The 41,796-nt window shown below is 44.9% G+C and carries 46 protein-coding genes (1 of these 46 running past the window's edge); 44 read left to right on the forward strand and 2 right to left on the reverse strand.

Annotation, left to right across the window (positions count from 1 at the left end):
• A protein-coding gene (locus AAV90_RS01035) for a radical SAM protein (RefSeq protein WP_046494847.1) crosses the window boundary here: on the forward strand, nt 1-326 show its end. Its footprint begins 1,018 nt before the window's first position; 326 of the gene's 1,344 nt are visible here — the last part of the coding sequence; the start codon falls outside the window, past its left edge; the stop codon is at nt 324-326.
• Nucleotides 327-528: 202 nt separating this feature from the next.
• On the forward strand, nt 529-2,007 hold the full coding sequence (locus AAV90_RS01040) for a M1 family metallopeptidase (protein ID WP_046494849.1): 1,479 nt from the start codon (nt 529-531) through the stop codon (nt 2,005-2,007).
• A gap of 68 nt (nt 2,008-2,075) precedes the next feature.
• Here the strand turns inward: AAV90_RS01040 and AAV90_RS01045 are convergent, their stop codons facing one another.
• On the reverse strand, nt 2,076-2,435 hold the full coding sequence (locus AAV90_RS01045) for a hypothetical protein (protein WP_046494851.1): 360 nt from the start codon (nt 2,433-2,435) through the stop codon (nt 2,076-2,078).
• Nucleotides 2,436-2,710: 275 nt separating this feature from the next.
• Here AAV90_RS01045 and argS point away from each other — a divergent pair, with 275 nt between their 5' ends.
• The 4 genes from argS to AAV90_RS01065 all read left to right on the forward strand — a co-directional run bounded on the left by argS (nt 2,711) and on the right by AAV90_RS01065 (nt 6,952).
• Nucleotides 2,711-4,387, forward strand: coding sequence for an arginine--tRNA ligase (argS, locus tag AAV90_RS01050; RefSeq protein WP_046494852.1), 1,677 nt, complete (start codon nt 2,711-2,713; stop codon nt 4,385-4,387).
• Nucleotides 4,388-4,397: 10 nt separating this feature from the next.
• The gene (rpoE, locus tag AAV90_RS01055) at nt 4,398-4,628 is read left to right on the forward strand and encodes a DNA-directed RNA polymerase subunit delta (RefSeq protein WP_046494855.1); all 231 of its coding nucleotides are present in this window, start codon (nt 4,398-4,400) and stop codon (nt 4,626-4,628) included.
• Between the two features lie 17 nt (nt 4,629-4,645).
• Nucleotides 4,646-5,281, forward strand: a complete 636-nt coding sequence (locus tag AAV90_RS01060) for an MBL fold metallo-hydrolase (RefSeq protein WP_046494856.1) — start codon at nt 4,646-4,648, stop codon at nt 5,279-5,281.
• Nucleotides 5,282-5,347: 66 nt separating this feature from the next.
• Nucleotides 5,348-6,952, forward strand: coding sequence for a CTP synthase (locus AAV90_RS01065; protein ID WP_423229768.1), 1,605 nt, complete (start codon nt 5,348-5,350; stop codon nt 6,950-6,952).
• Nucleotides 6,953-6,993: 41 nt separating this feature from the next.
• Here AAV90_RS01065 and AAV90_RS01070 read toward each other — a convergent pair whose 3' ends face one another.
• A complete protein-coding gene (locus AAV90_RS01070) occupies nt 6,994-8,361 on the reverse strand; it encodes an acetyl-CoA hydrolase/transferase C-terminal domain-containing protein (RefSeq protein WP_046494860.1) in 1,368 nt (455 codons plus the stop codon).
• Nucleotides 8,362-8,642: 281 nt separating this feature from the next.
• Between AAV90_RS01070 and AAV90_RS01075 the strand changes: the two genes are divergently transcribed.
• From AAV90_RS01075 to flgF, 38 genes are all read left to right on the forward strand, one after another.
• Entirely contained in the window at nt 8,643-9,731 is a 1,089-nt protein-coding gene (locus AAV90_RS01075) for a lipid II:glycine glycyltransferase FemX (protein ID WP_046494863.1), read from the forward strand.
• A complete protein-coding gene (gene alr / locus AAV90_RS01080; protein ID WP_046494866.1) occupies nt 9,731-10,924 on the forward strand; it encodes an alanine racemase in 1,194 nt (397 codons plus the stop codon). Before AAV90_RS01075 ends, alr begins: the two co-directional genes overlap by 1 nt.
• 184 nt (nt 10,925-11,108) lie before the next feature.
• Nucleotides 11,109-11,480, forward strand: a complete 372-nt coding sequence (locus AAV90_RS01085; protein WP_046494868.1) for a response regulator — start codon at nt 11,109-11,111, stop codon at nt 11,478-11,480.
• Between the two features lie 109 nt (nt 11,481-11,589).
• Nucleotides 11,590-12,444 (forward strand): class II fructose-1,6-bisphosphate aldolase, encoded by an 855-nt coding sequence (locus AAV90_RS01090; protein ID WP_046494870.1) that lies wholly within the window; start codon nt 11,590-11,592, stop codon nt 12,442-12,444.
• Between the two features lie 42 nt (nt 12,445-12,486).
• Nucleotides 12,487-13,143, forward strand: a complete 657-nt coding sequence (gene fsa / locus AAV90_RS01095; RefSeq protein WP_046494872.1) for a fructose-6-phosphate aldolase — start codon at nt 12,487-12,489, stop codon at nt 13,141-13,143.
• Nucleotides 13,144-13,299: 156 nt separating this feature from the next.
• Complete coding sequence (gene glpX / locus AAV90_RS01100) at nt 13,300-14,295, forward strand: class II fructose-bisphosphatase (RefSeq protein WP_046494874.1); 996 nt, start codon at nt 13,300-13,302, stop codon at nt 14,293-14,295.
• Nucleotides 14,296-14,850: 555 nt separating this feature from the next.
• Entirely contained in the window at nt 14,851-16,149 is a 1,299-nt protein-coding gene (rho, locus tag AAV90_RS01105) for a transcription termination factor Rho (RefSeq protein WP_046494876.1), read from the forward strand.
• A gap of 77 nt (nt 16,150-16,226) precedes the next feature.
• Nucleotides 16,227-17,078 carry a peptidoglycan DD-metalloendopeptidase family protein gene (locus tag AAV90_RS01110; RefSeq protein ID WP_052729518.1) on the forward strand — a complete coding sequence of 284 codons (852 nt, stop codon included), beginning with the start codon at nt 16,227-16,229 and terminating at the stop codon, nt 17,076-17,078.
• A 91-nt stretch (nt 17,079-17,169) separates the two neighbouring features.
• The gene (locus AAV90_RS01115; protein ID WP_046494878.1) at nt 17,170-18,423 is read left to right on the forward strand and encodes a radical SAM family protein; all 1,254 of its coding nucleotides are present in this window, start codon (nt 17,170-17,172) and stop codon (nt 18,421-18,423) included.
• Nucleotides 18,424-18,587: 164 nt separating this feature from the next.
• Nucleotides 18,588-19,583: a 3'-5' exoribonuclease YhaM family protein gene (locus AAV90_RS01120; RefSeq protein WP_046494879.1), complete on the forward strand. Its 996-nt coding sequence runs from the start codon at nt 18,588-18,590 to the stop codon at nt 19,581-19,583.
• Nucleotides 19,584-20,196: 613 nt separating this feature from the next.
• On the forward strand, nt 20,197-20,400 hold the full coding sequence (gene rpmE, locus AAV90_RS01125; protein WP_046494881.1) for a 50S ribosomal protein L31: 204 nt from the start codon (nt 20,197-20,199) through the stop codon (nt 20,398-20,400).
• A gap of 67 nt (nt 20,401-20,467) precedes the next feature.
• Complete coding sequence (locus AAV90_RS01130; RefSeq protein WP_046494883.1) at nt 20,468-21,379, forward strand: DUF1385 domain-containing protein; 912 nt, start codon at nt 20,468-20,470, stop codon at nt 21,377-21,379.
• A gap of 33 nt (nt 21,380-21,412) precedes the next feature.
• Nucleotides 21,413-22,480: a peptide chain release factor 1 gene (prfA, locus tag AAV90_RS01135; protein WP_046494885.1), complete on the forward strand. Its 1,068-nt coding sequence runs from the start codon at nt 21,413-21,415 to the stop codon at nt 22,478-22,480.
• The gene (prmC, locus tag AAV90_RS01140; RefSeq protein WP_046494887.1) at nt 22,481-23,413 is read left to right on the forward strand and encodes a peptide chain release factor N(5)-glutamine methyltransferase; all 933 of its coding nucleotides are present in this window, start codon (nt 22,481-22,483) and stop codon (nt 23,411-23,413) included. It abuts the gene before it with no gap.
• Nucleotides 23,406-24,398, forward strand: coding sequence for an L-threonylcarbamoyladenylate synthase (locus AAV90_RS01145; RefSeq protein WP_046494889.1), 993 nt, complete (start codon nt 23,406-23,408; stop codon nt 24,396-24,398). The genes prmC and AAV90_RS01145 overlap by 8 nt, the downstream gene beginning before the upstream one ends.
• 12 nt (nt 24,399-24,410) lie before the next feature.
• Entirely contained in the window at nt 24,411-25,004 is a 594-nt protein-coding gene (locus AAV90_RS01150; protein ID WP_046494891.1) for a manganese efflux pump MntP, read from the forward strand.
• A gap of 18 nt (nt 25,005-25,022) precedes the next feature.
• A complete protein-coding gene (locus AAV90_RS01155) occupies nt 25,023-25,478 on the forward strand; it encodes a low molecular weight protein arginine phosphatase (RefSeq protein ID WP_052729519.1) in 456 nt (151 codons plus the stop codon).
• 63 nt (nt 25,479-25,541) lie between these two features.
• Nucleotides 25,542-25,997 carry a ribose 5-phosphate isomerase B gene (gene rpiB, locus AAV90_RS01160; RefSeq protein WP_046494894.1) on the forward strand — a complete coding sequence of 152 codons (456 nt, stop codon included), beginning with the start codon at nt 25,542-25,544 and terminating at the stop codon, nt 25,995-25,997.
• Complete coding sequence (locus AAV90_RS01165) at nt 25,997-27,247, forward strand: serine hydroxymethyltransferase (protein ID WP_046494896.1); 1,251 nt, start codon at nt 25,997-25,999, stop codon at nt 27,245-27,247. The genes rpiB and AAV90_RS01165 overlap by 1 nt, the downstream gene beginning before the upstream one ends.
• Before the next feature lie 19 nt (nt 27,248-27,266).
• Nucleotides 27,267-27,731, forward strand: a complete 465-nt coding sequence (locus tag AAV90_RS01170) for a deoxycytidylate deaminase (protein WP_046494898.1) — start codon at nt 27,267-27,269, stop codon at nt 27,729-27,731.
• Between the two features lie 35 nt (nt 27,732-27,766).
• Nucleotides 27,767-28,081, forward strand: coding sequence for a MazG-like family protein (locus tag AAV90_RS01175; protein WP_198142790.1), 315 nt, complete (start codon nt 27,767-27,769; stop codon nt 28,079-28,081).
• A 307-nt stretch (nt 28,082-28,388) separates the two neighbouring features.
• Nucleotides 28,389-28,631 carry an AtpZ/AtpI family protein gene (locus AAV90_RS01180; protein ID WP_046494905.1) on the forward strand — a complete coding sequence of 81 codons (243 nt, stop codon included), beginning with the start codon at nt 28,389-28,391 and terminating at the stop codon, nt 28,629-28,631.
• A 108-nt stretch (nt 28,632-28,739) separates the two neighbouring features.
• Nucleotides 28,740-29,423: a F0F1 ATP synthase subunit A gene (gene atpB / locus AAV90_RS01185; RefSeq protein WP_046494907.1), complete on the forward strand. Its 684-nt coding sequence runs from the start codon at nt 28,740-28,742 to the stop codon at nt 29,421-29,423.
• Nucleotides 29,424-29,483: 60 nt separating this feature from the next.
• Entirely contained in the window at nt 29,484-29,702 is a 219-nt protein-coding gene (gene atpE, locus AAV90_RS01190; protein WP_046494909.1) for an ATP synthase F0 subunit C, read from the forward strand.
• Nucleotides 29,703-29,819: 117 nt separating this feature from the next.
• Complete coding sequence (gene atpF, locus AAV90_RS01195) at nt 29,820-30,440, forward strand: F0F1 ATP synthase subunit B (protein ID WP_242847454.1); 621 nt, start codon at nt 29,820-29,822, stop codon at nt 30,438-30,440.
• Nucleotides 30,434-30,982: a F0F1 ATP synthase subunit delta gene (locus tag AAV90_RS01200; RefSeq protein WP_046494911.1), complete on the forward strand. Its 549-nt coding sequence runs from the start codon at nt 30,434-30,436 to the stop codon at nt 30,980-30,982. The genes atpF and AAV90_RS01200 overlap by 7 nt, the downstream gene beginning before the upstream one ends.
• A gap of 22 nt (nt 30,983-31,004) precedes the next feature.
• Nucleotides 31,005-32,519: a F0F1 ATP synthase subunit alpha gene (gene atpA, locus AAV90_RS01205; RefSeq protein WP_046494913.1), complete on the forward strand. Its 1,515-nt coding sequence runs from the start codon at nt 31,005-31,007 to the stop codon at nt 32,517-32,519.
• 13 nt (nt 32,520-32,532) lie between these two features.
• A complete protein-coding gene (atpG, locus tag AAV90_RS01210; RefSeq protein ID WP_046494915.1) occupies nt 32,533-33,423 on the forward strand; it encodes an ATP synthase F1 subunit gamma in 891 nt (296 codons plus the stop codon).
• Nucleotides 33,424-33,426: 3 nt separating this feature from the next.
• The gene (gene atpD / locus AAV90_RS01215; RefSeq protein WP_046494916.1) at nt 33,427-34,857 is read left to right on the forward strand and encodes a F0F1 ATP synthase subunit beta; all 1,431 of its coding nucleotides are present in this window, start codon (nt 33,427-33,429) and stop codon (nt 34,855-34,857) included.
• 3 nt (nt 34,858-34,860) lie between these two features.
• Nucleotides 34,861-35,280, forward strand: coding sequence for a F0F1 ATP synthase subunit epsilon (locus AAV90_RS01220; RefSeq protein ID WP_046494919.1), 420 nt, complete (start codon nt 34,861-34,863; stop codon nt 35,278-35,280).
• Between the two features lie 251 nt (nt 35,281-35,531).
• Nucleotides 35,532-35,756, forward strand: coding sequence for a hypothetical protein (locus AAV90_RS01225; protein ID WP_046494921.1), 225 nt, complete (start codon nt 35,532-35,534; stop codon nt 35,754-35,756).
• 60 nt (nt 35,757-35,816) lie between these two features.
• Nucleotides 35,817-36,092 (forward strand): hypothetical protein, encoded by a 276-nt coding sequence (locus AAV90_RS01230; protein WP_046494923.1) that lies wholly within the window; start codon nt 35,817-35,819, stop codon nt 36,090-36,092.
• Nucleotides 36,093-36,311: 219 nt separating this feature from the next.
• Complete coding sequence (locus tag AAV90_RS01235) at nt 36,312-37,040, forward strand: YwmB family TATA-box binding protein (RefSeq protein WP_046494924.1); 729 nt, start codon at nt 36,312-36,314, stop codon at nt 37,038-37,040.
• Nucleotides 37,041-37,085: 45 nt separating this feature from the next.
• Nucleotides 37,086-38,321: a UDP-N-acetylglucosamine 1-carboxyvinyltransferase gene (murA, locus tag AAV90_RS01240; protein WP_046495228.1), complete on the forward strand. Its 1,236-nt coding sequence runs from the start codon at nt 37,086-37,088 to the stop codon at nt 38,319-38,321.
• Between the two features lie 191 nt (nt 38,322-38,512).
• Nucleotides 38,513-39,409 carry a stage II sporulation protein D gene (gene spoIID, locus AAV90_RS01245; RefSeq protein ID WP_052729520.1) on the forward strand — a complete coding sequence of 299 codons (897 nt, stop codon included), beginning with the start codon at nt 38,513-38,515 and terminating at the stop codon, nt 39,407-39,409.
• A 104-nt stretch (nt 39,410-39,513) separates the two neighbouring features.
• Entirely contained in the window at nt 39,514-39,774 is a 261-nt protein-coding gene (gene spoIIID, locus AAV90_RS01250) for a sporulation transcriptional regulator SpoIIID (RefSeq protein WP_046494926.1), read from the forward strand.
• 65 nt (nt 39,775-39,839) lie between these two features.
• On the forward strand, nt 39,840-40,871 hold the full coding sequence (mreB, locus tag AAV90_RS01255) for a rod shape-determining protein MreB (RefSeq protein WP_046494927.1): 1,032 nt from the start codon (nt 39,840-39,842) through the stop codon (nt 40,869-40,871).
• Between the two features lie 74 nt (nt 40,872-40,945).
• Nucleotides 40,946-41,734 carry a flagellar basal-body rod protein FlgF gene (flgF, locus tag AAV90_RS01260; RefSeq protein ID WP_046494928.1) on the forward strand — a complete coding sequence of 263 codons (789 nt, stop codon included), beginning with the start codon at nt 40,946-40,948 and terminating at the stop codon, nt 41,732-41,734.
• Nucleotides 41,735-41,796: the final 62 nt, after the last annotated feature.

The raw sequence follows: 41,796 nt of genomic DNA on the forward strand, positions 1-41,796 counted from the left end.
TCCATATTAATGCGGCTGGAGACGTTGAACCCTGTGCTTTTATCCATTACGCTACCTGCAATATTCGTGATATGAGTGTAAAAGAGGCACTGGGCAATCAGCTTTTCCTAGAATATCAAAAACGTCAGCCATTTAATAACAACCATATGCGGCCCTGTCCACTGATTGATAATCCGGATAGTTTAGCGGCCTGTGTTAATGAGAGTTGTGCTTACAGCACCCAAAACAAGTCGGTAGATGTAAACCAAATTGCTCAAAACCTGGCAGATTATGCAAACGCCTGGGGCGAAAAAGCAGATCAGATCGTTAACGAGCATTTCAAATAACGGAATCAAATAAATTTATTATCGAAAACCCCCTTTTAGAAAATCGGCTTTAAGGGGGTTTTGTTTTGTTTTTAAAATGGGATTTAGATTTATTAAAATACCTGATTAGGTATAATTAAAAAAAAACGCATCCTAACCGATAATAATTATATTAGTAAACATTTAAACACTTTGTTAATCTTTCCTAACGGGTGGGGTTATTTTGCATAAGAATAATTTCTATATGCTCATTATCGTTGTGGCTGTTCTTTGCGCATCAGCTTTTTTTTACTTTGACCAGAAGGTCATAGGGCAGGCTCCTCTGGCTGCGCTGCAAAAAAAAGAGACTAACGGTGGGAAAAAACCACCCCTTTTTCCGTCTCCGGAAAAAACCATTTACAAAATGCAGCTATATTTAGATACAGAAAACCATACCTTACATGGCTCTACCTTGCTTACTACCCAAAACACATCAGGTCGGGATCTGTCGGAACTATGGTTTACGGTGTACCCCAACTGCTTTCGCGATTCCCGGCATTCACCTGCACCTACCTCGGCATATTATGCTGGTTTTAATGAAGGCTGGCTGGAAATTGATTCTCTGCGGGTTAACGGTTCACCGGCTCAGTATAGCGGTCGGGGTGCCTGTTTAAGGGTGAAGCCTGCTGCCCTAATCTTAAGTGACGGTGACCTTAAGATTGAAATGACCTGGAGGGTAAAAATACCTCGGGTTAAGTATCGTTTTGGCAGTAAGGACACAACCTATATGCTGGGAAATTTTTACCCGGCTTTAAACGTCTTGGGCACCAGTGGATGGCACAATGCGTATAATGCAGATTTCGGAGATCCATTCTGTTTTCACACCGCTGATTATCAGGTGGTCCTAAATATTCCCAGCGGGTATAACTTTGTTTCTACGGGTAAAACTGTAGATGCGCAATCCGAGGATAACGGTCGCGAAATATACCTGGTACAGGCAGAAAATGCTCGTGACTTTTGTTTGCTGGTGATGTATGATTACACGAAGATTGAGGAAAAGATAAAAGGAATTACGGTTCAATGTTATTACCCTGGGACCAACCATCAGGTGGCCAAACAGACTTTAAGGCAATCGGCCCGGATATTAAACTATTATGCCTGTCAGTTCGGCTCCTACCCTTATGAAACCTTTAAGACAGTTTTTGTCCCCATGCAGGGCTTCCACGGAATGGAATATTCCGGGGTAATATTTTTGCAGGAAGATCTGCTAAAATCGGGTACTGATAAAAGCAACCAGTTCATACTGGCGCATGAGATTGCCCATCAGTGGTGGTATGGAATGGTTGGTAACGATCAGTTAAGGGAACCTTGGCTGGATGAAGGGTTAGCCAACTGGTCAGCCTATCAATACCTGCATGCCGTAGAAGGTCAGGCTTGGCCGGATTTAATCTGCCCCCAGGATATGGATCTAGGCAAACAACTGGCCCAAATGAATTCCCGTGAGGATTACTACCTGACTGCCTACCGCGGCGGAGAAGCATTTTGGTTTGGCTTGGAGGAAGAGATTGGGCATGAGATCGTAATAAAAATCTTGCGCCGTTATTTAGCTGAATTTAAAAATGATATTGCCAGCTCGCAAGATTTGATAAGAATTATCAAAAATGAAGCCGGTCAGAATATAGACGAATATATTAATAAATGGTTTTCTCCTGCGAATACTTAGCGCAAACAGACAGAAAATAGAATTTAAACCCTATATCTTTTTCTTTTTGTCTTTTATTTAGGGTGCTATCAGACCTGGGCACCGTTATTTTTAAGTACCTGAAGCACGCTTTCGCTTTGAGTATCATCGGTTACCAGGGCAATCATATGGGTGAAGCCGCCTGTCCCATTGTGGGCATAACCACTGACCACGGGGCTGGCAGCCAGCAGAGGGCCAAAGGAACGATAATCTTCAGGATTGTTACTGGCTGTGGTTAAGGAAGCAATGGAAGTGGGCACAGCAGTACCGCCCATGCGGGTGTAGTTGGATATCCTGTCCACCCGGGCATCGGTAATGCCCAGGGATTTTAATTGAGTAACGGCATTTAAGGCATCCGCTTCATTCGTAAAGTATGCTAGAATTGATCTTTCACCTGGTTGAAGCTGCAATTTCATACCTCCTATCGTAATAAGGTTTTATGGACGCTGCTTTTTTTGATTATCGCTAGAGTTTAATTTAGGTTTTACGCAAAACATTTTAACCATCGTAGCGAAAGCCCGGAACTAAACAGGGGAATGCCCGACAAATTGCCCCGCCAGGAGACGTTCCTTGTCCAACTACCCGGTACCAGGCAGGGGCGTTTGGATTTAAAGATCAAGTATTATTAGTATTCCCAGCTTTACGGCATAATTATAGATGTATATAAAAAATAAGGAGGACTATAATGAATCCCATCCAAGAGTTAAGAGATAAGCTGAATAACATTATTATAGAGGCCTTAAAAAAGGCCAAGGATGAGGAACTGCTACAGTTTCAGCATATCCCTGGATTTGTTATTGAAGTGCCTAAGGACAGCAACCATGGTGATTTTGCCAGCAATGTGGCTATGCTGATGGCGCGTGAAGCCCGTATGAACCCGCGCCAGATAGCGCAGATTATCTGTGACCATATGCCGGAACATACCCTGGAAATAGATAAAATCGAGGTGGCCGGAGCGGGATTTATTAATTTTTTTGTAAGCAAAAAATGGTTGTATGATATACCTGCACTGGTGAGTGCAATGGGGGATCAGTATGGAAACAATCCCCGCCTGAATAAGCAGGTTCAGGTCGAATTTGTTAGTGCCAACCCCACCGGGAATCTACACATGGGCAATGCCCGGGGGGGAGCCATCGGAGACACCCTGGCCAATGTTCTGGCCCGGGCTGGTTATGATGTCGAACGAGAATTCTATATAAATGATTGCGGAAACCAGATTGAAGTATTTGGCCAGTCACTGGAAGCCAGATATCTGCAATTAATGGGAAAGGATATCGGATTTCCCGAGAACGGATATGCTGGTCAGGATGTAGTAGATACTGTAAAAAACATTATCCGTACCCACCAGGACGGACTGCTGTCTATGGAGTCATCAGTCCGGCAAAAGACCTTGATTGATTATGCCTTGAATGAAAAAATAAAGTATATTAAGAGCACCATGGCTGATTTCGGTATCCACTATGATGTCTGGTTCAGCGAGAAAACCCTGCATGAGGCAGGTAAGGTAGAAGAAGTCGTTGACTATCTAAAAGAGCGTGGTTACATATATGAAAGCGAAGGGGCTTTATGGTTTAAGACCACGGCCTTCGGTGACGAAAAAGATGAAGTAATGATCAGGGCCAACGGTTTGCCGACTTATTTTGCAGCAGATATCGCTTATCACAAGGATAAATTTGAACGGGGTTTTGATTGGGTTATAAATGTTTGGGGAGCTGATCACCATGGACACGTAGCCCGCATGAAGGGAGCGATGCAGGCCATTGGCTATGACCCTGATCATCTGGATATTGTTCTTATGCAGCTGGTTCGCCTGTATCGGGGCGGACAGATTGTGCGTATGTCCAAAAGAACAGGTACGACTGTTTCCCTGGACGAACTGATTGAAGAAGTTGGCAAAGATGCCGCCCGTTTTTTCTTTGTAATGCGTAGTCCGGACAGCCATCTGGATTTTGACCTGGAATTAGCCAAGCAACAGAGCCAGGACAATCCGGTCTATTACGTACAATATGCCCACGCCCGTATCATGAGTATATTCCGGCAGGCCAAGGCAGCTGGAGCCGAATTAAAAAAGCCAGCGGAGGTTGACTTTTCAATCTTAGGTGCGGAGGAACTGCAGATACTAAGGAAAATCGCCGATTTTCCGGAAGAGATAGCCATTTCGGCCCGCACCCTGGCGCCCCATCGCATTGCCAGGTATGTCCTGGATTTAGCCGGGCTTTTTCATAGTTTTTATAACCATCACCGGGTTTTAAATGAAAACAAGGCTTTGCAGGACGCCCGACTGGTGTTAATGGATATCATCCGCATAACCATCAAAAATTCTCTGGATTTATTGGGTGTCAGCGCACCCGAGCAGATGTAGGAGGGATATTATGATAAAAAGGAAGAAAAGTGAGGCGGATTGGGCGGTAGAGATTTTATCCGCACACTCCGAACCACTCCATTATCAGGATTTACTAAAATCAATTGCCGGGAAAATGAATAAAAAGGATGATCCGGAAACGCTTAATTCCATTTACACCCGGATCAACCTGGACAATCGTCTGGTTTATCAGGGAGAAGGTTACTGGTATTACGATACCAGCAGGATACAAAAGGAATAAAAGGAGTATATGTAAAATTGCTTTTAAAATGGCTAGGACATGCATCTTTTGAGATAACTACTGGCAGCACCAGGATTATAACCGATCCCTTTGATGAAAAACTGGGTTACCCGCTTCTGCCCCGTGAAGCTGAGATTGTTACGGTAAGTCATCAGCATTGGGATCATAATGCAGTTAATTTTGTAGGCGGACAACCCCGGGTTATTTCTGAACCAGGCTTATACGGGGTAGGCGATGTACTGATTCAGGGATACCCTACCTTCCATGATCGACAAAAAGGGCGCGAACGCGGAAAAAATACTATTTTTAAGATTAGCGCTGAAGACCTAAACCTTCTCCATTTAGGAGATCTGGGGCATATTCTGAGCCAGGAGCAAATAAAGGAAATAGGCCCTATCGATATCCTTCTGCTGCCAGTCGGTGGAAAATATACCGTGGGATCGGATGAAGCTTTCGAAATTATGCAATTAATTAAGCCGCAGGTGGTCATCCCCATGCACTTTATGACCCCGCATCTATCTTTCGAGTTGGACCCCGTGGAGAGATTTACCTCCAAATTTGAGCGGGTACAAAAGTTACCCTACCTGGATATCAAAAAACAAGACCTTATGACAGAACCCAAGATCATTGTACTAGAATATCTTATGGGTTGACCTGTTTCAACAAAGAGGGTTAAAATTCTAAGGGATTGGCTGGATGAGTTACGGGAAAGAGAGGGACTGGCAGTGACCAAGTATATTTTCATAACCGGAGGCGTGGTTTCATCACTGGGCAAAGGAATTACAGCGGCCTCTTTGGGAAGGCTGTTAAAAAGTCGCGGACTTAGTGTTTCTCTGCAAAAGTTTGATCCTTATATTAATGTCGATCCCGGTACAATGAGCCCCTATCAACATGGTGAAGTTTATGTAACCGAAGACGGTGCGGAAACCGACCTGGATGTGGGCCACTATGAACGTTTCGTTGATCAGAATCTGAGCAAATACGCCAATGTTACCACCGGCCGTATATATCAGACGGTTCTGGATAAAGAAAGACGAGGTGACTATCTGGGTAAGACCGTGCAGGTCATTCCCCATATCACCAATGAAATAAAAGAGCGGGTCATGATGGTTGAGAAGATCAGCCCGGTCAAGCCTGAAGTAGTCATAACTGAAATTGGGGGTACGGTAGGAGATATTGAGTCCCTGCCTTTTTTAGAGGCCATACGCCAACTAAAATTTGAAATCGGGCGGGACAAGGTATTATACATTCATGTTACCTTGGTTCCTTACATAAGGGCTGCTGGAGAGTTAAAGACCAAACCCAGCCAGCACAGTGTCAAAGAATTGAGAAGCATCGGCATACAACCGGATATTTTGGTGTGCCGAACCGAAAAAGATCTGTCGGAAGATATTAAGGCCAAGCTGGCTTTGTTCTGTGATGTCGATCGTCAGGCTGTCATCCAATTAAAAGACGCCGCTTCCATATATGAGGTTCCTTTGATGCTGGCTGAAGAAGGGTTAGATTGTGAGGTCATAAAACGCCTGGGCTTAAAATGTCAGGAAGCCGATCTGGCCGAGTGGGAGGAAATGGTGCAGCGGGTCAGGGGACTCGATAAAAAAGTTACCGTAGGCCTGGTGGGAAAATATGTCGACTTGCAGGATGCTTATCTGAGTGTGGTTGAATCCTTAAATCATGCGGGATTCCAATACAACACGGAAGTTAATATCAAGTGGATAGATGCCGAAGAAATCGAAAAGGAAGGCCCCAATCGTCTCCTGCAGGATGTAAATGCCATCCTGGTACCAGGTGGCTTTGGAGAACGGGGTATTGAGGGTAAAATCGCCACAGCCGGCTACGCACGCAAGAATAAAGTGCCGTTTCTGGGAATATGTTTAGGAATGCAGTGTGCGGTTATTGAATTTGCTCGCAATGTATGCGGACTGACCGGGGCCAACAGCTCGGAATTTGATCCTGATTCGCCTCATCCGGTGGTTAATCTGATGTCTGAGCAGGAAAACATCGCCAATATGGGCGGTACCATGCGTTTAGGAGCTTATCCCTGCCGGTTGGCAGAAGGTACTGTTTCCCAGCAGGCTTACGGTCAACAGGAAATAAGTGAACGCCATCGGCATCGCTATGAAATCAACAATAATTACCGGGAAATGCTGGAAGAACATCAAATGAAGATCAGTGGGCAGTCTCCGGACGGAAAACTGGTGGAGATGATTGAATTGCCTGATCACCCTTGGTTTGTGGCTTGTCAATTCCATCCTGAATTAAAATCCCGTCCCAACCGTCCCCATCCATTGTTTTTGGGGTTAATTAAAGCGGCGCTTATATAAACAGTCCCTTGTCGATGTCTTTCGACAAGGGACTGTCCCCTTTAGAAGGGAATCCGGTTAGTGCGGGACCAGATTTTCATTTCCTGGGCCGATTTGACCAGTTCATCTCGAAAATCAGGGTGGGCAATATTTATCAGGGCTTCTGCCCGACCCCAGATGGAGAGGGCTTTCATGTTAGTCATGCCGTATTCGGTTACCAAGTATTGAACCTGGGTTCTGGGTACTGTTACGGTTGCTCCTGGGGTTAGATATGGTCTGATGCGGGAATGCAGGTTGCCCTCCTTGTCTTTGTAGGTGGAGGAAAATGCGAGGAAACTCTTGCCATTCCTGGAATGGAAAGCACCGACAACAAAATCTAGCTGGCCTCCAGTTCCGGATATCTGTCTAAGTCCGGAGCTTTCTGAACATACCTGGGAAAGCAGATCGATCTCCAGGATATTATTAATGGATACAAAATTATCGCTTAAGGCAATGCGGCTGGGATCATTGGTATAGTTCACGGTGCAGGATGCACAACGTGGATTATTATCTAAAAAATCATAGGTGGCCTGCGTACCCAGCGAGAATGAGTAGGTACTTTTATTAATATCGATAGCTTTTTTGCGGTTGGTAATTTTGCCGGTTTCATACATATTTACGTAAGCATCACAGAACATCTCGCTTTGAACCCCCAGATCTTTCAGATCGGACTCTGCAATCATATTGCCAATAAGGTTAGGCAAAGCTCCGATACCAAGCTGGATGCAGGCTCCATCAACAATCTCGGCAACGATCTGTTCAGCAATCTTTTTCTCCGCAGCCGTAGGCGCGCCTGAGGGTGGGGTACAGAAGACGGGGGTATTGGAGCCTTCGATAATGTAGTCGATCTCGCTTATATGAACGTATTCGTCATTGCCGCCCAGGCAGCGAGGCATGTTCTCGTTGACCTCGATAATAGCTATTTTAGAATTTAAGGCTAGACCGCGGTTGTGAGAATTGCCCAGTCCAAAATTAAAACATCCGGAATTATCCATGGGGGTAGCCTGACAGCACCAGAAATCAGGCCATAAGTTGGAAAAATCCGGGTTGTAAGCTAATATGGTGGCTTCATGATAATTAAAGGGATTGTGACAGCACAGCCCAAAATCACCGGCTTTACGGTCGATAGCGGTAAAATACCAGCAGAAATACTGAAAAGTAAGCTGCTGGGGATCATTCTTAATTACTTCAGGTACCGGCAAAACTGTCCCCGTGCCTCGTATGGATACATTTTCCAGGCCATCCCCGGCACGTTTGCTCAATGCCAGGTCAAAATCCACCGGTTTGGTGGCGAACATACCGTAATCAATAATGGCATTGGACTGAACCAGTTTGGCGGCTTGATCAGCAGTTATCAGTTTGCTCTTGTACTCATCCATGTAAGTACTCAATATTCTTCCTCCTCCCATTTGGTAGGCCAAAAGCCTGAATTTGCAGCAAATACTACTGTTAACTGAATATTCAAAAAAATGTTTATATATGTACAATTCGCATTAAAATTCCATATTCCTCCTTGATTGACAAAAAATCAAGCGATATTACAGGATACAAATTCTTACACAAAAATACTATTTTTTTAGCAGGCATAATGCCTTGGATGGAGAACCTATAAAAAGGATACCTGCAGAATAAAAAGGCAAGACTAGCAGAGAAAACATTTTAGGAGTTGCAAATGTATACAAGCAGAATTATCGATATTAAAGAAAAGGATCGTTACAACGATTTCGTAAAAAATCATCCCCAGGGGCATTTCCTGCAAACCTGGGAGTGGGGCGAGGTTAAAAGGGGAATGGGCTGGGAACCGCTTCCCCTGGTACTAGAAGCGGATGGAGACATCAAAGCTTCCCTGCTTATTTTAAAAAGGGCTCTTCCGCTGCCGGGGCTTAACAAATGTATTTTTTATTCTCCGCGCGGACCGGTGGTGGATGTTGATAGCCAGGAATTATGCAGTGTTTTATTTGAGGGAGCACGCCGGGTCGCTAAAGATCACGGGGCGATCTTTCTAAAGATTGATCCTGATGTGCCCTCCAGTGATGAAACGTTTGAAACGATATTAAAAACATGTGGATTTAAAAAAAATGAAACTGGTTTGGATTTTGAAGGTGTCCAGCCGGCCTTTGTTTTTCGGCTGGATATTAATCCGGATGAAGAGACGCTCTTAGCCAATATGCATTCCAAGACCCGTTATAATGTTCGTCTGGCCGGAAGGAAAGGAGTTACCGTTAGGACGGCCAATAATAAGGAAGACCTAAAGAAGTTTTATGCTTTGTTAGAAGAGACGGCAATACGGGATAAATTTCTAATCCGGGGTTATGAATATTTTGAAATGATCTGGGACAATATGGTTGAAAATGGCATGGCGGAAGTTTTTTTGGCGGAGTGGGAAGGTAAACTGGTCGCGGCCACCCTGGCATTGATACTGGGGGAGAAGGCCTGGTACCTGTACGGGGCCTCCAGCAACGAATACCGTAATGTCATGCCCAACTATCTGATCCAGTGGGAAATGATCTGCTGGGCCAAGAAACATGGTTGTACCCTGTATGATTTCCGCGGGGTTTCAGGTGATTTAGATGAAAACAACCCTCTTTATGGACTGTATAAGTTCAAAAAAGGATTTAATGGAGAATTCACAGAGTTTGTTGGGGATTGGGATACGGTTTATTCGCCTTTCTACTACTTCTTATGGACCCGGGCCCTGCCGCTATATTTACAAAGTACCCGCGCTATGCAGCGCAGAAAAAGGGGACTGGGGGAAAACTAATGGAACGGGTTTTAGGAGACAAATGGATTGAAATCGATGTAGATGCAATAAAAAACAATCTGGTGGCAGTAAATTCCCAATTAGAGGAAAAAACCCGCTTAATCGCAGTGATAAAAGCCAATGCCTATGGCCACGGCGCTGTAGAAACAGCCCGCATCCTTTATCAAAACGGGGTAGACTTTTTTGCGGTAAGCTATCTCTACGAAGCTTTGGAATTGCGCAAGGCGGGTATTCGTTCCGCGATCCTGGTTTTTAGCCCCATTATTCATGAGGATGAATTAAAAGAAGCCATCAGTCAGCACATTACCATTACCATCGCCTCTTACGCTGACTGGAAATTATTGGAGTACGTTTCATACGGCTTTAATAATTATATCCGGGTTCACCTAAAGTTGGATACTGGATTGGGTCGTTTTGGATTAACCGGAGAGGAAGCATTGGCTTTGACCCAGGAAATAAAAGACCATCCCCACGTTCACCTGGAAGGGATCTATACCCATATGGCAGAGGCAGCTTCCAACCCAGCCTATACTGAGAAGCAGTTTGCCAGTTTCATGAAAACCATTCACCGGTTGGAGGATGCGGGTATTAAAATTCCGGTAAAACATTGTGCCAATAGTGCTGTTTTTCTTAAATATCCACATATGCATTTAGATGGGGTCAGATTAGGCACCTTGCTGTCCGGTCAATATCCGGCCGGCAAGTTTGATCAGGTTCTTGATCTTAAGGATCCTTATTGTTTTAAAAGCCGGGTTATATCAGTTCGTTCCTTAAAAAAGGGTAGTTATCTGGGATACTATCGCAGCTACCGGCTGCGCCAGGACGCACAGATAGCTGTAATACCGGTAGGGTTTAGTGATGGCCTGGCGCTTGAAGTAGCCAACAAGCCGGCGGGTTTTTGGGACATGCTCAAATCGATGGCTAAAATAATGCTTATGTATTTTAATGTGCCGCGCTTTAGCCTGCATCTGATACTAAACGGGGTCGCTTGCCCTGTAAGAGGAAAGGTTTTTATGCAAATGGCGCTGCTGGAAATACCTTCTGGATACGATGTGAATATTGGTGATGAAGTTGAACTTCCCGTGCGCAAAACACTAGCCTCACGCAGTATTACCCGGGTTTATACCCAGAGGGGAAAAGCCGGTAAGATATCTTGTCAGGAAGGCACAAACTATACGGTTGACGAAATGTAATTGATTTTGCAAAAAAGAAAACCAATATATGGGGCCTGCGGTCATGGGGCAAAATAATAGAAAATGCGATCGTCATTTGCAAAATAAAAAATATATTTTTTTAAATAATCCAAATTATTCGACAAGAATATGGCTGTATACTGCTTCAGATTGAACTATACTATATTCGGGGGGGGATATGGTTATGACAGGGAAGATCCTGATTGTTGATGATCAGAAGGGTGTCAGAAGACTTTTGGAAGAACTGTTTAAAAAAGAAGGCTGGGAAGTAAACATGGCCATGGACGGCAAAGATGCCATAGAAAAAGTTGAAGAAAAACAGCCGGATATTATTTTAATGGATGTTAAAATGCCCAATATGAATGGACTGGAAGCATCTCAGGTCATCCTGGAGAAACATGGAAACATCCCTATCATAATGATGACGGCATACGGAGAAATAGAGGTTGTTAAAAAAGCTCTGGATGCTGGAGTAAAAAAATGTATAACCAAGCCATTTGATATAATGGTTTTACGGGATATGGTAAACAGTATTTTTAATGAACAAACAGCATAATAATTAATTAAATAATCATGGGCAAGCTGTAATTATTATTAGAATTTGAGTATATAGACTGCCATTCTTTTAGCTATTAGCTATTTAATTATACAAAGGAGATGTTATTGTGGCACTTGTTTCAGTTACAGAACTATTGCTCAAAGCAGATCGGGAAGGATATGCAGTTGGCGCATTTAACGCCAACAACATGGAAATTGTGCAGGCGATTGCCCAGGCGGCAGCTATGGAAAACGCGCCGGTAATCATGCAGGCCAGCCAGGGAGCTATCAAATATGCCGGTTTGGATTATATTACCGGCATGGTAAAAATGGCTGCAGATGAATATAAGGTGCCGATTGCACTGCACCTTGATCATGGAACTGATTTTGACCAGGTGGTAAAATGTATTAGAAGCGGCTTCAGTTCGGTTATGTACGATGGTTCCAAATTGACGCTTAAGGAAAATATCGCCATGACTAACAAGGTTTTAGACATGGCCAGGCCGATTGGGGTATCAGTTGAGGCAGAACTGGGCAAAATAGGAGGAACCGAGGATCATGTACATGTAGATGCGAAAGATGCCATGTATACCGACCCCGAGGAAGCCAGAATATTTGTTGAGGAGACAGGTGTGGAAAGTTTGGCTATTGCCATAGGTACAGCCCATGGCCAGTACAAAGGAGAACCACATCTGGATTTTGAACGTCTGGAAAAAATAAAGCAGCTGGTCAAAATCCCGATTGTATTGCACGGTTCCTCAGGAGTTCCGGATAATGCTATACAAAAGGCAATTAAGTTAGGGGTTTGCAAGGTTAATATTGATACCAACATCAGAGAAGCCTTTGTATGGGAAATGAGAAAGATTATAAACGATAATCCTGATGAAATAGATCCCCGCAAAATACTTGGGCCGGCTCGGGAAGCTGCGGTAGATATCATCCGTCAAAAAATCCGCCTTTTTGGCAGTTCCAACAAGGCTTAAGGAGACAGAGAAACTGGCTCAATAATAAGGGGGTAATCTTTTTTGCGAATTTTTATTGACTCTGCTAATATAGAGGAGATAAGGGATATTAACAGTATGGGTTTTCTGGCCGGGGTTACGACTAACCCCAGCCTGGTAGCCAAGGAAAAACGAGATTACCATGAGGTTCTAAAAGAGATCTGCTCCATTGTGGATGGACCGATAAGTGCGGAGGTAATTGCCCAGGATTATAAAGGTATGCTCGCCGAGGCAGAGATCCTGGCAGCGATACATCCTAATGTGGTCATTAAGATAGCACTGACTGAAGAGGGTTTAAAGGTTATCAAAAAGCTCCATGAGAAAGGGATCAAGACGAACGCCACGCTGGTGTTTTCAGCCAACCAGGCGTTGTTGGCGGCTCGGGCCGGTGCCAGTTTTGTTAGCCCCTTCCTGGGAAGGGTTGATGACAACGGTAATGACGGCCTGATTCTGCTAGAAGATATCATGACCATTTTTAATCAGTATATGCTGGATACTGAAGTTATAGCCGCCAGTATAAGGCACCCCATGCATGTTCTCCAATCTGCTAAAATCGGCTCCCATATCGCTACCGTACCTTATAATGTAATTAAACAGATGATTAAGCATCCTTTAACAGATGCGGGTATTGACAAGTTTTTAAATGACTGGGAACAGGCATTTCCCGGCACGCAACAGTAGGCAGATAAGAATACCAAAAAAACGAAATGATGCCCCGCCGGAGCCATTTCTTGCTCTCCAACATTGGAGCGGCGGGTAGCGTCAGACAGGCAGTCGTATTAAACATAATGGAAACGTATTTTTGGTGCGTCCCCATAGAATTGGAGGGTTTTGGTTTTGGAGAGAGAACTGGCCTTGGAATTTGCCAGAGTGACAGAAGCTGCAGCTTTATCAGCCGCCCGCTGGGTTGGCCTGGGTGACAAGGAGGCGGCCGATGACGCGGCGGTTACGGCCATGCGGGTGATGTTTGACACCGTTTCCATTGACGGTGTTGTAGTGATAGGAGAAGGCGAACTGGACGAGGCCCCCATGTTATATATCGGTGAAAGGTTAGGTTTGGGGGTACCGCCCCAGGTTGATATTGCAGTCGATCCTCTGGAAGGAACGAATATTGTGGCGAAAGGGCTTACCGGGGCTATCTCCGTACTGGCTTCGGCTCCGCGGGGAACCTTGTTACATGCTCCAGACATGTATATGGATAAAATAGCCGTGGGTCCGGAATGTAAAGGCAGGGTTTTCCTGGATGCTCCCGTTAAGGAGAACCTGCGCCAGGTAGCCAAGGCCTTGGATAAATCGGTTCATGAAGTTACGGCGGTGGTATTGGATCGGGAACGCCATCAGGAAATTATAGAGGATATCAGGAGCGTAGGCGCGCGTATCAAGTTGATTTCCGATGGGGACGTATCCCCGGCTGTCGCTGCTGCTTATGAAGATTCGGGGGTGGATATTTTATTGGGAATCGGGGGAGCGCCGGAAGGGGTTATTACGGCCGCCGCTCTTAAATGTCTGGGTGGGGACTTTCAGGCTCGTTTATGCCCGGGATCCGATGAGGAAATCAGGCGCTGCCATAAAATGGGTATAAAAGACACCAGCCAACTTTTTGCGATTGACGAGCTGGTTAAATCGGATGATGTTATTTTCGTAGCGACCGGTATCACTGATTCCTTTTTGCTCAAAGGGGTTACCTATTTGAAGGGAAGGGCTATTACCCGCACCCTTGTAATGAGGAGCACCTCCGGTACCATACGCTTAATAGAAGCCAATCATAATCTTAACAAAAAACCATTATTTAAGGACAAACGCATAAAAATGATTATGACTGAAAATCCTTAAATTGGAAAATATAACGCGGATTTACGCGGTTTTTTTAGATATTATTCAACCACCGTAGCGGATGCTTTAGCTTCCGCGGGCAAGCCAAGCTGCTCCAGCCATTACTGTAGGGGAAGCTTTAGCGTCTCAGGCGGAAACTGAAGTTTCCGCTACCAGGGTTGGTTACTAAAGTATCCGCCACCCGTAATATCGCAACCATTTCACACGTGGTTGTGGTCGCACTAAACTTGAGTGCCGACCAGGGACAGTTATTTTCAAAAAGACTGATTTTGTAAAATCCTCAATTTCAACTCATATCTGTTTACGAATTCTAACAAAGGCAAGAATATATACGCAGAGTATAATTTGTGTCGTATAATCCTGCCCTGTGAGTCTTTTAACAGATCTTCTGAATTTTATTTCCTGATTAATTTCTAAGAAAGGCAAGCGAGTCGGCAAACAGAAAAAGAACTCACCTGTTTCCTGCTGCCAGGTAATAAAGAAAGACGGGCTTGTAACGGCCTGCCCTAAAAAAATCCACTATTAGAATAACTTGAAAATCGAGAGGAGGAAAAAATGAAAGTAAATATCTCAGAGTTAGAGAACAAAACGATGTTGGAACTATACCAGATTGCTAAAGATGTGAATCTGGCTGGTTACTCCAAATTGCGCAAGAAGGAATTGGTGTTTGAGATAACCAAATCCCTTACCCATTCCAATGAATTGCTGCAGGCTTCCGGGGTATTAGAGATTATGCCGGATGGCTATGGTTTTTTGCGCCCTTTTGCGTATGTTCCCAGCCATGAAGACATCTATGTTTCTCCATCGCAGATCAAGAAATTTGACCTGCGCACCGGAGACAGGGTAGGCGGTCAAGTAAGGCCACCCAAAGATAATGAAAGATTCTTTGCCCTTTTAAAAGTAGAGGAAGTTAATTCCTTGCCCCCGAATGAAGCCAGTACAAGAATCCACTTTGATGCTCTAACCCCCTTGTACCCTACCGAAAGATTGACCCTGTCAACAGTATCCAGCGAAATGTCTACCCGGCTAATTGATCTGGTAGCACCAATCGGCAAGGGACAGCGGGGATTGATTGTAGCACCTCCCAAGGCCGGTAAAACTATGCTTTTGCAAAAAATGGCGCAAGGGATAACCAAAAATCATCCGGAGGTGGAATTATTTATCCTGCTGGTAGACGAAAGACCGGAAGAAGTTACAGATATGCAGCGCTCTACCCAGGCAGAGGTAGTGGCTTCAACGTTTGACGAACCGCCGGAAAATCACGTGAAAATAACTGATATGGTTTTGGAAAGGGCCAAGCGCCTGGTCGAACATAAAAAGGATGTCGTAATACTAATGGACAGCATTACCCGACTGGCCAGGGCTCATAACCTGATTATTCCGCCGAGCGGCCGCACTCTGTCAGGCGGAATTGATCCGGCGTCTCTGCATAAGCCTAAAAGGTTTTTCGGTGCGGCCCGCAACATTGAAGACGGCGGCAGTCTGACTATCATAGCTACTGCGCTGGTTGAAACCGGTTCACGTATGGATGATGTCATTTTTGAAGAATTCAAAGGAACCGGCAATATGGAACTGGTATTGGATCGAAAACTATCGGAGCGCAGAATCTTCCCGGCCATTGATTTAAAGAAATCGGGTACGCGCAAAGAAGAATTGCTCTTTAATTCCGAAGAAATGGAATTGATGTGGAATCTACGCAATACCTTCAGCGAATATAATTCGGTTGAGACGATGCAGATGATGATTGATACCATCAAAAAAACCAAGTCCAATGAAGATCTTTTGAGGGCGGCTCCTATAATATTCGGCAAAAAAGACTATTCCCGCAAGGCTTTTAACCGGCAATACGAATAATTTGCGCTATTTCTGTCAAGAATAAGAGCACTAAGCTTTTAGCTTTTTGCTCAAGGCAGAAATAGAGGTGAAATTATTTGCATAAAAGATGGATAGGTACACTGCTTGTGTGCATTGTTTTGCTGTCCACATGTGTCCGCCCATCTGCAGCTCGCTTAAGTGAAAGCCTTTTTGGTTTTTCGCCTTTGACCGCCACCGGGTCTGGCGTTAATATCAGAATGTATACGGTTGAGCCAGGGGATAACCTCTGGGACATAGCCAGACGTAACCGGGTTAGTCTACAGACTTTAATGACCATGAACAAGTTAAATAAGAATAGTATTCTAAATATTGGTGATAAGCTGAAGATCCCTTCCGGAAATGTACGGGTTCATGTGGTAAGCTCGGGGGAAACCATGTGGAGTATTGCGGATCGTTATCATGTAACGGTAGCAGCGATTCAATACGCTAATACGGATAAAGAACCCGATCGTTTAAAGATCGGGGATCGCTTGCACATCCCTTCCACCCGAATGGAGCTGGCGAACGCCTTTCAACCTGCCCGCGGAATATCAACGGGCGGAATGCTGGCCTGGCCGGTCAGCGGAACCATTACCTCTCCTTTTGGCTGGCGCCAATCAGGATTTCATCACGGAGTGGATATTGCCAACAAGATGGGTACGCCCATCAAGTCAGCTGCCGCAGGCACAGTAATCTTTGTGGGCTGGAAAGACGTCTATGGGCGAACGGTGATTATTGAACACCCGGATGGCAAGCGGACACTATATGCCCATGCCCAGAAAATCCTGGTTGGGGATCAGCAGAAGGTAAGTAGAGGGCAAACGATTGCAACTATCGGGGTAAGCGGTAGAACTACCGGCCCCCATCTGCACTTTGAGGTAAAGATAGGTGACAAGGCATACGATCCCTTACGCTACTTAAGCCACTAAAAAAAGCCCTGCGGGGCTTTTTTTATGCCCTCAAATACGATAGTCTATAGCTAGAAAGCCAAGCAAGTGACACGGGAAACGAGGTTGTGTGATGTTTTTAACTGTTTATGCCAACCCCCAAGGGGAGGTTTTGGAGCATCCTGGTATGGTCATGCTGGGGCGCAGCGGCATGGATTGGGTGGTGCCGGAGAAGGAAGAGATGATTTTGCTGCCTAAGGGCGCTTCTTTGGTGTCAATTCCGGCTTATTTACCGGTGGGTTTAGAGGGCGGTGAACATGTGAACTGCTTAGAGCGGGAACCGGGTAATGGTTCCAGTCCGGTGGTGGCGGTGGCAGCCCTTTTACCGCAGGGGTTTACCCGTACACTTTTGCCTGCTTGTGTAAGTCCGGGAAAAGATGAGGTTTTACCCCTTTTGGGTTATGCGGCGGTAGGACTTTTAAATGACGAGCTTTGGGTGGCTGCAGTACAGAGCGATGAACATCGCAAGTGGCATCCTCGTTATTATAATACAGCCGGTTTGCCGGGCAGGATTAACGGCTTACTGAAAAAGTATCCTGATAACCGAATTTTGAGGCAGTTAGCCCGCTGCTCACTGCAATATAGCTGTTATACCGCCCAGAATTTGTTTTACGGCCGCTGGGAAGCGGGGATACCAACCATGGCTGCCTGTAATGCCGATTGTATAGGTTGTATTTCTGAAAGCCACTTGGATATTGATTCACCACAAAACCGCCTGGATTTTAACCCCAGTGTACAGGAGATTTACGAATTGGCGCTGGAGCACTTAATCCACGCCCGGGAAGGCATTATAAGCTTCGGGCAGGGATGTGAAGGAGAACCATCTTTAAATGCCGACAAACTTTCCCGGGCGATACGGAAAGTTCGGGCTCAAACCGAACGAGGTACTATAAATATGAACAGCAATGCAGGTTATACCGAGGGTATTAAAAAAATGTGCGCAGCCGGCCTGGATTCCCTGCGGGTGACCTTATTTTCCTGCCAGGAGAAAAACTACGATATATATCACCGCCCCCAAAACTATTCTCTGCAGGATGTATTAGATTCTATTAGTTTTGCCCATGATTATGGGGTGCAGGTTTCATTAAATTTGTTAACCTTTCCCGGCTTTACTGACCGCGAAGATGAAATAGAAGCCCTGCTGGAATTATTAATAAGAAAACAGGTAGACATGGTGCAATTTAGAAATCTAAATATTGATCCGCGTGAGTTACTGGCCCGTGTGCCGGCCGGCGGCGAAGCCCTGGGGATTAAGAATTTTATTGACATCCTACAGTCAGAGATCCCGGGGCTGAAAATAGGATCATATAGTCACCCGGTGCGCTAAAGGGTATAATTGCATACAGGTAATAGTAATGTGATTTTTTTAAGACTCCATCTACGGCGTATTGCCGCTTACAATTCTAGCTAAAACCACCAGGTGCAAATACAGCTCCTGGAGTTTTTTATATATCTGATACAGCAGATTAAACAAACGAGGAGCGAAAAAATTTGGAGAGTAACAAAAAATTATTGACGGTGCAGGAAATACGGGCCAGCGACCAGGGACAGCAGGTAGCCGGCAAGTTTTTGATTTTGGATAAAGTCTACCGCAAAACAAAAGACGGCAAAGATATGCATAACCTTAAGCTGGGTGACAGCAGCGGAGAAATAGATGCCGTGGTCTGGGAAAACTGTAAGCTGACCGGAAGTTTGGAGAATGGTGCAGTGATTGGGATTCTGGGGGACATAGGCAATTTTGCTGGCAAAACCCAGATAACCGCCAAAATTATTAAAGTGTTGGCCGAGGAAGACCCGCACCTTTATCTTAAACAGGTAGAAAACCGGGATGAACTAATAGAACGCTTTGAAAGATTTTTAAAAATGCCTGAAGATCCTTATATCAGTATGCTGATCCAGGAGGTTTTTAGTAAAGACATTAAGGAAAAGTTCTTCCACACCCCGGCCGCTAAACGTATTCACCATAATTATCCGGGAGGACTGCTGGAACATACCGTAATGGTTGCAGATTTATGCTTAAAGGCCGCCGATGCTTATCCTGAACTGAACCGAGACCTTTTGCTGTGTGGTGCTCTGCTGCATGATTTGGCCAAGGTGGACGAGTATCAAAACGGTATAACTCCGCAGTATACCGTGGAAGGCAAATTACTAGGGCATATAGTTATGGGCAGCGAAATGATAAGCCATTCCATTACCAATCTGCGTTCAGAGGGCTTGGATTTCCCGCAGCGACTGGAGTGGATGATTAAACATATGTTATTAAGTCACCATGGCAGTCTGGAATTCGGTTCGCCGGTGATTCCCCTTTTTCCGGAGGCATTTGTGCTGCATGTAATGGATAACCTGGATGCCAAAATGTATGTTTTTCAGGCCAAGATTCAAGATAAGGACGGCGAGGAGGAACACTTCACAAATTACGACAGCTTTTTTGCCCAGCAATTCTTTACTTACCGCTATCAGTATACCGACGATGAACAGAAGGATTAATTATAAAAAGGCGCGGATAAAGCGGCTACCTAACTTTGAAAGAAGTTTATCAGTAGTGCCCACAGGGTGGTTTAGGCGGTTTTAGCATGGCGGAAGGCCCCTATATAATCTCGAATCGGACTTTTAGTTAACAGTTCGCTATCTACAACGTCATCGCATAGCTTAAAAACCCAGTTAATTTGGACTAGGGGATATTGCCGAAATAAGTATAGAGGAAGCTTTAGCTTCCCCGGGGCAAGCAGGGCTTTTCTATCGGTATAACGTATTATTTTAAAAGTGATCGAGTCCCGTGCGATCGCGTTGCAAGTTTTATTTGTTTTTTTGCCGTATTATTGATATAATATTTTTCGTTGCAGTTTAGTCTATTAAGGAATATAATTATTTTCTAAAGTATTATTAATCCATGAAAATGGCAGCGTGATAATGCCAACGCGGATAATTTAGAGGTTGCCCCTACGAGGAAGGTAGATTACGATTCACGCTAATTTCTTTTTCTTAGCTACTATCAGCGGGAATTAGTACCCTTCTGGGTCAAAAAACTGTGTAAATCAATGTTATCCGCGTCTATTAAAAATCTATTTTCATACTAATATACCGAAACGAGGTGAGTACTTTGAAAAAGAACATACATCCCCAATATGTTACCACCACAGCCAGATGTGCTTGCGGCAACGAGATCGAAATAGGTTCCACCAAAGAAAATATAAAAGTGGAAATATGCTCCAAATGCCATCCCTTCTACACTGGTGACAACCGCAGAATCGTTGATACAACGGGCAGAGTAGAAAGATTCAAGAAAAAGTACGGTTTAAACTAGCATTAGCAGGGCATTGTTCCTGCTTTTTTCTTTAACCCCAAAAAGGTTTACAGAACGGGAGATTCCTATGAAAAAAGACTTTCAATATGGCGGCATGGCAGTTATAGAGGGAGTAATGATGCGTGGACCCCAGGAATCAGCCTTGGCTGTTCGCAAACCGGATGGAAGCATAGAACTGGAGAAGGAATCCAACCGCGACCTGGGCAAACGATACCCTATCCTGAAATGGCCTTTAATCAGGGGTAGCTATGTACTGATTGATTCTATGGCCATAGGAATCCGCATGCTCAACAAATCAGCCAATATGTCCTTAGATGAAGAGGAAGAAGAATTATCGGCCCGGGAGATTTTTTTTACCGTTCTTTTGGCTTTCGCATTGGCGGTACTCCTTTTTGTGGCTTTGCCAACCGGAATCGTCCATTTTGCCAGGCAATATTTGGGCGGAGTAGTTTTTCAAAACATCGTTGAAGGCATCATCAGGATCATATTTTTCCTGTTGTATGTATATGCTATTTCCAAGATGGATGAGATTGACCGTGTCTTTATGTACCATGGTGCCGAACACAAATTAATCCATACCCTGGAAGCCGGAGAAGAACTGACGGTTGAAAACGCCCGCCGCCATACGACCTTGCATCCCCGCTGCGGAACTAGTTTTCTGCTGATCGTAATGGTTATTTCTATATTGGTTTTTGCTATGTTAGGCGAGGGAAGTCTATTTTACCGGGTTTGGTCTCGCTTGGCGGTATTTCCTGTCGTAGCCGGTTTAGGTTATGAATTTATAAAATTCTCCGGCAAATATTACCGCAAAACTTGGGCACGATGGATGATTGCGCCCGGCTTAGCTTTACAGAAAATGACCACCCGGGAACCTGATGACGAACAATTAGAAGTGGCCCTTAAGGCCCTTAAAGCTGTGTTATACAGTGAAGCCGCCGTATCCCTTAAGGATGCGCCGCTGTCAGGACATACAGCTTAAGGCGGTAACTCATAGAAGCTTGGAGGAAACTAAATGCTTGATAAGCTTGCGAGTTTGGAAGCAAAATATAATGAATTAACCGATTATTTAAGTGATCCGCAGATTATTGCCGATCAAAGTAAATTCCAAAAATACGCTAAAGCCCATTCGGATCTAACAGAAGTCGTTACTATTTATCGCGAGTACCGGGCAGTATTGCAGGGTATTGATGAAGCCCAGGCCATGCTCAAAGAAGAAAACGATGAGGAATTCAAGGAGATGCTGCTGGCCGAAATCGAAGATCTGCAAAAGAAGATGCCTGATTTGGAGAACAGGCTGAAGGTTTTGCTGCTGCCTAAGGATCCTAATGATGAAAAGAGCGTTATTATGGAAATACGCGCCGGTACCGGCGGCGAAGAAGCAGCCCTTTTTGCTACCGATCTGTTTCGCATGTACTCTCGTTTTGCGGAAGAAGAGGGCTGGAAGATAGAGATCATGGATTCCCATTACACGGAATTAGGCGGCATCAAGGAACTGATTTTTGTAGTTGACGGACAAGGTGCTTACAGCAAATTAAAATATGAGTCGGGTGTGCATCGGGTGCAGCGTATTCCCAGTACGGAATCCGGCGGCAGGATTCATACCTCGGCGGCTACAGTAGCCGTATTACCGGAAGCTGAAGATGTGGATGTGGCGATTAACGAAAATGATTTAAAAATTGATGTTTATTGCGCCAGCGGGCCAGGCGGACAATGTGTCAATACTACTCAATCAGCCGTGCGCATAACGCATTTGCCCAGCGGATTGGTGGTTACCTGCCAGGACGAAAAATCTCAGCATAAAAACAAGGCCCAGGCGATGCGGGTTTTAAGATCCCGCCTCAAAGAGATTATCGAGGAAGAAAAGAATCAAGAAATGGCTGGTGCCCGTAAGAGCCAGGTGGGTTCCGGAGATCGCAGCGAACGTATCCGCACCTATAATTTCCCGCAAGGCCGGGTGAGTGATCACCGCATTAACCTTACCCTGCATAAACTTGACCAGGTTTTGGACGGTCAGTTAAATGAGATAATTAATGCCCTGATGGCCAATGACCAGGCCGAGCGGTTGAAACAGGTGGAATAAGTGCAAAGGATCTGGAGAATCAAGGACTTGTTGGAATGGACGACCCGGTATTTTTTTGATCGGGGTATAGCAGAATCACGCCTGGAGGCGGAGATTTTGTTAGCCCAGGTCGTACAAAAAGACCGGGTTTATTTGTATGCCAATTATGAAGAACCGATCAATGCCGGGGAAAGAGAAATCTACCGGGAATACATAAAAAGAAGGATATCCGGAGAGCCGACTGCTTATATAACCGGACATAAAGAATTTATGTCGCTTGATTTTAAGGTAACTCCGGATGTGCTGATTCCCCGGGCTGACACCGAGGTATTGGTAGAAACCGCCCTGGCTCTAGCCCAGGCGGAGAATCTTAAGCAGATTATTGATGTAGGTACAGGTTCGGGGGCGATTGCGGTAAGTTTGGGCGTTTATTTGCAGGATGCCAGGATCTTTGCCAGTGACGTATCTCCACAGGCTCTTGCAGTCGCCCGGGAAAACGCCTGTAATAACAATGTGCAGATTCACTTTATAGAAGGGGACTTGCTGCAGCCTTTATTATCTTACAAAGATCAGGAAGTCTGTTCCCAGGACATTTGCCAGGAAGTACTGGCCGGGTATAGTATAAATAAAGCCACCGGCATGCAATTTGATATGATAACGGCGAATCTGCCCTATATACCGGACAGCGAAAAAATACATCTGGACAAACAGGTAAGGGATTTTGAACCCCATTTGGCTTTGTTTGCCGAGGGAGATGGTTTAGAATTGTACCGCAAACTGCTTCCCCAGGCCTATGCCTTGCTAAAACCGGCGGGGATTATTTTACTGGAGATTGATCCCCGTCAAGCAGTGGCTGTACCAGATATGATGCAGGGATTTACGGATATCGGGATTATAAAAGACTTGGCTGGCCGCGCGAGGGTAGTACAAGCCAGGAGGGACAATCATGTTTAAGACCAGATACTTTACGGTGGATCCTGATCATCCGGATCCGACCGTGATAAACCAAGCCGCTGGCTACATTCGCACTGGAGAATTGCTGGCTTTTCCCACCGAAACGGTATATGGGCTGGGGGCTGACGCCCTCAATGCCGGAGCGGTTGAAAAGATATTTATAGCCAAGGGCCGACCGGCAGATCATCCCCTGTTGATACATGTAAGCAGGGTTGAACAGGTAGAAGCGCTTGCCCTGGTTATTCCAGCAGCTGCCCGAAGGCTGATCGGGCATTTCTGGCCCGGCCCCCTGTCTATTATCTTACCCTCCCGTCCTCAGGTACCGGGGATCGTCAGAGGTAACAAAAGCGGGGTTGGATTTCGGATGCCTTCTCATCCGGTATCGATTGCCCTGCTTAACGAAACCGGTCCGCTGGCTGCCCCTAGTGCTAATCTTTACGGACGTCCCAGTCCTACCAATGCTGAACATGTCCGGCAGGATATGGACGGAAGGATTGCAGCCGTTTTGGATGCGGGAGAAACCGGAAACGGTCTGGAATCAACTATTATCGATTTTTGTGAGGGGATCAAAGTCATACGCCGCGGAGGAATTGCCTTGGAGGAAATAGAAGATATTTTAGGTCAAGGAATAAGCCTAAATAGTTCGGCTCAGGGTAATAAAAACGCTTATGATCTTAAGGTCAAGGTTTTATTAAGTGAGGGTGAGAATGATTTTTATCAGCAAATGGAGCAATGTCTGCAGATTTCAAAACTGATAGGGGTTGTCCGCATAATCGGGCGAAATAAGCCGCTCAAAGGCAGTTTTCACCAAGAATACTTCCTGGATCTTACCGGGCGGGGAAACTCATGGTTTGCCATCCTGCGCGATGCGGAACAAAGAAAACTTGATTATCTCTTGGTTGAACCCCTAGATCAAAAAACAGAAGGCATCAGTGCTTCTATTATGGACAGAATTAAACGGGCGGCCGCCTTAAAACCTAAATAAAGGAGTTTGAAGATGCAGGGACAGTTATTAACCGTCTTATTGGTTGCGATTGTACTAGGAATGGATGCTTTTTCCCTGGCTCTGGGGATGGGTATTAAAGGCGTTTCCAAACGTTATGAAAGGCGTTTTACAGCCCTGGTGACGGTATTCCATATACTTATGCCCCTGCTGGGTCTTTATCTGGGGATGGCAGCAGGTAATTTGCTGGGAATCTGGGCCGGGCGTATAGGTGCCATAATTTTAGCCTATATTGGCTTGCAAATGATTATTAAAGCCTGGCGGGAGATGACCCCCCGCTCCTTTGCTTTTAAAGAGGCTAGAGAACATTTTAGACATAAGTCATCGGCGCCAAGCAACCGGGAGGAATGGATAAGTATGCTGCTGTTGACTGTGTCGGTCAGCATTGATGCCTTGACGGTGGGATTTAGTCTGGGTACTGCGCAGGCCCCTTTGCTGCTGACAGTTGTTATTATTGGTGCGATGGCAGGCAGTATGACCATGTTTGGTTTTAAGGGCGGCCAGTTGTTTAGCCGCATGGCGGGTACCTATTCTCAGGCAGCGGGAGGGCTGGTACTTATCGCTTTGGCTGTTAAAATGGCTTTTTAGGTGCAAGGAGGGTTCATTTTGAAGCATATTCTTTTTGTATGCAGCGGTAATACGTGCCGTAGCCCCATGGCTGAGAGCCTGTTTTTACAACAACTTAAAAAAGCGGGTGATGCTGACATTGTCTGTGAGGTTCAATCAGCAGGTGTTTTTGCCGGGGCTGGGTTACCTGCCAGTTCCGAAGCCATCCAGGTTACGCGGGAACTAGGCCTTAATCTTAGTACCCATCGCTCCCAAGTATTAAGGCAAGATCATTTGGATTGGGCAGATTTGGTGCTGACCATGACAGACAGCCATCGTCAATATATATTAAGTCGATTTGAGGTACCTGTGCGTAAAGTATATACCCTGACGGAGTTCGCCGGGGTGGGGAGGGCTGATGTGCTTGACCCGTACGGAGCAGGGATAGATATGTACCGACAATGCCTGGATCAACTGCAGACTTTAATCGAGCTGATCATAAAACAGATTTTATGATATATTAATCAATAGTTGTAGAAAGATGAAAAGGGACAGATTTTCAAAACAGGGGTGAATGATTTGGAAATAGCTATAGGCTGTGATCACGCAGGTGTAGAAGTAAAATGGGAAATAAGTGCCATGCTCAAAGAAAGCGGAATAACTGTATATGATTGCGGAACTAACACCCTGGCTGCCGTTGATTATCCCGATATAGCCGAACAGGTAGCGGCCGAAGTACTGTCTAGGGATATTTTGGGTATTTTAGTCTGTGGGACAGGCATCGGGATATCGATTGCGGCCAATAAAATACCAGGAATACGGGCAGCGGTATGTACTGATATTTTTACCGCAGAAATGTGCCGTAAGCACAATGATGCCAATATCATAGCGGTTGGAGCCAGGGTATCCGATATCAATAATATAAAAGAGATCGTAAGTACTTTTATAAAAACCGATTTTGAGGGAGGAAGACACCAGATCCGGGTTGAAAAGATAAAGGCCCTGGAAAACAAGTTTAGAAAGAGGTGTTGTTAGTGGAGTATATCAACCAATACGTTATACCCGTTGATCCGGAAGTGGCAGAGGCCATAAACAACGAAGAAAGAAGGCAAAACCGCAAACTGGAGCTGATTGCCTCGGAAAACTTTGTTTCCCGCGCCGTAATGGCAGCCCAGGGTTCGGTATTAACCAACAAATATGCCGAAGGATATCCGGGCAAAAGATATTATGGAGGCTGCGAATATGTAGATGTTGTTGAAAATCTGGCCCGGGAAAGGGCCCAAGAACTGTTTGGCGCCGACCACGCCAATGTCCAGCCCCACTCCGGTGCCCAGGCTAATATGGCCGTATATTTAGCTGCTCTGCAGCCGGGTGACAAAGTACTGGGTATGAACTTAAGTCACGGAGGTCATTTGACCCATGGCAGCAAGGTGAATTTCTCCGGTAAAAACTACCAGTTTTTTGATTATGGCGTTGCGGCTGACAGCGAAATGATTGACTATGACGAGGTGCGCAGCATCGCTCTTAAAATCCGGCCCAAAATGATCGTGGCCGGTGCCAGTGCCTATCCCCGCAAGCTTGACTTTAAAAAATTCAGGGAGATAGCCGATGAGGCCGGAGCTTTGTTATTTGTAGACATGGCTCATATAGCGGGTCTGGTTGCGGCCGGATTGCATTTAAGCCCGATTCCCTACGCAGATTTTGTCTCCTCCACGACGCATAAGACGTTAAGGGGACCTAGGGGAGGGATTATACTGTGTCGGCAGGAATGGGCGAAAAAGATAGACAGTGCCGTATTTCCAGGTGTTCAAGGAGGCCCGCTGATGCACGTAATCGCCGCCAAAGCGATATGTTTAAAAGAAGCTCTGCAGCCTGAGTTTAAAACCTATCAACAGAGCATAGTCGACAATGCCAACCATCTGGCGCAAAACTTGGTGGAATACGGTTTACGCTTGGTATCAGGGGGAACCGATAATCATCTTATGCTGGTCGATGTAAGGCCTAAGAATCTGACCGGTCAGGAGGCCGAAGCTATATTGGAGTCGGTTAATATTACCGTCAATAAAAACGGTATACCTTTTGATCCTGAAAAGCCTACCGTCACCAGCGGTATCAGAATAGGAACCCCGGCCCTGACCAGCCGTGGGTTTAATACCGATGACATGGCTCTGGTAGCCCGGGCTATCGCAACGGCTCTGGAATACCCTGCGGAAGCGGACAAATTAGAAGAGGTGCGGCAGATAGTGGCCACCCTTTGCGACCAATATCCTCTCTACAACATATAAAGTATATAAGGAGAATGTAATGTTAGCCAAAGAGCGTCCGGGTTGGGATGACTATTTTCTAAAGCTGGCTGATCTGGTAGCCAGCCGTTCCACCTGTCTGCGTCGGCAGGTGGGGGCGGTACTGGTTCGCAACGAACGCATCATTGCTACCGGTTATAATGGCGCCCCCCGGGGATTGAGCCACTGTCTTGAAATTGGTTGTTTGCGGGATGAACTTCAGATTCCTTCCGGACACCGCTACGAGTTATGCCGAGGTGTCCACGCCGAGCAAAATGCGATTATTAATGCCGCTTTATACGGTGTATCAACCCAGGATTCGGTTCTGTACTGTACGAACCAGCCCTGTATTATATGTGCCCGCATGATTATTAATGCGGGTATCGCCAAGCTGGTTCACCGGGGTAATTTTGATGATCCCATGGCAATTCAGTTTATGGAGGAGGCAGGTATTGTCATCGTGGAAGTTCCTGCCGCCGATCCGTAATAAAATATTGGTTCGAAAAAAGGGGAGTAATGCAAATGCAAACCAAAACCCTGTCGCTGCCTAAGCTGAATCAACTCAACCCCACATTGGAATCAACCGCTTTGAAACTTATGGAGGAAGCAGGGGAATTAGCTCAGTGCATCGGAAAGTACCGCGGTTTAAGCGGGGAAAATGTCCATATGTCAGAATCCCAGGTAATTGAGGAAATTGCCAAAGAATTGCTGGATGTTGCCCAAACCGCTGTAACAATGATGTTCGTTTTAGAGGAAAGCTACGGGATTAACATAGGCGAGCTGCTTAATAACCATTGGAAAAAACTGGAATCAAAAGGTTACCTGTCCCATCTTTAATTCGGTTGGCAAAAAGCCCCATGGTACAAAGGTTTTCAAAACCATCCCGACAGGCTAAAATAATGATTATACAAAGGATATTTGAACTTAACAGCGAATATTATATTAATCAGCAGGCAATAAAACAAATTAAATATCGATCTCCCGAACTTATGATCAGTCCAGGAAAGAGCCGACTAGATATGTTGCCAATACATAAGAAAAATGTATAAAAATAAAAATTTTATACATTTTAAAGAGGAATTTACATTAATGCGTAGAATATATTCTTGGTGTAATTTTGGTTAATGGGGCGAGGTGGTAGCATATGGCAAATTCCAATCAAAACTGGCCCCGCGCACTTGCCAACGCAATCAACCTGGCCACATCAGTAGCTGCCGCCATTGCTCTGGGTTACTTTGGCGGACGTTGGCTGGACGGCAGATATGATACCGAGCCATGGCTTTCGATTGTGGGTCTTGTCTTTGGAATGGCGACCGCCGGCAAAATGATGTGGGAAAGATTAATGGCCGATAACCAGAAACCTCCTGCCAAGGAGGAAGAGAAATAGAATTCTGGGCTGGTCAATAGAATAGTGGTTTGAAGTTTTGAGTATGGTCGCAGGGTAAAGACCAACAAAACCACAAATAAAATTTATATAAGGAAGGGGGGAGAAGAGATGATATTTGGTATGTGGGATAGTGTGTATTTTCATTTGGGACCAATACCAGTTGATCATCTGATTGTAACGCAGTGGGTAATTATTGCGGCAATCGGATTAATCGCTTTTTTGGCTACCAGAAATATGCAGCTTTGTCCCAAGGGTCTGCAAAATGGTTTTGAAATGATAATCGTTTGGACATACGATTTTTTCACACAGCTAATGGACAAGGAACATGTTGCGAAGAAATATGCTCCCCTGCTCTCTACATTCTTTTTATTTATACTATTCAGCAATTATAGCGGCTTGATACCAGGAGCTGCTCATATCCAAGGTTTCCAGCCTCCTACAAGTAACTGGAACGTAACCGTTACCCTCGCCTTAATTACTGTTTTAGCTGTGCAAAGCGCAGGTTTTGCCGAACACGGGTTTCATTATTTAGGGCATTTTGTCAGCCCTAATCCTTTGATGTTGCCTTTAAATCTACTTGAAGAAATAACCCACCCGCTGTCCCTTACCGTTCGTCTATTTGGCAACATATTTGGCGAGGAAATGATTATAGCTTATATGCTGTTCCTGGTTCCATTTTTGATTCCGTCTGCCTTGATGTGCCTTAGCGTACTACTAGGTGCTATCCAGGCAATCGTTTTCACTATCCTGTCGGCGAGTTATATCGCGGCAGCCACCGGAGAGGGTCATTAAAAATTCAATATAATCTAAAACAATGTATAAAACATTGGGCATTAGAAAGGAGGGAAAAAAATGGGCATAGCATTAGGAGCAGGTTTAGCCGTATCTATTGCCGGTCTCGGCGGCGGTGTTGGAATGGGTGTTGCAGGTGGTAAAGCCATCGAGGCCATTGCCAGACAACCTGAAGTTGGTGGAGACGTCAGAACCCTTATGTTTATTACCTTCGCTTTTATTGAAACGCTGACCATTTATGGTCTACTGATCGCATTTATGCTGGTTGGCAAAATGTAATAAAGGTTTATTGTTGATTACCAAGAAAGGGCGTTAGAGCAAGGCAGTATTATAAGACACCATAATGCTCTATCGCCCTTAACACTATTAGCTCTTAAGATTGGAGGTAGCACATCCGTGAAAAGGAACAAATGGGTTTACTTATCTGGCCTCCTTTTATCCTTGATTATGGTAATGGGATTTGCCACCTTCTGCATGGCCTCAGGCGCAGGAAATGCCCCGGTTGCGGCACCTGAAGGAAAACCGCCGGTATTTGGTAATTTGTATGTAATTGGCTGGACAGCTGTCAACTTCTTTGTACTGCTGGCCCTTTTATACAAATTTGCCTTTAACCCGATTAATCAAATGCTGGAAGAGCGGGCTAATACTATCGAAAGTTCAATTAAACATGCAGAAGAAGTAAAGGTTGAAGTTGATCAACTTAAAATTGAGGCTCAGGCAAACCTGGCTGAATCTCGTAAAGAAGCCCAAGAGATTATCGCTAGAGCAACGAAAGCTGCCGAGGATGCTAAAAATGAAATAGCCGCCAAAGCCAAAGAAGAAGCCGATAACATGAAGGCAAAAGCCCATGCTGAAATTGAAGCCGCAACCGAAGCGGCTAAACTGGAACTCAAGGATACCGCTGCTACCCTGGCTATGATGGCAGCTGAAAAGGTGCTGGGCAGAGCTATAACCGATGAAGACCATACGAAGATGGTCAAAGAATTTGTTAACGAAGCGGGCGATTTCCTATGCTAAACAAGAGCGTCGCTAGGCGCTATGCTGAAGCATTTTTTAGCATTGCCCGGGAAGCCGACAAAATAGACGCATACCAGGTAGAAATGGAAAAAGTCATTCAAACAATTAATGAAGTTGAAGGCATGAAAGAGTATATGGATCATCTTTTGGTGCCAGCGAAGGCTAAAAAGGAATTGATTCAAAAGGTTTTTGCCGATCAGCTTTCACCGATGACTATGAATTTCCTGCTTATGGTTATTGATAAACGCCGGGAGAGCTATCTGGAATACATTTATAATGAATTTGCAGATATGGCTGACGAATCCCGGGGCATAAGGCAGGCAGAACTCTTTGCCGCCCGTGAGATATCAGAAGAAGATCTGGCTACTCTGGCGCAAAGCTTATCCAGCTCTACCGGAAAACAGGTACTCCTTAAACTTACGGTCGATCCGGCGTTGCTTGGAGGGGTAAAGATACGCATGGGTGACCAGATAGTTGACGGCACAGTTGCTAAAAAATTGCAGATGCTAAAAGAAAATTTAAAACAAGCAAAGATAAGTTAATTCGATAGGGGTGAGCACGTAAATGAGTATTAGACCTGAAGAGATTAGCGCCATTCTTAAAGAACAAATAGAGCGCTACCAATCCGAGGTCGAAGTCAGCAATGTTGGCTCAGTCATCTATGTTGGTGACGGTATTGCTCGAGTCTACGGATTACAGGGAGCTATGGCTGGCGAATTGTTAGAATTCACAGGCGGAACCTACGGAATGGTTCTTAACCTGGAGGAAGATAATGTTGGTGCGGTTTTACTGGGACCTTATTCCCACATTAAAGAAGGCGATGTGGTCAAGGCCACTGGCAGAATCATGGAGGTACCAACCGGAAAAGCTATGCTGGGTAGGGTAGTAAATGCCCTGGGACAACCCATCGATGGCAAGGGACCTATTAACACCAACACATTCCGGGCAATTGAGCGTGTTGCTCCTGGTGTTGTTACACGTGCGCCGGTTAATACGCCCATGCAGACCGGCCTTAAATGTATCGACTCGATGGTTCCCATCGGCAGGGGTCAGCGCGAGTTAATCATTGGTGACCGTCAGGTTGGCAAGACCGCCATTGCCATTGACGCTATCATCAACCAGAGAATCAAAAAAGACATGATCTGTATCTACGTTGGTATAGGTCAGAAGCAGTCAACGATTGCCGGTATAGCCAGCAAACTGGAAGAAATGGGTGCGATGGACTATACGATCATTGTAGCCGCAACGGCATCCGAACCGGCTCCCTTGCTCTACATTGCACCTTATGCCGGTGTGGCCATGGCAGAAGAGTTCATGGAAAGCGAAAAAGCCGATGTACTTATAATCTATGATGACTTATCCAAGCATGCGGTAGCATATCGTGAAATGTCCCTCCTGCTCCGCCGTCCGCCCGGACGTGAAGCATATCCAGGGGACGTTTTCTACCTGCATTCACGTTTGTTGGAAAGAGCCTGCAAACTTAATGATGACCATGGCGGTGGCTCCATCACAGCTTTGCCGATAATTGAAACCCAGGCCGGCGATGTTTCGGCATACATCCCGACCAACGTAATATCCATTACCGATGGTCAGATATACCTGGAAACCGACCTGTTTTATGCTGGACAAAGACCTGCGATTAATGCCGGCCTGTCGGTCAGCCGCGTAGGCGGCAGCGCCCAGACGAAAGCCATGAAGTCGGTTGCCGGACAGTTGCGCCTGGACTTGGCCCAATTCCGTGAACTGGCGGCCTTTGCTCAGTTTGGCTCAGACCTGGATAAAGCCACCTTGGCCAGATTGACCCGTGGGGAAAGGGTTACCGAGGTTTTGAAACAGGGACAATATGTACCGATGGCGATGGAAGAACAGGTAGTCATGATTTTCGCCGGTGTTAACGGATACTTAGACGACCTGCCTAAGGAAAAGGTACAGGATTTTGAATCCGATTTCTTAAAATATATACGCAGTGCCAATGCTGATATATTAAAGACGATAGAGAGTACCGGAAAACTTGATGATGATACTCAAGCCAAACTGGTTAAGGCCATTAATGAGTTCAAGACCACTTTCACAGTTTAGGTGGTGAGTGTAAATGGCAGGTGCAGGTGTAAGAGAATTTAAGCGAAGAATACGCAGCGTCAAAAACACTCAGCAAATTACTAAAGCAATGAAAATGGTGGCAGCAGCCAAACTGCGGCGGGCGCAGGAGCGGGCAGAATCATCAAGACCTTATACGGAAACATTGCAGGGTACTTTAGCCAGATTGGCGGCACTTTCTACAGACGTAGAGCATCCGCTCCTGGTAAAAAGGGAAGAGATACGCAAAGTAGGCTATATAGTCGTAACTGCGGATCGCGGTCTGTGCGGAGGTTATAACACCAATATAATAAGGGCTGCCAATGATTCTATAGCTGCTGATGACAGGAAAGTCGATGCCGGCATTATTGCGGTAGGCAGAAAAGCTCGGGATTTCTACCGCAAGCGCAGCGGGCTGGATGCTGAATTTATCAATTTAGGAGATAATGTAAGCTACACTGATGCTCGGGAAATCGCAGGATATATCATTAATGCCTACGAAAATGAGGAACTGGACGAAGTGTATCTGGTATATTCGCGTTTCGTTAACGTATTGCGGCAGGAGCCGACCGTGACCAAATTGCTGCCCATAGAACCTCCGGAGCAGCAAAAGGATGCGGAAACACCAGAAAAGTTAATCGAATATATCTACGAGCCCAGTGCGGAACTCATATTACTTACCCTATTGCCCAGGTATGTAGGCAGTCAGATTTATCACGCGATGCTGGAAGGCAAAGCCAGTGAACAAGGGGCCCGCATGACAGCTATGGGCAACGCTACCCAAAATGCAGGTGAGATCATTGATTCCCTCACCCTGCAGATGAACAAGGTCAGACAGTCAGCCATCACTGACGAAATTCTGGACATTGTTGGTGGCGCCGAAGCTCTCAATAAAGGAGGAAAGTAGAGAATGGCGAATGTAACCTATGGAGAGGTAACTCAGGTTATAGGTGCGGTTGTAGACGTTAGATTCAAACCGGGCGAGCTACCTGACCTAATGAACGCTATTACCATAAAAACTGAAGATCAGGACAGCGGTGTTAAGGCAGTTGCTGATCTTAACGTTACCCTTGAGGCTATGCAGCTCTTAGGTAACGATACAGTTCGCTGTGTTGCATTGAGTCCTACCGATGGTATCATGAGAGGCATGAAAGCAACCAACACAGCGGCTGCGATAAAGGTTCCGGTTGGCGATGGATGTCTGGGCAGAATACTAAACGTTTTGGGTGATCCGGTTGATGATGCTGGTGAAGTCGAAGCCGCCGACTATTGGGAAATACATCGGGCTCCGCCCCCGCTAACCGACCAGCTGCCGGCAACCTCCATACTAGAAACCGGTATCAAAGTTGCCGACTTGATTTGCCCTTATGCCAAGGGTGGTAAGATCGGACTGTTTGGTGGAGCAGGAGTAGGAAAAACCGTTATTATTCAAGAACTGATCAGAAACATCGCTTACGAGCACGGCGGCTATTCAGTGTTTACCGGAGTGGGTGAGCGTACACGTGAAGGTAATGACCTTTGGGGTGAAATGACCGAATCCGGTGTTATTGAAAAATGCGCCCTTATATTCGGTCAAATGAACGAACCGCCCGGAGCCCGTCTGCGGGTGGCCCTGACCGGCCTGACTGTAGCCGAATATTTCCGTGATATAGGTGGGCAGGACGTGTTGATATTCATCGATAATATCTTCCGGTTTGCTCAGGCAGGTAACGAAGTGTCTGCTTTGCTCGGACGTATGCCTTCTGCGGTTGGATATCAGCCTACACTGGCTACCGATATGGGTCTCTTGCAGGAACGAATCACCACTACCCGTAAAGGCTCGATTACCTCGGCCCAGGCTGTATATGTTCCGGCCGATGACTTGACTGACCCGGCTCCGGCGACAACCTTTGCGCATTTGGATGCGACCACAACCCTGTCCCGAGCAATTTCAGAGTTGGGAATTTACCCGGCAGTTGATCCCCTGGATTCAACTTCCAGGATTCTGGATCCCCAAATCGTCGGCGCAAAACACTACAATACCGCCCGCGGTGTTCAGAAGATCCTGCAAAGATATAAGGAATTGCAGGATATCATCGCTATACTCGGTATGGATGAATTAACCGATGAGGACAAATTAATCGTGGCCCGGGCCAGAAAGATTCAGCGTTATCTGTCTCAGCCCTTCCACGTGGCTGAACAGTTTACCGGCAGACCGGGAATATATGTTCCGGTAGCCGAAACGGTAGAATCATTCTCTCAGGTTCTAGAAGGAAGACATGACACTCTGCCGGAAGAAGCATTTTATATGATGGGGAATATAGATACGGTTCTAGCAAACGCAAAAAGATTGGAGGGGTAGTCTATGGCAGACAACACCTTCATGGTTGAAATCGTGACCCCGGAACAGATTCTTTTCAAGAATGAAGTCCAGTTTTTGGTAGTTCCTGAATTGAACGGTGAACTGGGTGTCCTGAAAAACCACGCCCCTATGATTGCCGCGTTGGATGTGGGGGTAGTAAGGTATACTGATCCCGAAGGAAAAGTAAAAAAGATAGCCTTAAGCGGCGGCTTTATGGAAGTCATCTACAATGAAGTCCGCGTTTTGGCCGAAACAGCTGAGCACGGCTCAGAAATAGACGTATTAAGAGCCAAGGCAGCTAAAGAACGAGCCGAGAGACGTCTGCAGCTGCAGGATGAAAACCTCAACGCATATCGTGCGGAAATGGCATTAAAACGCGCCATTGCCAGACTAAAGGCTGCTGAAGCCAATATCCGGGAGTAATAGCACTAAAGCCGGAAGGTTATACCACCTTCCGGCTTTTTTGTTAAAAGTTTACCCATAACACAAAAAAACATCATACCATCAGTTATCCTCAGATATAATTAAACTTCACATCACCAGCCACAAAGGTTAAAATCAAAGAGCATTGGAAGCAATTAAATTCATATTTATATACCCAGTAAAGATTTTTGCATAGATAAGTCTGAAAATTGGGGATTTTATTACAAATTGATGTGCAGGAGATATATGCCATGGATAAAGCGGCAATCCTTAAGGCTCTAATAATTGCTATAATGATCTATTACTTGGTGAAAGGTATCCTATACCTTCTCATGTGGCAGGTTTTGTCTAAAATCGAGGAGCGCAATAAGGAAAGGGCCGCCAAGGCAAAAGAAATGATAATGGAGAAACGCAGATTAAGAGACGAGGAGGAAGCCAGGCTGCGTGAAGAACAAAAAAAGAGGAAGTACTATTAGTTTTAGGGGCTGACTAAATTATAGTAATATAAAAGTATATATAAAACGAGGTGAGAGCACATGCAAACCAAGTTTATTATATTAATAGCACTTGTGTTTTTAATTACCGCAGGCTTTTGCGTATTAATCTGGCAGCAGACCATCCGCTTTGAAAAAAAGGCCTTGGCAGCCAAACAGCGTCAGAAGGAACATAAACGAGAATTAATAGAGCAAATGCGCGCTGAACGCCAGGCTGAACATGAGGCGATGCAGAATGCAACTCGGAAAAACCAGCCAGATGGCGAAGATGCTAATTTGCAAGAGGATCTTACAGACATTGGAGATGAGTTGCACTGAAGTATACCCCTAAAAATGGTCTTTGTAGTCGGCACCTCAATTTTGAAGTGCTGACTATATTATTTAGATTAAAATGCGGACAGTGAAGATAAAAGATCTTCACTGTCCTTTTACTTTTAAAAAATATAAATCATAAAAGACAGCGTCGTTGGTTCTTGAGAATAATTAACCCCGATCCCGGCAAGAATCCAAGTAAATACTTACCGGGGAGGAGAGCCAATGAAAAAGATTTCGATATACCTAATCATTTTTATTTTGGCGTGCTTACTAACCGATTCGGCTGTTAATTATTCGATCGCTAAACAAATTAATGATCAATCGCCATATTGCCTAACTTTTGCATCAATCGGTGCAAATTTGCTTGAATCCAGATTTGATTGTTGGGCAACAATAAAATCAGCGCAAACCTTTAAAGAAATGGATCAGGAATTAGAAAAAATACTAGTTTTGCTTGATTTACCCGTAAATAAAGCAAACTTTTATCAAAAGGAACAAAATGGAGTTAAATTGCTTCAATATGAATTATTCCACTACAACCAGAACTACTCATTTACTCTCCGCACTCAATCACAGAGCACTATTTTTTTGTTAAGCACAATATCATCGCATAACGATAAAAGACAGCGTCAGGAAGAGGACAGACTAAAATCAGTTATGAATTGTAAATCCTATTATTCGTATCAAGGTATTATAAAAGCCCATTTAGATAAAAACGGCCGAAAAGAATTTTTAGATGTGATTAATAAAAGTTTAGATGTTAAAGTCCTGGATCAATATGAAGATGATTATGTAATAAGTATGATTGGTTTTAGTCCCAAATTTAAATCTATAAAATCTGAAAAAATAGCAGGTAAAAATATAAATCTACAACTGGCTTTGCGCAGCCAAGAAAAGAAAAACCAAACCTATGTTTATTTGGGAACGCCATTGCTTTTAGACAATTATTAAAAGTAAGCTTGCAAAGTTTTTTGGGAGGTGAGGGTTGAATTGGCAATGATTATTAAAGGGAAAAAAAGATTATCCGGTGAGGTGGAAATCGAGTCGTCAAAAAATGCTATTTTGCCTATTATCGCAGCATCACTTCTTACCGATGATGAGGTAAGAATCAGGAAAGTTCCGAATATCAAAGATGTAACCACAATTATGCAAATTATCAAGATCCTTGGCAAACAAGTAAAGGAACAGGAACGCCAGATAATAATTAGCGGAAAGTTAATGAATCACCATCCTCCTTATGAATTGGTCAGGCAGATGCGAGCTTCTATCCTTCTAATGGGTTCAATATTATCCAGGGAAGGAAAAGTAAGAATATCATTGCCAGGGGGATGCGCAATCGGTAATCGGCCCATAGATCTTCATCTAAAAGGTTTTCATGGCTTAGGTGCCAATATTAATTTTGATAATGGGGATGTAATAGCTAAAGGCAGAAGATTAAAGGGGAATCATATATATTTGGATTATCCAAGTGTCGGAGCTACGGAGAACTTAATAATGGCAGCCGTTCTGGCTCAGGGCGACAGTTATATAGAAAACGCAGCTCTGGAACCGGAAATACAGGATCTGGCAAATTTTATCAATAGTATGGGCGGCAAGGTAACGGGTGCGGGAACCAATGTAATTCAAATACAAGGGGTATCAGAATTGCACGGTAGTGATTATACTCCTATTCCTGACCGTATTGAAGCTGGAACTTATATGCTGGCGGTCGCAGCCACCGGCGGGCAAGCGGTTATAAAAAACATTATTCCCGAACATCTAAAAGCCGTCAGTGCCAAGTTGGAGGAAACCGGGGTAGAAATAAAAGAATATGATAACCACTTAACGGTAAAAAGGGATTCGTATATAAAACCGGTAAATATCAAAACTTTACCTTATCCAGGTTTCCCCACCGACATGCAGGCCCAGTTTATGAGTTTTTTAAGCTGTGCCCGGGGGAGCAGTATAATCAGCGAATCGGTTTTTGAAAATCGCTACATGCATGTGCAGGAATTACAAAGAATGGGCGCCGAAATAAAAATAGAAGGCCGGGCTGCCATTATAAAAGGTGTCAAAGAATTAACCGGCGCTCAGGTTAAAGCCAGCGATTTGCGTGCCGGGGCAGCTTTAATCATAGCTGGTCTGACAGCAGATGGCAGCACGATTTTAACCGGGATGGAACATGTAGAGCGGGGATATGAAGGTATTATAACGAAACTAAACGCCTTAGGAGCAAATATTACTCAAAATTAAAACCTGTGTTAAGCAAAAACCTCGTTGTTTGATTAAAATTCCACTTCAACTACCAGAGGCTCACGCCGTTCACTGCCTTGAATACCGCTTACAGGCGATTATGCTGGCAACATGGCACGATCCGTTTAGTAATTCCTAATTTTCAGTGCCTGGCAGTGTCTAAAAATCAAATTCTTCACATATTTATAAACATGAAAAAATTATGGCGCATTGTACTGTTGGTTTTTCTATTGGCCCTGGGCTTATGGTTGACGATGCAAATGATAAATAAAGTTCCTGATGATAAGTTAGCCGAACCGAAAATAGATTTATATCTGCACCAAAAAAACCATATCATTACTATGGATTTAGAAGATTATATAGTAGGGACGGTAGCCGCTGAAATGCCGGCTTCATTTGCTATGGAAGCACTTCGGGCGCAGGCGGTCTGTGCCCGCACCTATGCCTTAAAAAGGATGATAGAAAAACATCCTTATCCATTGGGAGCAGATCTATCTGATGATATTAACAGCTGTCAGGCATTCCGGGAAGTGCAGTCTCAAAATAAAATGGGCCAACAAAATCTAAAAAAAATTATGGAAGCAGTAAATTCAACCCGCGGTGAAATATTGCTTTACAATTCCGAGCCAATTGATGCCCTCTATCATTCTACCTGTGGAGGAAGAACCGAAGGAATAGAGTCAATTGCCTATCTGCGATCTGTAAAATGCAAATACTGCCGGGACTCTCCGTATTACAAAAAAACATGTACGGTTGGCAATGAAAACGTAAACCGGGTTGTAGGTGATCTGGGATATAAAATGAATATAAAAGTTGTCACCCAAACACCATCCGGACGGGCCAATGAATTAAGTATCAACGGTAAAAAAGTCTATGCGGCCAGATTGCGCAAGGAATTAAATCTTCCCTCACAATGGCTGGAATTATCAATTGGCGACCGACAGACTCGGATAACAACCCATGGTTACGGACATGGTATCGGGTTATGCCAGTACGGAGCAAATGGGTTGGCCAAAAGCGGAAAAAATTATCAGCAGATACTTAAATATTATTATAATGATGTTGAAATATACAAAATTCCTTATTAGATGAGTAAAGAGAAAAAGTACCCCTTCCCTTTTTGGCCGCAACATTGGTCTTGATTTGAACCCTGCTGAATATATTGTAAACAGATCAGGAGAGGGGGAAAATCATGCAAAATTATATCCGTAAAAGAGCTGTAAAGGTAGCGGCGCACATTATCCAGACTTCAGATACGGTACGCCAGACCGCCGAAGTATTTGGAATAAGCAAAAGCACTGTGCATAAGGATGTATCTGAAAGATTGCCCAAAATAAATGGACAGATGGCTGAGCAGGTTAAGAATATACTGGAAAAGAACAAAGCGGAAAGACATTTGCGGGGAGGAGAAGCTACCCGCAAAAAATATTCTCAAGTTGTCGAATTAGTATAGTAAAATAAATAGCCAGAAACGATATTTAAAGGTAAAATAAAAAAAGAAGATTTTACCGGGAGGATATGAATTTGTGCTTTGTTGAAGATATTGGCATCGATCTGGGAACCGCAAGCGTTCTCGTATTTAAAAAAGGTGCAGGTATTGTTTTACATGAACCATCCGTTGTAGCTACGGATAAAAACACCAATAAGATAATCGCTGTCGGAGAAGAAGCGCGGGAAATGTTAGGCCGTACCCCTGGATATATAACGGCGGTTCGTCCTCTGCGCGAAGGAGTCATAGCTGATTATGATACAACGGAAAAAATGCTTAGCTACTTTGTAAAAAGGGTCTTAGGTAACAAACTGTTCCTTAAACCGCGGGTAATCGTCTGTATTCCTACAGGAGCAACTGATGTTGAGGAAAGGGCGGTACGTCAAGCGACTTTGGCCTCCGGTGCCAAACAGGCTTACATTATTGAAGAACCATTGGCAGCGGCCCTGGGTGCCGGAATTAATATTGCCAGTGCGGCCGGCAACATGGTGGTTGATATTGGTGGAGGAACGTCCGACATAGCCGTATTATCGCTGGGAGGCATTGTATGCAACACTTCGCTTCGAGTTGGAGGGGACAAGTTTGACGAATCATTAATCCGTTATATTCGCAAAGAACATAACCTTATGATTGGAGAGCGCACCGCCGAAGAAATTAAAATGCGGGTGGGAACAGCCTGGGTGACCCCTGAAAACAAGGATATTAATATGGAAGTTCGGGGGCGTGATCTGGTATCGGGACTGCCTAAGACGATCAAAATAAGCTCCGAGGAAAGCTGGCAGGCTTTGGAAGAAACAGTTTATGCGGTAATCGATGCTGTAAAAAAGGTATTGGAAATCACTCCACCCGAACTGGCCGCCGATATCGTCAACAACGGTATCGTTATGACCGGGGGAGGCTCCTTGTTGGATGGATTTGATAAACTTCTGTCCAAAGAAACCAATCTGCCGGTTATTATTGCCGAAGATGCTGTATCCTGTGTGGCTATGGGAACAGGTAAAGCCTTAATAGAAATAGATACCTTGTCCAAGAGCGGGCGCGGTCCTAAACGTTTAGTATAAAAGGCTAAAGATTTTAAGGAGCCATATCGATAAAATGTCTTGAGGACTTTTTATTATACGGGGAGGGCAACAGATTGATTAAAGGTTTATATACAGCCGCTTCTGGTATGATGTTGCAGATGAACAAACAGGATGTAGTTGCTAACAATATAGCTAACGTAAACACCGGCGGATATAAAAAAGACAGCGTAATATGCCAGTCGTTTCCTGCCATGCTGATCAGCCGGGTGGGAGAAAGCCGGGAAATTGATGGTAAAGAGGAAATGCTGCCTCCGGTGATTATTGGATCTTTAGGAACCGGAGCAGTCGTCAGAGATATTGTGACCGATCATAGCCAGGGTAACATCGCCCCAACCAACAACCCGGCTGATTTAGCCATCAGCAATGAAGGTTATTTCGTTATTTTAACCCCACAAGGCGAAAGGTTTACCCGGGACGGTTCGTTTAAAATAAATAACGAGGGTATTTTGGTTACCAATCAAGGGCAGCCTGTCTTAAGCGCGGACAATGAAACCATACAGATATTAGACGTTGATCAGGCAGCGCGGGGTTTTGATGTTGATAAAAACGGCCGTATTATAATAAATAATCAGGAAATGGCCAGATTAAAAATAGTTGACTTTGCCGATAAAAGACAGTTGGAAAAAGAGGGCGCCTGGCTAAGGGTCAAAGAGGGCGGATATACACAGGTTGATAATCCCGGTATTGTGCAGGGTTACCTGGAGCAATCCAACGTAAACGCCGTAAAAGAGATGGTCAATCTAATAAACGTAGTCAGGGCTTATGAAAGCTGTCAGAAGGTAGTTCAGGCTGAAGATGAACTCCTGGGTATAGCTATCGATAAGGTCGGATCCATTAGCTAGTTATGCTGCTGACGATGTTGGGGCTGAATTGTTGACTTATCACATACCCGCCGAGAGGCGGG

This window comes from Syntrophomonas zehnderi OL-4, from assembly GCF_000983115.1.
Taxonomy (GTDB): domain Bacteria; phylum Bacillota; class Syntrophomonadia; order Syntrophomonadales; family Syntrophomonadaceae; genus Syntrophomonas_B; species Syntrophomonas_B zehnderi.

What these genes read in the sequence shown, in the direction of transcription:
- argS (WP_046494852.1), top strand. Translation starts at nt 2,711, where the DNA reads ATGAATCCCATCCAAGAGTTAAGAGATAAGCTGAATAACATTATTATA.
- rpoE (WP_046494855.1), top strand. Translation starts at nt 4,398, where the DNA reads ATGATAAAAAGGAAGAAAAGTGAGGCGGATTGGGCGGTAGAGATTTTA.
- AAV90_RS01075 (WP_046494863.1), top strand. Translation starts at nt 8,643, where the DNA reads ATGTATACAAGCAGAATTATCGATATTAAAGAAAAGGATCGTTACAAC.
- alr (WP_046494866.1), top strand. Translation starts at nt 9,731, where the DNA reads ATGGAACGGGTTTTAGGAGACAAATGGATTGAAATCGATGTAGATGCA.
- AAV90_RS01085 (WP_046494868.1), top strand. Translation starts at nt 11,109, where the DNA reads ATGACAGGGAAGATCCTGATTGTTGATGATCAGAAGGGTGTCAGAAGA.
- rho (WP_046494876.1), top strand. Translation starts at nt 14,851, where the DNA reads ATGAAAGTAAATATCTCAGAGTTAGAGAACAAAACGATGTTGGAACTA.
- AAV90_RS01115 (WP_046494878.1), top strand. Translation starts at nt 17,170, where the DNA reads ATGTTTTTAACTGTTTATGCCAACCCCCAAGGGGAGGTTTTGGAGCAT.
- AAV90_RS01130 (WP_046494883.1), top strand. Translation starts at nt 20,468, where the DNA reads ATGAAAAAAGACTTTCAATATGGCGGCATGGCAGTTATAGAGGGAGTA.
- prfA (WP_046494885.1), top strand. Translation starts at nt 21,413, where the DNA reads ATGCTTGATAAGCTTGCGAGTTTGGAAGCAAAATATAATGAATTAACC.
- AAV90_RS01145 (WP_046494889.1), top strand. Translation starts at nt 23,406, where the DNA reads ATGTTTAAGACCAGATACTTTACGGTGGATCCTGATCATCCGGATCCG.
- AAV90_RS01150 (WP_046494891.1), top strand. Translation starts at nt 24,411, where the DNA reads ATGCAGGGACAGTTATTAACCGTCTTATTGGTTGCGATTGTACTAGGA.
- AAV90_RS01170 (WP_046494898.1), top strand. Translation starts at nt 27,267, where the DNA reads ATGTTAGCCAAAGAGCGTCCGGGTTGGGATGACTATTTTCTAAAGCTG.
- AAV90_RS01175 (WP_198142790.1), top strand. Translation starts at nt 27,767, where the DNA reads ATGCAAACCAAAACCCTGTCGCTGCCTAAGCTGAATCAACTCAACCCC.
- AAV90_RS01180 (WP_046494905.1), top strand. Translation starts at nt 28,389, where the DNA reads ATGGCAAATTCCAATCAAAACTGGCCCCGCGCACTTGCCAACGCAATC.
- atpB (WP_046494907.1), top strand. Translation starts at nt 28,740, where the DNA reads ATGATATTTGGTATGTGGGATAGTGTGTATTTTCATTTGGGACCAATA.
- atpE (WP_046494909.1), top strand. Translation starts at nt 29,484, where the DNA reads ATGGGCATAGCATTAGGAGCAGGTTTAGCCGTATCTATTGCCGGTCTC.
- AAV90_RS01200 (WP_046494911.1), top strand. Translation starts at nt 30,434, where the DNA reads ATGCTAAACAAGAGCGTCGCTAGGCGCTATGCTGAAGCATTTTTTAGC.
- atpA (WP_046494913.1), top strand. Translation starts at nt 31,005, where the DNA reads ATGAGTATTAGACCTGAAGAGATTAGCGCCATTCTTAAAGAACAAATA.
- atpG (WP_046494915.1), top strand. Translation starts at nt 32,533, where the DNA reads ATGGCAGGTGCAGGTGTAAGAGAATTTAAGCGAAGAATACGCAGCGTC.
- atpD (WP_046494916.1), top strand. Translation starts at nt 33,427, where the DNA reads ATGGCGAATGTAACCTATGGAGAGGTAACTCAGGTTATAGGTGCGGTT.
- AAV90_RS01220 (WP_046494919.1), top strand. Translation starts at nt 34,861, where the DNA reads ATGGCAGACAACACCTTCATGGTTGAAATCGTGACCCCGGAACAGATT.
- AAV90_RS01225 (WP_046494921.1), top strand. Translation starts at nt 35,532, where the DNA reads ATGGATAAAGCGGCAATCCTTAAGGCTCTAATAATTGCTATAATGATC.
- AAV90_RS01230 (WP_046494923.1), top strand. Translation starts at nt 35,817, where the DNA reads ATGCAAACCAAGTTTATTATATTAATAGCACTTGTGTTTTTAATTACC.
- AAV90_RS01235 (WP_046494924.1), top strand. Translation starts at nt 36,312, where the DNA reads ATGAAAAAGATTTCGATATACCTAATCATTTTTATTTTGGCGTGCTTA.
- murA (WP_046495228.1), top strand. Translation starts at nt 37,086, where the DNA reads ATGATTATTAAAGGGAAAAAAAGATTATCCGGTGAGGTGGAAATCGAG.
- spoIID (WP_052729520.1), top strand. Translation starts at nt 38,513, where the DNA reads ATGAAAAAATTATGGCGCATTGTACTGTTGGTTTTTCTATTGGCCCTG.
- spoIIID (WP_046494926.1), top strand. Translation starts at nt 39,514, where the DNA reads ATGCAAAATTATATCCGTAAAAGAGCTGTAAAGGTAGCGGCGCACATT.
- mreB (WP_046494927.1), top strand. Translation starts at nt 39,840, where the DNA reads ATGAATTTGTGCTTTGTTGAAGATATTGGCATCGATCTGGGAACCGCA.